This window comes from Hoylesella timonensis S9-PR14 (assembly GCF_000762405.1).
In the GTDB taxonomy this organism is placed as follows: domain Bacteria; phylum Bacteroidota; class Bacteroidia; order Bacteroidales; family Bacteroidaceae; genus Prevotella; species Prevotella timonensis_A.
This window is the reverse complement of sequence record NZ_JRPQ01000065.1, coordinates 1-57,671: the sequence shown is the minus strand read 5'-3', so window position 1 is coordinate 57,671 and position 57,671 is coordinate 1. Positions and strand designations below refer to the sequence as shown.

Annotated in this window: 45 protein-coding genes (1 of these 45 running past the window's edge); 19 read left to right on the top strand and 26 right to left on the bottom strand. The window is 43.0% G+C overall.

Annotation, left to right across the window (positions count from 1 at the left end; all coding sequences use genetic code 11):
• The 5 genes in view from HMPREF9304_RS03410 to HMPREF9304_RS03390 are tightly spaced (at most 19 nt apart) and all read right to left on the bottom strand, a layout consistent with a single transcriptional unit that may run on beyond the window.
• On the bottom strand, positions 1-76 hold the 5' end (the start) of the coding sequence (locus tag HMPREF9304_RS03410; protein WP_036926438.1) for an ABC transporter permease. Its footprint begins 1,187 nt before the window's first position; the window shows 76 of its 1,263 coding nt (coding positions 1-76); the start codon lies at positions 74-76; its stop codon lies beyond the left edge, outside the window.
• 19 nt (positions 77-95) lie between these two features.
• Positions 96-815: an ABC transporter ATP-binding protein gene (locus tag HMPREF9304_RS03405; RefSeq protein WP_036926436.1), complete on the bottom strand. Its 720-nt coding sequence runs from the start codon at positions 813-815 to the stop codon at positions 96-98.
• The gene (locus HMPREF9304_RS03400; RefSeq protein ID WP_036926434.1) at positions 812-1,366 is read right to left on the bottom strand and encodes a TlpA family protein disulfide reductase; all 555 of its coding nucleotides are present in this window, start codon (positions 1,364-1,366) and stop codon (positions 812-814) included. Before HMPREF9304_RS03400 ends, HMPREF9304_RS03405 begins: the two co-directional genes overlap by 4 nt.
• Before the next feature lie 6 nt (positions 1,367-1,372).
• Entirely contained in the window at positions 1,373-3,043 is a 1,671-nt protein-coding gene (locus HMPREF9304_RS03395) for an ABC transporter ATP-binding protein (protein ID WP_036926433.1), read from the bottom strand.
• Positions 3,044-3,062: 19 nt separating this feature from the next.
• Entirely contained in the window at positions 3,063-3,950 is an 888-nt protein-coding gene (locus HMPREF9304_RS03390; protein ID WP_036926431.1) for an NAD kinase, read from the bottom strand.
• 738 nt (positions 3,951-4,688) lie between these two features.
• Here HMPREF9304_RS03390 and HMPREF9304_RS03385 point away from each other — a divergent pair.
• The 9 genes from HMPREF9304_RS03385 (at position 4,689) to HMPREF9304_RS03345 (ending at position 16,831) form a co-directional block, all read left to right on the top strand.
• Positions 4,689-5,258: a DJ-1 family glyoxalase III gene (locus tag HMPREF9304_RS03385; RefSeq protein WP_036926467.1), complete on the top strand. Its 570-nt coding sequence runs from the start codon at positions 4,689-4,691 to the stop codon at positions 5,256-5,258.
• A gap of 102 nt (positions 5,259-5,360) precedes the next feature.
• Positions 5,361-6,035, top strand: a complete 675-nt coding sequence (locus HMPREF9304_RS03380) for a 2-C-methyl-D-erythritol 4-phosphate cytidylyltransferase (protein ID WP_036926430.1) — start codon at positions 5,361-5,363, stop codon at positions 6,033-6,035.
• A complete protein-coding gene (gene recG / locus HMPREF9304_RS03375) occupies positions 6,032-8,134 on the top strand; it encodes an ATP-dependent DNA helicase RecG (RefSeq protein ID WP_036926429.1) in 2,103 nt (700 codons plus the stop codon). Before HMPREF9304_RS03380 ends, recG begins: the two co-directional genes overlap by 4 nt.
• Before the next feature lie 386 nt (positions 8,135-8,520).
• On the top strand, positions 8,521-9,471 hold the full coding sequence (locus HMPREF9304_RS03370) for a peptidoglycan DD-metalloendopeptidase family protein (protein ID WP_008123503.1): 951 nt from the start codon (positions 8,521-8,523) through the stop codon (positions 9,469-9,471).
• Between the two features lie 441 nt (positions 9,472-9,912).
• The gene (locus HMPREF9304_RS03365) at positions 9,913-10,773 is read left to right on the top strand and encodes an OmpA family protein (protein ID WP_036926466.1); all 861 of its coding nucleotides are present in this window, start codon (positions 9,913-9,915) and stop codon (positions 10,771-10,773) included.
• Between the two features lie 135 nt (positions 10,774-10,908).
• Positions 10,909-11,613, top strand: a complete 705-nt coding sequence (locus tag HMPREF9304_RS03360) for a response regulator transcription factor (RefSeq protein WP_036926464.1) — start codon at positions 10,909-10,911, stop codon at positions 11,611-11,613.
• Positions 11,610-12,980: a HAMP domain-containing sensor histidine kinase gene (locus HMPREF9304_RS03355; protein ID WP_036926427.1), complete on the top strand. Its 1,371-nt coding sequence runs from the start codon at positions 11,610-11,612 to the stop codon at positions 12,978-12,980. Before HMPREF9304_RS03360 ends, HMPREF9304_RS03355 begins: the two co-directional genes overlap by 4 nt.
• A gap of 165 nt (positions 12,981-13,145) precedes the next feature.
• Positions 13,146-15,788, top strand: coding sequence for a magnesium-translocating P-type ATPase (gene mgtA, locus HMPREF9304_RS03350; RefSeq protein ID WP_036926425.1), 2,643 nt, complete (start codon positions 13,146-13,148; stop codon positions 15,786-15,788).
• Complete coding sequence (locus HMPREF9304_RS03345; RefSeq protein ID WP_036926423.1) at positions 15,785-16,831, top strand: porin; 1,047 nt, start codon at positions 15,785-15,787, stop codon at positions 16,829-16,831. Before mgtA ends, HMPREF9304_RS03345 begins: the two co-directional genes overlap by 4 nt.
• 259 nt (positions 16,832-17,090) lie before the next feature.
• Here the strand turns inward: HMPREF9304_RS03345 and pncB are convergent, their stop codons facing one another.
• Positions 17,091-18,311, bottom strand: coding sequence for a nicotinate phosphoribosyltransferase (gene pncB / locus HMPREF9304_RS03340; protein WP_036926421.1), 1,221 nt, complete (start codon positions 18,309-18,311; stop codon positions 17,091-17,093).
• 224 nt (positions 18,312-18,535) lie between these two features.
• Between pncB and HMPREF9304_RS03335 the strand changes: the two genes are divergently transcribed.
• Both HMPREF9304_RS03335 and cysS read left to right on the top strand, forming a co-directional pair.
• The gene (locus tag HMPREF9304_RS03335; RefSeq protein WP_036926419.1) at positions 18,536-19,342 is read left to right on the top strand and encodes a Cof-type HAD-IIB family hydrolase; all 807 of its coding nucleotides are present in this window, start codon (positions 18,536-18,538) and stop codon (positions 19,340-19,342) included.
• Positions 19,343-19,476: 134 nt separating this feature from the next.
• Positions 19,477-20,967: a cysteine--tRNA ligase gene (gene cysS / locus HMPREF9304_RS03330; RefSeq protein WP_036926417.1), complete on the top strand. Its 1,491-nt coding sequence runs from the start codon at positions 19,477-19,479 to the stop codon at positions 20,965-20,967.
• Between the two features lie 184 nt (positions 20,968-21,151).
• Here cysS and HMPREF9304_RS14630 read toward each other — a convergent pair whose 3' ends face one another.
• The 4 genes from HMPREF9304_RS14630 to HMPREF9304_RS03310 form a co-directional block, all read right to left on the bottom strand.
• Complete coding sequence (locus HMPREF9304_RS14630; protein ID WP_036926416.1) at positions 21,152-21,415, bottom strand: hypothetical protein; 264 nt, start codon at positions 21,413-21,415, stop codon at positions 21,152-21,154.
• Between the two features lie 110 nt (positions 21,416-21,525).
• Positions 21,526-22,881 carry a tRNA (N6-isopentenyl adenosine(37)-C2)-methylthiotransferase MiaB gene (gene miaB / locus HMPREF9304_RS03320; protein WP_036926414.1) on the bottom strand — a complete coding sequence of 452 codons (1,356 nt, stop codon included), beginning with the start codon at positions 22,879-22,881 and terminating at the stop codon, positions 21,526-21,528.
• A gap of 475 nt (positions 22,882-23,356) precedes the next feature.
• Complete coding sequence (locus HMPREF9304_RS03315) at positions 23,357-24,322, bottom strand: phosphatase PAP2 family protein (RefSeq protein ID WP_036926412.1); 966 nt, start codon at positions 24,320-24,322, stop codon at positions 23,357-23,359.
• A 37-nt stretch (positions 24,323-24,359) separates the two neighbouring features.
• Positions 24,360-25,355, bottom strand: coding sequence for an NAD-dependent epimerase/dehydratase family protein (locus HMPREF9304_RS03310; protein ID WP_036926410.1), 996 nt, complete (start codon positions 25,353-25,355; stop codon positions 24,360-24,362).
• A 137-nt stretch (positions 25,356-25,492) separates the two neighbouring features.
• On the opposite strand from HMPREF9304_RS03310, the gene rnr reads away from it, so the two are divergent.
• Together rnr and HMPREF9304_RS03300 are read left to right on the top strand one after the other, a co-directional pair.
• Positions 25,493-27,688, top strand: coding sequence for a ribonuclease R (gene rnr, locus HMPREF9304_RS03305; RefSeq protein WP_036926408.1), 2,196 nt, complete (start codon positions 25,493-25,495; stop codon positions 27,686-27,688).
• Positions 27,689-27,820: 132 nt separating this feature from the next.
• A complete protein-coding gene (locus tag HMPREF9304_RS03300; protein ID WP_008123916.1) occupies positions 27,821-28,288 on the top strand; it encodes a PH domain-containing protein in 468 nt (155 codons plus the stop codon).
• Between the two features lie 84 nt (positions 28,289-28,372).
• Here HMPREF9304_RS03300 and HMPREF9304_RS03295 read toward each other — a convergent pair whose 3' ends face one another.
• The 5 genes from HMPREF9304_RS03295 to HMPREF9304_RS03275 all read right to left on the bottom strand — a co-directional run bounded on the left by HMPREF9304_RS03295 (position 28,373) and on the right by HMPREF9304_RS03275 (position 34,959).
• Entirely contained in the window at positions 28,373-28,912 is a 540-nt protein-coding gene (locus tag HMPREF9304_RS03295) for an LOG family protein (protein ID WP_036926407.1), read from the bottom strand.
• Positions 28,913-28,971: 59 nt separating this feature from the next.
• The gene (locus HMPREF9304_RS03290) at positions 28,972-29,370 is read right to left on the bottom strand and encodes an HIT family protein (RefSeq protein ID WP_036926406.1); all 399 of its coding nucleotides are present in this window, start codon (positions 29,368-29,370) and stop codon (positions 28,972-28,974) included.
• A 12-nt stretch (positions 29,371-29,382) separates the two neighbouring features.
• Positions 29,383-29,850 carry a transcription elongation factor GreA gene (gene greA, locus HMPREF9304_RS03285; protein WP_008123910.1) on the bottom strand — a complete coding sequence of 156 codons (468 nt, stop codon included), beginning with the start codon at positions 29,848-29,850 and terminating at the stop codon, positions 29,383-29,385.
• A gap of 946 nt (positions 29,851-30,796) precedes the next feature.
• A complete protein-coding gene (locus HMPREF9304_RS03280; RefSeq protein ID WP_081953632.1) occupies positions 30,797-31,369 on the bottom strand; it encodes a porin family protein in 573 nt (190 codons plus the stop codon).
• Between the two features lie 158 nt (positions 31,370-31,527).
• Positions 31,528-34,959 carry a DEAD/DEAH box helicase gene (locus HMPREF9304_RS03275; RefSeq protein ID WP_036926402.1) on the bottom strand — a complete coding sequence of 1,144 codons (3,432 nt, stop codon included), beginning with the start codon at positions 34,957-34,959 and terminating at the stop codon, positions 31,528-31,530.
• Between the two features lie 171 nt (positions 34,960-35,130).
• Here HMPREF9304_RS03275 and HMPREF9304_RS03270 point away from each other — a divergent pair, with 171 nt between their 5' ends.
• Positions 35,131-35,598 carry a nucleoside deaminase gene (locus HMPREF9304_RS03270; RefSeq protein ID WP_036926462.1) on the top strand — a complete coding sequence of 156 codons (468 nt, stop codon included), beginning with the start codon at positions 35,131-35,133 and terminating at the stop codon, positions 35,596-35,598.
• A 65-nt stretch (positions 35,599-35,663) separates the two neighbouring features.
• Here the strand turns inward: HMPREF9304_RS03270 and HMPREF9304_RS03265 are convergent, their stop codons facing one another.
• Positions 35,664-36,659 (bottom strand): YqiA/YcfP family alpha/beta fold hydrolase, encoded by a 996-nt coding sequence (locus tag HMPREF9304_RS03265; protein ID WP_036926400.1) that lies wholly within the window; start codon positions 36,657-36,659, stop codon positions 35,664-35,666.
• Between the two features lie 184 nt (positions 36,660-36,843).
• On the opposite strand from HMPREF9304_RS03265, the gene HMPREF9304_RS03260 reads away from it, so the two are divergent.
• Positions 36,844-40,014, top strand: a complete 3,171-nt coding sequence (locus HMPREF9304_RS03260) for a glycoside hydrolase family 2 TIM barrel-domain containing protein (protein ID WP_036926398.1) — start codon at positions 36,844-36,846, stop codon at positions 40,012-40,014.
• A gap of 93 nt (positions 40,015-40,107) precedes the next feature.
• On the opposite strand, the gene HMPREF9304_RS03255 is transcribed toward HMPREF9304_RS03260, so the two are convergent.
• From HMPREF9304_RS03255 to HMPREF9304_RS03245, 3 genes are read right to left on the bottom strand one after another with little or no spacing between them, the layout of a single operon-like run.
• On the bottom strand, positions 40,108-40,638 hold the full coding sequence (locus HMPREF9304_RS03255; protein WP_036926397.1) for an RNA methyltransferase: 531 nt from the start codon (positions 40,636-40,638) through the stop codon (positions 40,108-40,110).
• Between the two features lie 15 nt (positions 40,639-40,653).
• Complete coding sequence (locus tag HMPREF9304_RS03250; protein ID WP_008123896.1) at positions 40,654-41,076, bottom strand: SufE family protein; 423 nt, start codon at positions 41,074-41,076, stop codon at positions 40,654-40,656.
• 25 nt (positions 41,077-41,101) lie between these two features.
• Complete coding sequence (locus tag HMPREF9304_RS03245; RefSeq protein ID WP_036926460.1) at positions 41,102-42,358, bottom strand: peptidase U32 family protein; 1,257 nt, start codon at positions 42,356-42,358, stop codon at positions 41,102-41,104.
• A 571-nt stretch (positions 42,359-42,929) separates the two neighbouring features.
• On the opposite strand from HMPREF9304_RS03245, the gene HMPREF9304_RS03240 reads away from it, so the two are divergent.
• Positions 42,930-43,970: a C1 family peptidase gene (locus tag HMPREF9304_RS03240; RefSeq protein ID WP_036926395.1), complete on the top strand. Its 1,041-nt coding sequence runs from the start codon at positions 42,930-42,932 to the stop codon at positions 43,968-43,970.
• A gap of 92 nt (positions 43,971-44,062) precedes the next feature.
• Here the strand turns inward: HMPREF9304_RS03240 and gyrB are convergent, their stop codons facing one another.
• Positions 44,063-46,036 (bottom strand): DNA topoisomerase (ATP-hydrolyzing) subunit B, encoded by a 1,974-nt coding sequence (gyrB, locus tag HMPREF9304_RS03235; RefSeq protein ID WP_036926392.1) that lies wholly within the window; start codon positions 46,034-46,036, stop codon positions 44,063-44,065.
• Between the two features lie 196 nt (positions 46,037-46,232).
• On the opposite strand from gyrB, the gene HMPREF9304_RS03230 reads away from it, so the two are divergent.
• Positions 46,233-46,925, top strand: coding sequence for a hypothetical protein (locus HMPREF9304_RS03230; protein WP_036926390.1), 693 nt, complete (start codon positions 46,233-46,235; stop codon positions 46,923-46,925).
• 59 nt (positions 46,926-46,984) lie between these two features.
• On the opposite strand, the gene rpsT is transcribed toward HMPREF9304_RS03230, so the two are convergent.
• Positions 46,985-47,239 (bottom strand): 30S ribosomal protein S20, encoded by a 255-nt coding sequence (gene rpsT, locus HMPREF9304_RS03225; protein ID WP_008123888.1) that lies wholly within the window; start codon positions 47,237-47,239, stop codon positions 46,985-46,987.
• 219 nt (positions 47,240-47,458) lie between these two features.
• Here rpsT and recO point away from each other — a divergent pair, with 219 nt between their 5' ends.
• Positions 47,459-48,184, top strand: coding sequence for a DNA repair protein RecO (recO, locus tag HMPREF9304_RS03220; RefSeq protein ID WP_036926389.1), 726 nt, complete (start codon positions 47,459-47,461; stop codon positions 48,182-48,184).
• Between the two features lie 55 nt (positions 48,185-48,239).
• Here recO and HMPREF9304_RS03215 read toward each other — a convergent pair whose 3' ends face one another.
• From HMPREF9304_RS03215 to dut, 4 genes are read right to left on the bottom strand one after another with little or no spacing between them, the layout of a single operon-like run.
• Entirely contained in the window at positions 48,240-49,871 is a 1,632-nt protein-coding gene (locus tag HMPREF9304_RS03215; protein WP_036926387.1) for a murein hydrolase activator EnvC family protein, read from the bottom strand.
• Positions 49,868-50,767: a lipoprotein insertase outer membrane protein LolB1 gene (gene lolB1, locus HMPREF9304_RS03210; RefSeq protein ID WP_052045878.1), complete on the bottom strand. Its 900-nt coding sequence runs from the start codon at positions 50,765-50,767 to the stop codon at positions 49,868-49,870. The genes HMPREF9304_RS03215 and lolB1 overlap by 4 nt, the downstream gene beginning before the upstream one ends.
• Positions 50,764-52,548 carry a tetratricopeptide repeat protein gene (locus tag HMPREF9304_RS03205; protein ID WP_052045876.1) on the bottom strand — a complete coding sequence of 595 codons (1,785 nt, stop codon included), beginning with the start codon at positions 52,546-52,548 and terminating at the stop codon, positions 50,764-50,766. Before HMPREF9304_RS03205 ends, lolB1 begins: the two co-directional genes overlap by 4 nt.
• Positions 52,549-52,577: 29 nt before the next feature.
• Positions 52,578-53,015, bottom strand: a complete 438-nt coding sequence (dut, locus tag HMPREF9304_RS03200) for a dUTP diphosphatase (protein ID WP_036926385.1) — start codon at positions 53,013-53,015, stop codon at positions 52,578-52,580.
• A gap of 163 nt (positions 53,016-53,178) precedes the next feature.
• On the opposite strand from dut, the gene dgt reads away from it, so the two are divergent.
• Complete coding sequence (gene dgt, locus HMPREF9304_RS03195) at positions 53,179-54,516, top strand: dGTP triphosphohydrolase (protein WP_036926384.1); 1,338 nt, start codon at positions 53,179-53,181, stop codon at positions 54,514-54,516.
• 163 nt (positions 54,517-54,679) lie between these two features.
• Here the strand turns inward: dgt and HMPREF9304_RS03190 are convergent, their stop codons facing one another.
• Positions 54,680-57,583 (bottom strand): glycoside hydrolase family 27 protein, encoded by a 2,904-nt coding sequence (locus HMPREF9304_RS03190; protein ID WP_036926382.1) that lies wholly within the window; start codon positions 57,581-57,583, stop codon positions 54,680-54,682.
• Positions 57,584-57,671: the final 88 nt, after the last annotated feature.

Sequence of the window (57,671 nt, the reverse complement as noted above, 5' to 3'; positions counted from 1 at the left end):
CCGCAAACCCAGTGAGGGTAGTGCGCAGTTTATTGCGTCGTGCGGTGGCCCATATTTCTGTTAAGATGTCTCTCATGTTCGACTTGTTTTAAGCATTATTTCATGATACCTCCTGTCCCGAATGGGCTTGAGTTATGGTCGAGATTCTCCTCAATGCGTCCTATCAGTCCGTCCTTGATATGGATAATCTTGTTTGTCTCGTTGGCGACACCGCTCTCGTGTGTTACCACGACAATGGTCATGTGTTCGTCTTGGTTGAGCGACTTGAGCAGTTGCATCACCTCCACGCTGGTTTTCGAGTCCAAAGCTCCCGTCGGTTCGTCGGCTAAGATAATCTGTGGTTTGGTAATCAGCGCGCGGGCAATGGCGACACGTTGTTTCTGTCCGCCCGACATCTCGTTAGGATAGTGGTCTGCCCACTGTGCTAACCCCAGTCTGTCGAGATACTCCTGCGCTTGTTGACGGCGTGTTTTGCGACTTACTCCTTGGTAGAACAAGGGCAATTCCACGTTTTCTACCGCTGTCTTGAAGCCGATGAGGTTGAATGACTGGAAGATGAAGCCAATCATCTTGTTGCGGTATTCGGCGGCACGCCTTTCGCTCAGGTCTTTGATGAGCGTACCCGACAGCACATATTCGCCACTGTCATAATTGTCGAGGATGCCTAATATATTTAATAAGGTAGACTTCCCCGAGCCCGATGCGCCCATGATAGAGACAAATTCGCCTTCCTCTATGTCAAGCGTGATGCCCTTGAGAACGTGCAGGGGCTGTGCGCCAAAATAGGTCTTGTTGATGTCTTTGAGATGTATCATTTGGCTTTTAGACGACAGCATGGTTTCGAAAGTTGCACCAGCTCGGCTAATTTTTTTTCGATTTTTTCCACCATCACCGTTCTCATGACAATCTTTCCCTCTGGACAGATAAGATAGAAGGAGGGAATCCACTTGATTTGAAAATCCTTTGCCACTTTCGATTCTTTCATCTTCTCAAAGTTGCAAACATGGTATGCTTGCTTGTTTTTGCAGTTTTGCTGTACGTATTGGGTCCATGCCTCTTTGTTGGTATCAAACGAAACGTGTATGAAAGCCACGCCATGCTCGGCATATTTCGCCCCCAACTCGTCCACTTTTGGTGTGACTTTGCGACAATCGGGACACCAAGAAGCCCAAAATTCCAACACCACATACTTCCCTCGGAAGTCGTTTAGCGATAAGGTCTCGCCGTTGATGGTGGGCAGTGTAAGGGCTGGTGCTGTCGTTCCAACCTCTAAAAGCTGTGTGGCATACTTGGCATCATCATCTTGTGCCAACAATGTTGCAACTGTGCAAAACAAGCAAAATGTGAGAAATACAATTCTTTTCATGATTAATTATTGTTTTTGTAGATGTAACGTTTGGTCGCAGTAGTCTACTACGGCAGGTCTGTGAGTAATGAATATCACGGTTTTGTCGTGATTAGAGAGAATATTATGTAAGAGCTGTCGCTCCGTCTCGGGGTCTAAAGCACTGGTAGCCTCATCGAACAGCATGATTGGACGGTTGCGCAACAAGGCTCGGGCAATGCTGATACGCTGTGCCTGTCCCTCGCTCAATCCGCCTCCTGCTTCCGTACAAACGGTGTCTAAGCCATCAGGAAGCTCCATAACAAACGAGGCGCAACTCATTTCCAACGCCGCTTTTATTTCCTCTTCCGTAGCGTTGAGCTTGCCCAATCGCAGGTTGTCGCGAATGGTACCACTCATCAGCGTGTTTCCCTGTGGCACATACACAAAGTTGCAACGCATCAAGGGCGATAATTCTTTTTGCTCTTGTTGATTGTATATAATGACTTTCCCCTCATTGGGGTGCAACAGAGCCAAGATGAGTCGTATCAATGTGGTCTTTCCTGCGCCCGTTTCGCCCAAGACAGCCGTGCACGAACTGGGGTAAAAATCAAAATCTAACTGTTCAATCACATTACTGTCGCCATCGTCGTATGCGTAGGTAATGTGTTCTAAGCGTACCCCACACGGTGCTGTCAGGGGGATAGGGTCGCCTTGTTCCTCCAAAGGATTCTCCTCGAGTTCCATCAATCGCTCGGCTGCTGTAAAGACTCCGACAAACACAGGTGCCAAGCGAGTGAGGTCGCGCGCTGGTCCTTGGATACGATTTACTAATTGTAAGAACGCCGTCATGCCTCCGAAAGTCAGTGTTTGGTCAGCCATTCGCAAGGCTGCCCATAGGAAAGCGATGAGATAACCCACAGAGAATCCTGCGTTCAGGATAAAGTTTGACACCACACTAAATGCCGTTCGCTTTACCACCCGATGCCGAAGTTCGCTCTGTGTGCTTTCCAATCGATCTACCATGATGCTGTCGCTCTCTAACGTCTTGATGAGCATACGGTGCTGAATGGTCTCTTGCAGCACACTTTGCACCTTGCTATCCGAGTCGCGTACTTGTCGGGTGAGCCTTCGCATCTGTCCAATATACAGCTTACTTAACAGCACAAACACAGGAATAATGCCTACGATGACGAAGGCAAGTACTTTGTCCATAGAGAAAAGATACAGGAAAGCGCCCACAAACATTGCCACTACCGAAATGGTATTAGGAATAGTTTCGGTTAGAAAACTTACCACCGTGCCAACATCCTGTTCCAATCTGTTGAGTACATCGCCTGAATGATGCGACTCTTTTCCCGTCCATTCCGACCGCAAAATACGGTCGAGCATGCGTTGCTGCATACGGTTTTGCGCCTTGATGCCCAAGATGTTGCGCACCCAAATGGAACAGATACGCAGGGCGAAGCCGCAAAGAACGAGCAAAGCCATCACCCCTACAGACCAGTAGATTGACCCTTCCGCGTGTCCAGACGCCACGTCAATGGCATGCTGTACTGCCCACACTTGTGCTAAACTCACCACAACAGAGAGCAAACCAATGGCGGCATTGAGGATAGCCTGCAACTGATTGCCACGCCAAGCACGCCAAAGCCATTTGAAAATGATCTTGGCGGAATATTTGGGGGTAGGAATCTTAAACCATTGTCGGATGTTCATAAGCTGCTATGTCTATGTGTTATCCCCTTGTGTCTGCCCCCCACATCATCTTTTCACGCAGGGTTGAGAAGTAACGTTGACCAAACCGTTTGACAAATAGGGTTGCAAAAGGAGCTTTGCGAATAGTCAGTTGCGTATGCTCACCTAACTTTGTAGAGCGACCGTCAATGGCAGCGAGGAAGTTGTGCGAACGTGATTCTACCGTGAGGGTAATGACATTGTTGTCGTTAATCACGATAGGACGGATGTTCAGACTATGCGGAGCCACAGGTGTGAGACACAAATTGCTGGTCGATGGCACCATGATTGGGCCGCCATTTGACAAGTTGTATGCCGTACTACCCGTAGGTGTCGCAATTACAAGACCATCGGCTTGGTAGGTTACCAAGTAGTCATCGTTCACGCAAGCACGGATGGTAATCATCGCCGCATTGTCACGCTTCAGGATGGCAATGTCGTTGAGGGCATAAGGGTTGATGTCTAAGGGCTCTCCGTTGGTCTCTAATTGAATGACCGAATGCCTTTCTAACTCGTAATGGTGGGCGTAAATATCAGCAACGGCTTCCTTTAACTCACTCGGAAGAATGTTGGCAAGAAAACCGAGTCTGCCGGTGTTCACCCCTATCAGCGGAATTTGTTTGATGCCCACACGTCGGGCAGCCTTGAGAAAAGTACCGTCTCCACCCACGGAAATTACAAAATCGGCATCGAAGTCTTGTCCTTCAAACCGCTGTACGGTCTCCGATTTGAAATGAACATCTTGACATAAGAAGTCGTAAAACGTGCTATCAATGCTCACGTGAGCACCGTGTGCCTGCAACTCCTCGATAATTCGCAGGAAGAAAGCTGTTTTCTCAGGCTGGTATTCGTTGCCAAAAAGGGCAAATCTTAGTTTTGGTTCAGACATATATGGATCATCTATCGTTAAGTTGTCTTCTTTGTGACGTTCCCAAAGCCATGATAAACAATGGCGGAAACGTATCGGGCAATTACTTGCAAATGTACATATTATTATTGATAATTGAATAAAACCACCCATGAAAAGCGTATGAAGATAAAGAAAAAATCATGAAAGCAATAAAAAGAACTGGTCTTGTTTTTGAGTGAGGAAACAGCGAAAAACAGCATTTTTATTGACAATTTTAAGGCTCTTAAAAAGGGATGAGTTTTCTATCTTTTAGCTCTAAAAATCATGTTGCTAACAAATTTTTGCCCTGTTTTTTGCCTTTGTTGAACTTATCTCAATGAGTTATGCGTTCTATTCCATGCGCATAGATGCCTTATGACATGTCTTTAACAGGCTTAAAGCATGGAGATAAGCCGCTTAACCCAATGGGTTAGTGCTGTTGCAGTTTTCTATAAAAATGTAAACCGTTGATAATAAGCAGTTTATATTTTGCTTAAATTTTCGGCAAATTCAGGACTTTCATGGGAAATAACGAAAAATAAGTCCTCTTAAACCTGAGTTTTGTCAACTTTTTTCGCGTGGAGGAATGAATCTGGTAAACAACGTTAATCAGCGTCAATCATTCTGAATTGATAAGCGAGAGATGTATTTTATCGTAAAAAAATAGTATATTTGCAGAAAGAACCTATTTATATTTCGATCAACCAACGGGTCGTTAAACCCACAAAACAAAAAACTATGGCAAAGGTATATGAATTTTTAGCAACAGGCTTCGAAGAAGTAGAAGCCTTACTCCCAGTAGATATTTTGCGTAGAGCAGGTGTAGAAATCAAGACAGTGAGCGTTACAGGCGACACATGGGTGACGTCTTCGCATGGTGTTACCATTCAAGCCGATTTGAAATTTGAAGACATCCCTCACTTTGATGATGTAGATATGCTCTTACTTCCGGGTGGAATGCCTGGTGCAACCAACCTGAATGAGCATGCAGGTGTACGGGAAGCCTTGCTTGCACATCACGCCAAAGGCAAGCGGATTGGTGCTATCTGCGCTGGTCCTATGGTCTTAGGAAGTTTAGGACTATTGAAGGGACGTAAAGCAACCTGTTACCCAGGCTTTGAAAAGTATATGGAAGGTGCCGATTATACGGCAGAATTGTTCACCGTCGATGGCAACATCATCACAGGAGAAGGTCCTGCTGCTACTTTCCCATATGCTTTTGAAATCTTGAAAGGATTTGTAGGTGAGGCAGAAACCAAAGACTTACAAAAGCAAATGCGGTTTACTCACTTGATGGAAACAAAGTAACTTGCCTTTTTCTTATCATTCACTCGTCCACTCATGTACTCGAATACACATCCATGCGACATCTCGTCCACTTGTCACCTCGTCACCTCGTCCACCAACAAGATGCGATTTATCATCATTGTAGCAGGTGGCAAAGGACTTCGGATGGGAGGTGACATCCCCAAGCAGTTTAGAATTGTGGGAGGGAAACCGATACTCATGCATACCATTGAACGGTTTCATCAGTATGACGCTGAAATGGGAATTATTGTGGTGCTACCTCATTCGCAGCAAGCGTATTGGAGACAATTATGCGATGAATATAGCTTTCATGTGGGGCATACCGTAGTGAATGGTGGCGCATCGCGCTTTGAATCGGCGAAGAATGGTTTGGCAGTCATTCCAGAAGAGATCTGTGGCACGGTGGGTATCCATGATGGAGTTCGTCCTTTTGTGTCAACAGAAGTGATTAACCGTTGTTATCTTACTGCTCAAAAATGTGGCGCAGCCATCCCTGTGCTTCCTGTGACCGATACGTTACGCCATATCAGCGCAGACGGCAGTGGCAAGAACGTGCTTCGCAGTGATTACCGCATCGTGCAAACGCCACAAGTGTTCGACATTGCATTGCTAAAAAAAGCGTTTGCACAGCCCGAGCAGGAGGCGTTTACCGATGATGCTTCGGTGGTGGAAGCAATGGGACAAACGGTTGAAATGGTAGAAGGCAACCGAGAAAACATCAAGATTACCACACCGTTTGATATCAAATTGGCAGAACTACTGATACCACAAACATGACCAGCATACTCAGTCAAGACATCAAATACCTTACAGGCGTGGGACCAAAGCGTAAGGAAATTTTGGAGAAAGAACTCCAAATATCTACGTGGGGTGACCTGTTAGAGTATTATCCTTACAAGTATGTAGACCGAAGTAGGATTTATCGTATTGGTGAATTGCGAGGCGACTTGCCATTTGTGCAATTGAAAGGCAAGATACTGAGCTTTGAAGAGTTTGCTATGGGCACTCATCGTAAGCGAGTGGTGGCACATTTTGGCGATGGAACTGGTGTGGTAGACTTGGTTTGGTTTCGTGGTGCGCAATATGTCTATAAGACTTATAAGGTCAACGAAGAATATATCGTCTTCGGACGACCAAGCATTTATGGCGGTCGTTACCAGTTTGCACATCCCGATATAGATAAGGTGGCAGATGTACAGCTTTCAGAAATGGGCATGCAACCATATTATATGACCACCGAACGCATGAAAAAGATGGGGCTGACCTCTCGCTCGCTTGAAAAACTTACCAAGACTTTGGTGGAGAAACTCTCTGAGCAGACCATTTCTGAAACATTGCCACCTTATATAATAGGACCCTTACACTTGATTTCTCGCACGGAGGCATTGCATAAGATTCATTATCCGAAAAGTCTCGAGGACGTGCAACGAGCCCAAGTCAGGTTAAAGTTTGAGGAGTTGTTCTATGTTCAACTGAATATTTTGCGATATGCCCACGACCAACGCCGCAAATATCGAGGCTATGTTTTTACACAAGTAGGTTCGTTATTCCATTTTTTCTATCACAACAACTTGCCTTTCGAGCTCACCAATGCACAAAAGCGAGTGATGCACGAGATACGCAACGATATGGCTACGGGACAGCAAATGAATCGCTTAGTGCAAGGAGACGTGGGGTCGGGCAAAACATTGGTGGCACTCATGTCTATGCTCATCGCTATTGGGAATGGTTTTCAGACGTGTATGATGGCTCCCACGGAGATTTTAGCCGAGCAACATTTTGCCACCATTCGTAAGTTTTTAAGACAGATGCCCGTGCGCATAGAGCTGCTCACGGGGATAGTGAAAGGCAAGAAGCGAGAGGAGATATTAAACGGTTTGCTCACGGGTGAGGTGCAAATATTGGTGGGTACGCATGCTGTCATTGAGGACAATGTTCAGTTTTCACGTTTAGGGTTGGCGGTGGTGGATGAACAACATCGCTTCGGTGTGGCGCAACGTGCCAAATTGTGGGGGAAAAGTCAACAGCCTCCCCATATACTCGTGATGACAGCAACACCCATTCCTCGCACATTGGCGATGACGATTTATGGCGATTTGGATGTGAGTGTCATCGACGAATTGCCGCCTGGGCGGAAACCAATACAGACTATTCATAAGTACGACAACCAACTCACCAGTCTGTACCAAGGTATAAGACAACAAATTCGGCAGGGTAGGCAGGTTTATATCGTGTTTCCTCTCATTACAGAAAGCGAAAAAATAGACCTGAAGAATCTTGAAGCGGGATATGAGTCACTGTGTAGTATCTTTCCTGATATGAAATTGAGCAAGGTACACGGTAAGATGAAGCCGAAAGAGAAAGACCTTGAGATGCAAAAGTTTAGTAAGGGAGAGACCCAAATATTGGTTGCCACCACTGTGATCGAAGTTGGGGTGGACGTTCCCAATGCTTCTGTAATGGTTATTCTGGATGCACAACGGTTTGGTTTGTCACAGTTGCATCAGTTGCGTGGACGTGTGGGGCGCGGTGCAGATCAGAGTTATTGCATCTTGGTAACGAATCACAAGCTCACACAGGAAACAAGAAAACGCATTGACATCATGTGTCAGACCAACGATGGCTTTCAGATAGCCGAAGCAGACCTAAAACTTAGGGGGCCCGGAGATTTGGAAGGGACGCAGCAAAGCGGAATTGCGTTTGACTTAAAGATTGCCGACATTGCCCGTGATGGGCAGCTGATTCAGTTGGCGCGTGATGAGGCACAGAAGATTATCAATGATGATCCTCACTGTGAAAAGAGCCAATACAGCATGCTGTGGAATCGATTAAACGAGCTACGGAAAAGCAATGTGAACTGGGCTGCTATTTCTTAGCGACATTAATTGCAGTGAATTTGTGGAAAAAAGCAACAATAAAGATACACTTTTTAACAAAAATGCTCATAAAACGCTGCAAGAAAAGAACAGTAGAATATATGCATAAATATTGCTTAATTATAACAATAAAACCCATATAACAAGGAAGAATATCCAAAAATGAGAAAAAGACAGAGGTGTATATACGTATTTTTATGGCATTTGTAATTGATACACTTTGGTTAAAGCGTCTATAAAATCTGTTAACACTGTAACAAGATTGCAATAAATTGACTATTTTTGCAACAGATTTTTAAGAATCATGAGGATTTGATTGATTTGTCTTGAAGATCTGTAAAAGGTTTTTAATAACCTCCATAGGAGACCTAAACCCAAATTTGTATATGAGACTACTGAATAAGATTAAGACATTTGCTTTTATTACTTTGCTTGCAGCATTCGCACAACCAACCATTGCGCAAGACTTATTGGCAAGACAAGCACCCGTAGATAGGAAGATGAAAGCAGTGGATACACTCTTACTTCACAATATTATCGAAAAAGAAAATCTGGAATCTCCAGCAGCTCAGTTGTATGAAGAATGGGACAATCGTTATGCCCATCGACAGACAGCACTCCCCGATAGCTTTAGAATTGACCTTAGGCATTTCTGTATGCCCACACCGAGCCGTGTAATTACCAGTAATTTTGGTACTCGTTGGGGACGCCAGCACAAAGGCTTGGATATAAAGGTATATATTGGCGACACCATTCGAGCTGCGTTTAGTGGCAAGGTGCGTATAGTACGCTATGAAGCCCGAGGCTATGGAAATTATATTGTCATTCGTCATGGCAATGGATTAGAGACGATTTATGGGCACTTGTCTAAACAATTGGTAAGTGAGAACCAAGAAGTGCGTGCTGGAGATGTGATTGGACTGGGTGGAAATACTGGTAGAAGTACAGGCTCTCACCTGCATTTTGAAACGAGATTGTGCGGAGTCGCATTGAATCCCGCCTTGTTATTTGACTTCCGTGCACAAGATGTGACAGGAGACTATTACACCTTTAGAAACAATTCTTATCAAAGAGAATCGACAGAAGCGAATCGTTTACGTGGAAAAATTGGCAATGGAGGTTACACACCAGACCAAGTTCGGGGCGGTGTAGCGAGCAGACGTGAGGATGTGGAAGCGTTCAATACCGTACAAGTACAGTACCACAAGGTACAAGCTGGCGAGACGTTGAACTCGATTGCGCGTAAACGTGGCGTAACAGTAGAGCAGATATGTCGATTGAGCCATATAAGTAAGTCTGATAAAATTAAGCCTGGACGAATTTTAAGATATTCGTAAATGGCTTAGAACCTTCACTCAATGATATCTTATCCTCTACGTTTGGATGAGTAAAATATTAGAATTATTATCAATCTAACAGTCTATCTAATAAGGATAGGCTGTTTTACTTTATATTAGAGACATAAGAGAAGGGCTCAAATGAGTTCGATTGAATAGAGAGGTTTGATGAGAAACGTACCACAATTCTCTATATAAAGTCTAACAAGAGCGTTAGTCAACGGCAAGTGAACTTACATCTATCGTGTTAATGCACAATAAATTGCGATTGAAGCGGTTAAATTTTTATAATTTGTTTTGACATCTCACACATTTTGATATCTTATTTATATATTTGTACACAAATAATATCATGTAGAGAGGCCTACTCACTGAATAAGTGATGAATGAGGGCATTGACGCATGAAAGAAAAATATTTAACTAAAAACGAATTGATTATGATGAAGAAACATGGATTAATATTCCCTTTGCTTGCTGCTGCTTTATTGGTTTCGAGTTGTGCAAGTAAGAAAGATTTGGAAAACTGTCAGTCTGAAAATCGTGAGTTGACTTCTAATTATCAGACAGCGAAAGAGCAGTTGGCAGCATCACAGGCGCGTGTTACGGCTTTGGAAGAACAATTATCTCAGCAAAAACGTGATTATGCCTCTTTACAGAAGTCGTTGGATAAGAGTTTGTTAAATACAAATTCTAACAGCATTAATATCTCTAAATTGGTGGATCAAATTAATGAGTCGAACCAATATATTCGACACTTGGTAGAGGTGAAATCTAAATCTGATTCACTGAACATGGTTTTAACCAACAATTTGACCCGCTCCTTGAGTCGTGAAGAACTGAAAGAGGTAGATGTTCAGGTGTTGAAGGGCGTGGTTTATATCAGCTTGGCTGATAACATGCTTTATAAAACCGCTTCTTATGAGATTAACGACCGAGCTGCAGAAACTCTGAGTAAGATTGCTAAAATCATCATGGATTATAAAGAGTATGACGTTTTGGTGGAGGGAAATACCGATAATGTTCCTGTAAATCCAAACAGTCCGTTGATGAAGAATATTCGTAACAACTGGGACTTGTCTACGCTCCGTGCATCAAGTGTGGTACAATACTTGCAAAAGAACTATGGTGTGGATCCTAAACGTATGACCGCTGGAGGACGTGGAGAGTACAATCCATTGACATCCAATAATACAGAGTTGGGTAGACAGCGTAATCGTCGTACTCAAATTATCATCACACCGAAGCTTGATCAGTTCATGGACTTGATAAATGAAGCACCTGCACAGACAAAAGAACAATAATATATTGTAGATGTATGGTTAGTTAGAGGAATAGCCTTGCCTGATTTTGAATTGTTTATTATTACTTGTAAATTCAAAATCAGACAAGGCTGTTTTTTTGAAATTATCTATGAAACTATAGATAGAAGATATATGATGATACCACAAATACTTATTGTAGAAGATGAACAAAGAGTCGCAGATTTGCTGAAGGTGGGCATTGAGGAACACGGCTACGAGGTAATGGTGGCCTATGATGGAATGATGGGCTTGCAGCTCTTCAATAAGTATGACTTCAAATTGATAATATCCGACATCATCCTTCCAAAACTTGATGGATTTGATTTATGCAAGGAGATACGGACGAAAAACAAACATGTTCCTATTCTCATGCTGACCGCTTTGGGTACTACTGATGATAAATTAGAGGGATTTGACGTGGGTGCGGATGATTACATGGTAAAACCTTTCGACTTGCGTGAACTGGTGGCGCGCATGAAGGTATTGTTGAAGCGCAACAGCAGCCAGATAGACGAAAATGAGGGGAAGGCGGTTGACATCGTATATGCTGACTTACAAATAAACCCTAATCTGCATGAATGTAAACGAGGTGGTGTCGCCATAAAACTAACACCTAAGGAATATAACTTATTGAAATACATGATGCTGCATTCCGATAGAATTATTCCAAGAACAGAAATTGCGGAAAAGGTATGGGGCACTCATTTTGATACCGGCACTAATTTCATAGATGTGTACATCAATTATCTAAGAAAAAAAATAGACCGGAGTTTTCCCGTAAAGCTCATACATACCAAGCCAGGCATAGGTTTCGTGCTGACCGATAAGCAAGTTTTATGAAAATACGTACTGCTCTTACCTTAAAATACACTGCCATAACGGCAACCGTATTCTTGTTGTGCCTGACCATGGTCTATCTCTTGAGTGAACAAGCGCGTAGCGAGACTTTCTTTAGGCAGTTGCGGAGTGAGGCTGTAACCAAGGCTCATTTGTTCTTGGCGGGGCAGACTGATGCCCGAACCATGCAATCTATTTACCTTAATAACCGTAAGTTTATTGACGAGGTAGAGGTGGCGGTATATACTCCGAAGTTCAAGATGCTTTACCACGATGCCATACAAAGCGACATTGTTAAAGAGACACCTGGCATGATACGAGCCATTTTGCGTCAGAAGCAAATAGCCTTTTACGAGGGCGCTTATCAGAGCATTGGCATGATATATCGCTTCAAGGGAAAGCCATACGTCATTACTGCCGCCGCCTACGATGGTTATGGATACGCCAACTTGGTTGAGTTGCGCAAAACGCTCTTCCTGTTGTTTCTCATAGGGTTGAGCCTGCTCTTTGTGGTGAGTTATCTTCTTGCCCGCTTGTCGTTGAATCCCATACGGAGAATCGTGGAAGAAGTTGAGAACATTACAGCCAAACATATAGACCGCCGTTTGTTTGTCAAATGTGCAAACGATGAGTTGGGAGAACTGGCCATCGCATTTAATGCCTTGCTCGAACGACTGGAAAAGTCGTTTGAAGCACAAAAAATGTTTGTCAGCAATGTAGCCCACGAGCTTCGTAATCCATTGGCAGCCATAACCACTGAGCTGGACGTGGCTTTACAAAAACGCAGAACTGAGCCGCAGTATGTAGACGCAATGCAAAATGTTTTGCACGACGCCAAGCGCATGAGCCGGTTGATTGATGGATTGCTCAATTTGGCAAAGGCTGACTATCAGCGTGAGCAAATCAGCATGAAAGAGGTTAGGCTTGATGAAATTCTACTTGATGTAAGAACACTCATACTCCGTAGTCATCCCGATTATAGCATAGAACTGATATTTGATGAAGAAGACAGCGACGATGAGCGTTGCGTTACCGTCAACGCCAACCCTTACTTACTTAGTATCGCTTTCTCTAATCTCATAGAGAATAATTGCAAATACTCGGATAACAAGCTGTCGTCTGTTCAAATATCCTTTTGGAAAGAATGGTCTATCATTCGACTGTCTGACAGCGGAAAGGGTATGACCGACATTGACAAGAGAAATTTGTTTAACCTGTTTTATCGCGGGGAGGGTGAGAAAATAGTGGAGGGACACGGCATTGGCATGGCTCTTACGCAAAAGATTATATTGCTACACGGGGGCGAGATAGCAGTTCACTCACAACGAGGCTCTGGCACCACCTTCATAGTAAAACTTTTGCACGTTTAAGAGTGGTTCTATAAATTAGCTTTGCAAAGCTAATTTATAGAACCACCTTCTAAGTAAATTTTAATTTTTTTCTAATAGTTCTCTAATACCCCATGTGTAAAAGTAAGACTACTTTTGCATTGCAAATGAGTGAACGGAGTATAAACCCACTAAAACGTTAATAATATGTGGAAGAGAACAAAACGTGTTCACGTTTCTTTCAATGCGGCTAAGGTGTTTCAGGTTGCACAGCAGCCAGTAGATGCCGTGTTCCATTATCTTAACACCACGACACATGGATTGCGACAGGAAGAAGCGGAGAAACGGCAGTCTGTATATGGAAAGAACGAGGTGATACATGAACAGAAAAAGAATCCTCTCGTCACTTTCGTCAAGGCTTTTATCAACCCCTTTGTAGGCGTACTTACGGTACTGATAGCCATATCGTTCGTGCTGGACGTACTCACGGCGCCACATGGCAAGCAGGACTGGACATCCATCATTATCGTCTCAACCATGATTGTGCTGAGCGCCATCTTGCGCTTTTGGCAAGAATGGAAGGCCAACCAATCGAGTGAGGCACTTCAAAAGCTGGTCACCAACACTTGTTACGTGCAGCGGTTGAATGACACTGGTGAGATTGCCATAGAAGACTTGGTGCCAGGCGATGTCGTGATGTTGGCGGCGGGCGACATGATACCGGCGGACATGCGTATTGTCGAGGCTAAAGATTTGTTTGTAAGTCAATCTACGTTGACGGGCGAATCAGATGCTGTGGAAAAGTTTTGCTCCATACAAGAAGAAAATAATCATTCTGGAAGCGAGATAGAACTTGGGGATATTTGCTACATGGGCTCTAACGTGCTGAGCGGTTCTGCCAAGGGTATCGTGTTCGCGACTGGAAACGATACCTATATAGGGACTATTGCAAAGAACGTTGTAAAGCATAGGGCAACAACAGCTTTTGACAGAGGTATCACGAAAGTGAGTATGTTGCTCATACGTTTCATGCTCTTTATGGTGCCTTTCGTGTTTTTGGTTAATGGTGTCACAAAGGGCGACTGGCTGCAAGCTTTCATCTTTGCCATCTCGGTCGCGGTAGGACTTACGCCAGAGATGTTACCCATGATAGTGAGCACCAACCTAGCCAAAGGGGCGCTAAAGATGTCTCGCAAAAAGACGATTGTCAAAGATTTGAACGCCATTCAGAACTTTGGCGCCATGAATGTGCTTTGCACTGACAAGACTGGCACGCTGACGCAAGACCATATCGTGTTGGAACAACATATAAACGCCGATGGAACGGAGGATGTGAACAACAGAATTTTGCGGCACGCATATTTCAACAGTTATTTCCAGACAGGTCTTAAGAATCTCATGGATTGTGCCATCCTCTCACATGTAAAAGAGTTGCAGCTTGAATCGCTGAGCGACAATTATCACAAAGTGGACGAGATACCGTTCGACTTCGTGCGCAGGCGGATGTCGGTCGTGGTAGAGGATAATAAAGGAAAACGGCAAATCATCACCAAGGGTGCCGTGGAGGAGATGCTTTCCATCTGCTCGTATGCGGAAACGGATGGAGAGGTGAAGCCACTCACTGACAGCCTAAAGCAACGAGCCATGCGGATAGTGGAAGACATGAACAACAAAGGCATGCGTGTGTTAGCGTTGGCTCGTAAGACCTTTTTGGATAAGGAAAATAACTTTGAGGTTGAAGACGAGTGCGAGATGGTTCTCATTGGATACCTTGCTTTTCTTGATCCGCCAAAGGAGTCTGCCGCACAAGCCATTTACGAACTTCATTCGCATGGGATAGAAATAAAGGTGCTGTCTGGAGATAATGACGCGGTGGTAAGAACTATCTCGAGACAAGTAGGTATCGATTCTACCATTATGTACACGGGAGGCGAGTTGAGAGAAATGACTGACGAGGAGAAAAGCGCAGCCGTGCAGAGGGGTACGCTCTTCGCTAAACTTACACCCATGCAGAAAGTAGAAATCATACAAATTTTGCAGAAACAAAACAATACGGTAGGATTCCTTGGCGATGGCATCAATGATGCCGCAGCGTTGAGAGAGTCGGATGTAGGCATTTCGGTAGACTCGGCTGTTGACATAGCAAAAGAAAGTGCCGACATCATCTTACTTGAGAAAGATTTGATGGTTCTTGAGGATGGAGTGGTAGAGGGAAGAAAAACTTTCGGAAACATCATCAAATACGTCAAGATGACAGCCAGTTCTAACTTTGGCAATATGTTCAGTGTCATGGTGGCGAGTGCTTTCCTCCCCTTCTTGCCCATGTTGCCGATACATCTGCTGATACAAAATTTGCTGTACGACATTTCTCAGACTACCATTCCTTTTGATCGTATGGACAAAGACTATTTGAGCAAACCAAGAGTATGGGATTCTTCAGACCTCAGTCATTTCATGATACTGATAGGTCCAATCAGCTCTGTGTTCGACATCGCGACCTATGCCCTTATGTGGTGGATGTTTGATTGCAATCGTATGGATATGGCATCTTTGTTTCAATCTGGCTGGTTCGTGGAAGGTCTGCTTTCGCAAACACTCATTGTTCACATGATACGCACACGCAAAATTCCTTTTGTGCAAAGCACTGCATCGTGGCCAGTACTCTTCATGACTTTCACCATCATGGTTCTTGGCATCTGTATGCCTTTCACCAACTTGGGGGCTTCGATAGGTTTCACGCCGTTGCCTTGGAATTATTTTCCCTGGCTGTTGGCTATTTTGTTCTGTTATTGTTTGCTTACACAAGGTGTCAAGGTCTTATATATACGCAAATACAAAAGGTGGTTATGAAAGCAAGGGTGTTGTTGTTTGTGATGGGCTGCGCCGTTCATTACATGGGACTTGCGCAAAAGGTGTTAGGGCAATATACTACCGAGTGGCAATGCGCAAAGAGCGGAAAGTGCAATCTTGTAAGTTTGCTCAGGCTGCAGGCAAGCATACCCATGGGGCGGCATTCATCCTTCGGTCTTGCAACTATTCATATAGTGAGAGCGCATGGAAACATTGTCAATGATTATCAAACGTTTTCTAACATAGAAGAAGAAAATTGTTTGGCGGCCATCGCACTGTTGGGGTACACTAAAGAATGGGAACATTACAAACTGTTTGCTGGCGTGCGAAATGTGAACGAGGATTTCTTTACCTCTGCCTGTACATCTCTTTTCACAAACAGCTCGTGTGGAATCTTTCCCACACTGTCCGCAAGCTATCCCATCGCCAACTATCCTATGAGTGGGCTTACGCTCTTTTTTGAGGCTCATAAGGGAGCGTATAGGTTTAGGAATGCTTTATACAACGGAAGAGGATATAATGGATGGACGCGCGACAATCTGCCGTTTACGCTCAATCCTAAAAATGACGGCGTTTTTGACGTGGCAGAGTTCAAGTACAGCATTCATCACTCGTCCTATTTCGTGGGTGCAGCTTATCACTCTGTCTTGCGCGTCGCCAATATGAAGTATGGAAGTATGGCTGAGTGTCGCCAAAAGGCGAGCGCGGTTTGGTGGATATATGCCGAACAGAATGTTGGAACCTATCATGACGGAAGTCTTAACCTCATGGCTCAATATTCAGAGAACACCGACGTCAACGCGGGCTGTCATCGGTATGCCGAAATAGGATGCGTATATAACAAAAGGAAGATGAACGCTGGAATATCCTTACAGTATGCTCATTTCAAGCAGGGAGAGGAAGGGTCGATAGAGCTTACGTGTCAAAAACAGATAAGCAAGTCTGCGAGTGTGCAGCCAGTGTTGCAATACATTAAAAACGACCAAGGCGACTTTGCGGTTGCAATGTTTCGGATATATTGTCAATTATCAATAGTTCGTTAAAATTTGAGATAATGGCTACGCAACTTTCCATATATTGGTTGAGTGGTTCTGATGTCATATACTCAATGTTTGGCTTTCTTAAAAAAAACTGGAAATTAGCCACTTAATCAAATTATATTAGCTATATTAAGTTAATTAGCTCTTCATTATCAAGCGGTTATTTTAATTAACTAAGTATTGATTGATGGGCTTTATCAGAACTCCTTACCTTTGTTTAGATTCAAGCATCCCCCCTAAAAACTAATTCTACTCACGGCATTTAGTGAATGAGCTTTAACAAATAGGCACATTTATCAGCATTACCAATTACTTTTCCACTATCGCACGACAGTTTCACGCAGTCGTGCCATTCGCGTTTTTCTGTAATTCGGCTCTTTGTAAGTTTCACAACAATATTCATTGGTTCCGCATTCTCCACATCACAGGTTAAGAAAGTTCCCATACCATAACTGTCTTGTATGCGTCCATTGACATATTCGTGTATTTTGATTGCCTTCTTGATGTCGAGTCCATTGCTATACACCACTTGCTTGGTTTTAGGATTGATACCCAAGCTCTTGTATTTCTCAATAATTTTCTCTGTCTGTTCTTGCTCATCACCGCTATCTACACGTAGTCCTGTAAACATCATAGCCATGCGTTTGGATAGGTTATTGAAGAAAACTTTATCGCCAAAGCAGTCGTAAAGATAAATACCATTATCGCCATCGTAGACATCACTAAATTTTTTCATGACATTAAAGTTGCATTCAAAGACACCACTGATGTTTTCTTCAAATTGTATCAGTTGATGACTCATGGTTCCGATAGGCGTCAAATCGTGCTTCATTGCCAAATACACATTGCTTGTTCCTGTCAACTTTCCCGTCCATTTGTGGTATCCAGCCTCGTCTTGGTAGCCCCCTTGTTCGTAAGTCTCTTTCATTACTTTCACTACCATGTCGTGATGGTCGAATGAGAACCTGCGACGAGTACCCATATCCCCTAAGACAATACCATTCTTCAATATCTCTCTTGTCTTTTCTATGGCTCTTTTTCGTTCCGTTTCTAAGTCGTATCTCTCAAAATCACCACGTAGATAGTGCATCAACTCGGATATGGTAGCCAAGATAGGCATTTCCCACATAATGGCTGAGTACCACTTTCCGCGCACTGTAATTTGCAAATGTCCTGCTTCATCTTGCGTTACCGTTACTTCATGAGGATTAAATCGATAGCCACGAAGAAACGTAAAATACCATTCGGGAAGGTAGTACATCCTACGTTTCATGAACGAAATCTCCTCCTGCGTTATCATGACTTGTGGCATATAGCCTAATTGTTCTTCCACCAACCCTGCAAATCCTTCTGGATAAATGGTGTCGTTGCGGTCAAAGAAGTTGTATTCTACCTCTGCACGAGGATATTTTTGTAAGATATAATATTGGCAACTAAAAGTATAGGCGTCGTTGTCTGTAAGATGACTGATAATTTGTTTCATATTCTTAGGAAATGTCTATTCTTCGGTTTTCGGCATTGTAGCAAACGCAAAGATACATATTTTCTTGACAATTATCACCTTAAGGGATTGATTATTGAATCTTAACGAAATATTTTTTATTCCCCTTTTTAATAGTCGTACCTTTGTAAAAAGACAATAATAGGCATCACTGCTTAGGGTAAAGGAGCAATATTCATTTTGAACCAAGGAAAAGAAATCTGCGTATGAATCATAAAATAAAAGCGTTGTTTTTTGATATTGATGGCACACTGGTTAGTTTTCAAACCCACCAAATACCTGACTCCACGGTACAGGCATTAGAGGAGGCGAAGGCTAACGGTGTACAAGTGTATATTTCTACAGGCAGACCGTTGTCGTTAATCACGGTTCTTGGCTCCATTCAACATTTGATAGACGGCTACATCACCACCAATGGCGCTTACTGTTTTGTCGGAAATCACGATGTTTGCCAGCACGCCATCCCACGAGAGAGCGTTGACTTTGTCATTTCGCAGGCTATAGAACAGCAGTTTTGCTGTGTCTTGGTGGGAACCAAACATTTATGTGTGTTTCAGCAAGATGAAACGTTCAACCAAGTTTTCTTAGAGCTTCTTAAGGTTCAGGGCATAGATAAAGCGGTATCACAGGATGTGGTATTACAAGAGCCTATTTTACAATTGAGTCCTTTTATTACGCAACAGCAAGAAACAGACCTGATGAGCAAGCTTCCCACTTGTCAGTCGGGACGTTGGCATCCCGCTTTTACCGACATCACCTCCCTTTCTGCTGATAAGGGGCAGGGCTTGCAAGCGATGGTCAACTATTTGGGACTTTCGCTCAATGAGACGATGGCTTTTGGCGATGGAGGCAACGACATTACTATCATTCAGCAGGCTGGAATAGGGGTAGCTATGGGAAATGCCGTACCTGAATTAAAGCAGACTGCCGATTACATCACTACTTCTGTAGACGAGCATGGAGTTCGAGAGGCACTCATCCATTACGGCATAATTACCAAAGATGCTCTGTAGCAGTACTTCTTCTTTTTCTCTCATGGTTTTTCTTTGAGAGAAAAATAGAATTCTTTTCACTCTTATGTTCAAATCCTATCGTTCTTTTGTCTAAAAGCTGTATCTTTGCAACAGCTAACTATGTTGATAGACTTATGGAACAGAAACTTTTTGTTTATAATACCCTGACACGTAAGAAGGAACTCTTTGAGCCTTTGCATGCCCCCAACGTTGGTATGTATGTGTGTGGCCCTACTGTTTATGGCGATCCGCACTTGGGACATGCCCGCCCGTCGATTACTTTTGACATCCTTTTCCGTTATCTCAAGCATCTTGGGTATAAGGTGCGCTACGTCCGTAATATTACTGATGTGGGGCATTTGGAACACGATGCCGACGAAGGTGACGACAAGATTGAGAAGAAAGCTCGCTTGGAACAGTTGGAACCCATGGAGATAGCGCAGCATTATACCAATCGTTACCATGCTGCTATGGAAGCCCTAAACGTGCTGCCTCCAAGCATTGAGCCACATGCCACAGGTCACATCATAGAGCAAGAGGAACTGGTAAAGCAGATTCTTGCCAATGGTTATGCTTACGAGAGCAACGGTTCGGTGTATTTTGATATTGAGAAATATAACAAAGATCATCACTATGGCATTCTTTCTGGGCGAAACTTGGACGATGTCATCAATAACAGTCGTGAGTTGGACGGTGTAGGCGAGAAGCGCAACCAAGTTGACTTTGCCCTTTGGAAGCGTGCCATGCCCGAACATATCATGCGTTGGCCCAGTCCTTGGAGCGATGGTTTCCCCGGCTGGCACTGTGAGTGTACTGCCATGGGACGTAAATATTTGGGTAATCATTTCGATATTCATGGTGGGGGAATGGACCTTGTCTTCCCACATCACGAATGTGAGATAGCGCAAGCTGTAGCCAGTCAAGGCGACCAGATGGTGCGCTATTGGATGCACAATAACATGATTACTATCAATGGGAAGAAGATGGGAAAGAGCTTGGGCAATTTCATCACGCTCGAACAGTTCTTTACAGGCGAGCATAATAGTTTGGAACAGCCCTATTCACCCATGACAATTCGGTTCTTCATCCTATCGGCTCACTACCGTGGAACGGTAGATTTTTCCAACGAGGCATTACAAGCAAGTCAAAAAGGTTTAGAGCGTTTGATGAATGGTGTACACGATTTGGAACGTTTGCAAGCATCGGCAACATCGGATGAGGCTACACATAAGTTTGTTGCCGAATTGCGCCAACAATGCTATGACGCCATGAATGATGATTTGCAAACACCAGTTGTCATTAGTAAGTTGTTCGAGGCGTGCCACATCATCAACACTTTGCTCGACCACACAGGCAGCATTGATCAAAAAGACTTAGACGAATTGAAAGAAGTGATGCACTTGTTTGCTTTCGACTTATTAGGACTTAAAAATGAGCAGGGCAACGACAACGATGCTCGTGAAGCAGCATACGGAAAGGTGGTAGACATGGTGCTTGAGTTAAGGGCAAAGGCTAAGCAGGCTAAAGATTGGGCTACCAGCGACCAAATACGTGATGCCTTGGCTGCTAATGGCTTCGAAGTGAAAGATACGAAGGATGGTGTAACGTGGAAATTGAATAGATAGTTTGTTGTTGGGCAACTTAAAAAAATCGGCATGACACCTCATGTAGCGTGTGATGCCGATTTATCTGTTATAGTTTTGCTTAGTTAATTAGCTGCATGCAATTCCCTAAGTAAAGGTAAAATAATATATTACACTGACAAACAATTAAATAATTACGAATTTATAGAATATTCCTACCACAGAACTACTTATGGAGTGTTTTATTTTTTTTGTAGCGGTGTTTAATGTAATAACCATATTTAGCTTTTTTATATGCGCTGATGAAAGTCATTACTATTGCAAATCCCGTAGAATAGGTAAGGGTGTGTTCAAATGGAGTCTCATAACCTAATAGGTAATCAAGCAAGAGTGAAACTATAAGATAAAAAAGAAAAGAACAAAGAGAAATTAAAATAACTTCTAATATTGTAAGTATTTTTCTTTTCATAGCATATAAATTTCTTTTCATAATAACGTTTAAAAGTTAATATGATATGCAAATATAGAAAAATAAAGAATAATGGCAAAGTATCTGCGGTTTTTTTTCAAATAAACAATAAAAATTTATCGATTAGCAGTTTAGTTTTTAACCTCTTCTCCAAACAGGGTTGCCGAGGTACTTCTCATGATGCGCACACGTACCGTTTCGCCGATGTGATGTTTGCCTTTGTCAAACACCACCATCTTGTTTTGCTCTGTTCTGCCACAGAGTTGCTCTCTGCTACGCTTGCTAAATCCCTCTACTAACACCTCAAACTCTTTGCCTTCATCCTTTTTATTAGAGATAGCACTCAGTTCGGTTTGTAGATGTATCATCTCATTGAGGCGTCGAATCTTCTCCTCCTCGGGTACATTGTCGGGCAAATGTTTCGAGGCGTAGGTGCCTGGTCGTTCAGAATACTTGAACATGAAGGCAGAGTCATAACCCACGGTGCGCATCAATTGGAGCGATAGTTGGTGGTCTTCTTCTGTCTCACCATGATAACCTACAAATATATCGGTAGAAATGCCGCAATCGGGAATGATACGTTGTATGGCGCGAATGCGATCCATATACCATTCCACTGTGTATTTGCGGTTCATCAGCTTTAGAATCTTGTTGCTGCCACTTTGTACTGGTAGGTGGATATGCTTGCATACATTGGGCTCTTCGGCAATGACGTGCAGGGTGTCGTCGCTCATGTCCTTGGGATGCGATGAGGTAAAACGGATACGAATATCGGGTACTTCATGGGCGACACGGCGCAACAGTTGCGGAAAGTCAATGGTGTGGGCAGCGATAGTCTCTCCATTGTCCAACTGTCGTTCGGGAATAGTGAAGCAATATGAGTTCACGTTTTGTCCTAAGAGTGTGATTTCCTTGTAATGCTTGTCGCGCAAATCACGCACCTCACGCAGGATGCTCTCGACATCTCTCGACCGTTCTCTGCCGCGCGTGTAAGGAACGATGCAATAATGACAAAAGTTATTGCAACCACGCATAATGCTCACAAAGCCACTCACTTTGCCTATCATCAGGCGTTGAGGCACTACATCCTTGTAGGTCTCTGTTTTTGAAAGCTCAATATCAATAGCCTTGTTGCCTGTCTCGGCTTGCGCCATCATGTCGGGCAAGTTCAGATACGAGTCAGGACCGCACACCAAGTCGGTATGGTGATTGTTCAACAAGTCGTCCTTCACACGCTCTGCCATACAGCCTAACACACCTAAAATGAGATTTCTACCTTTCTTGCGTTCTGCATGCAAGGCATCTAAGCGGTTGTATATTTTGTTCTCAGCGTTCTCGCGGACACTACATGTATTTAAGAAGATAGCGTCAGCCTCTTCTTCTTGTTCGCAAAGTTCGTAGCCAGCCATTTGCATAACCGATGCTACAACCTCACTGTCAGCCACATTCATTTGGCATCCATACGTCTCTATAAAGAGTTTTTTCATTGTCTTTGTCATTAGGGTACAAAGGTACAAAATAATTTTGATATGGTTGTATTCAGTATTTGGTACTTCTCTACTATGATTTCTAAAGAAATTCATGCTGAATTATCTTTACAAGTGCCTCTCCATAATTCGCGTATTTGTCAGCAAGTGGGGAAGTGGTGCTGAATATGCGAGTATTGGAGAAGTTTGTTCTTGCTTGATAATCAGTAAGTTAGTTGTTTCGTCGGTTTCTCGTGCCACCTAAAGCAATGCTTTAAGCCCATTAACTCATGGAGGTAACACCGTTAGATGGTGTTTTCAGTAGTGTTATAAACACGAGATAGCGCCATTAAGTGCATGTTTTAGCAGATTTTGTTCATAAAAACAGGAAAAATGACTCCTTATTTTACATCAAATAGCCCATTTTTTTGTGTAGAATGAGGAGTGTAGAAGTGTTAAATTTCAGTCATTTTTTAGGACAAAAGTGCATGTAGAGTTACCCCTTCATGTTCCGACTGATATACATTAAAAAATAGTAAAACATCACTCCTGTGATGAGACCTGCAACGGCATCAATGGCATAATGTGCCTGAATGTACACGGTCGCCATACACAAAAAGAGGTAAAAAGGAAGCATGATGTAGAGCAACATCCTATTTTTGGTATGTCCTATGAGCAGGAGACAGATGGTAGAAATGCCTACGTGTGAACTGGGAAAGGCGGCTGTGGGACGCTCGCCAGCGGCTTTGGCATCCTCTACAAGATGATAAAAGAAGCCCTCGTGGTATCCCGGACTGGGCAAACAGTCTTGGTGAAAGTTGAAATAATCGTACATCGGAGGGAAGACTCCTTTTGCTGCTTGTTCAAGTCCGATGGCTTTGAAATAAAAGGTAGGACCGACAACGGGCAGTAATACATAAATGGCATAAAAGAGAAAGAACGAGGCAGTGAGGACAAAGGCACTTCGCTGGAACTCTTTTCGGTGAAAACACAAGTAGAAAAGAGGCACAGCTGCTACCATGGGGTAGTACGAAGCATAACCCATATCCATCAATTCGCTGATGATGGGCGAGGAGCAGTGTTGCGCAAAAGCCAGTGCAGGTTGCATCCCGAAGAGTTGTTGCTCCCAAGTGGCGAAGAGATGATCAAGGTTTGGAAGTACTCTGTTAAGCTCGTAGGTGTCGGGATACCACCACACTAACAACCCCATTTGTACGAAGGAGCGTATCACCTTGATGAACCGACAGGGCAATAAGCGGTAGACTCCCCATAAAGCCATGGTAATAATGGCAATTTGGACACGCCCTATGAGCATTGACTGTGGGTTCACCAACTTGGTATAAGTCAACAAAATCATGAGAAACGTAAATCCCATGTAAAGAAACATAGCCCACTCTATGGGTAACAGTCCACGTACGGGTTTCTTTTCTCGTGTGAAAAAGTCAGAAATGAAATAGTTCATTTTGATTCAGTTCTTTAAGATAAGCAGGAAAAGGGGGCTATAACCATTGATTTTCCCGATACCATTTAATCGTTTGAGGCACACCATCGGACAGTGGATAATGTGGGTGATACCCCAATTCGTCCATGGTTGGTTCTATGTTACAGCGCCAGTTGCGTTGGCGTATGATGTTATATTTGTCTTTGTTCAGCGTCGTTGCCTTGCCTGTGTATTTTCCCAAGTATTCACAAAGATTGGCAATGAGGCGCAATAACCATATCGGTGCATGTAGGTGTAGACACCATGGATTGCCCAATTCCTTTCTGATAAGGTCGTTGAACGCATTAGATTGGTACACTTTCCCATCTGTAATGAAGTATTTACGACCATTCATACCTCTGTCCAAAGCTAAAAAAACGGCTTGAACCACATCAAGAACGTAAACGAAAGTGAGGTCTTGACGTTGAAAGCCTACTGAAAAATCTATGTGATTTTTGATGCTTTTGGCGACCAAATAATAATCTTTTTCGCGTGGACCATAAATGCCTGTAGGCCGTAGAATGACGTATGGGAAATCGTTTCCAATGCGGTCAAGATACTGTTCGGCTGCTAATTTGCTTTTGCCGTAGTGGGTATTGGGCTTTGGAACATCGTCTTCGTTGATTTCATGATAGGGCATCGTGTCCTTGATGGCACCAAATACGCCTAATGAACTGAGGTAGATGAACCGTTTCATGGGCATGCGAAGTTGGAGGAGGGCATCAACAAGGTGTTTTGTCCCTTCGGTGTTTACCTTGAAAAAATCTTCTGCATGCACGCTCTTCGTAATTCCTGCGGCATGTACCACATAGTCAAACGCATAATCTTTGAGTTGTTTGACCAATGTTTCGGTAGATGATAGGTCGAGTGTAAGAAAATGGATACGCTTGTCTTGGAGGTATTCACGTGAAGAAGAAGGCCTCACAGCCGCCCATACCTCCATACCTCGTTGTAAGGCTTCGCTAACAATAAAACTGCCAACAAAACCACTTGCACCCGTAATAAGAATATTCATCAATAAATATAATTAAGGTGCAAAGTTACAGAAATATCTTCGAAACCCAAATTTAATGCAAAATATTCGATACAAAACGGTGCGTTATCAATTCTTTTTTGTTAATTTGCAATTATCATTATAAAACACAAAACGTTATGGGAAAAGGAAAAAAAGGTGGAAAACGAATGTCAAAGAAACAGTTAAGTGAAAAACTGGAAGGCTTCTTCTCTACACAGCCGGGGAAAACCTTTGGTTTGAAGGACATCTTTCGCTCGTTGAGATTAGACACACATCCTTTGAAAATGTTGGCTATTGACATCATGGAAGAGATGGCGTGGGATGACTTTTTGACCAAAGTGTCTGACAACTCTTATCGTCTCAACGAGATGGGGCAGATTTTGGAAGGTGTTTTTCGCCGCAAAGGGAATGGTAAGAATTCGTTTATCCCAGACGAAAGTGATAAGCCCATCTTTGTCCCAGAACGTAATTCTATGTCTGCTTTGAACGGTGACCGTGTAAAAGTCTCGCTCTTAGCACGTCGGGAAAGGCACATCAGAGAAGCACAAGTCATTGAAATATTATCGCGAGCACGCGATCAGTTCGTTGGGAAATTGCGCGTAGAGAAGGATATTGCTTATCTTGTCACGCAAGAAAATTTGTTTGTACACGACATTTTGATTCCAAAGAGTAAGCTCAAGGGAGGAAAAAATAATGAGAAAGTGGTGGTGAAAGTAACCAAATGGCCCGATCCAGAGCATAAGAACATTGTGGGACAAGTAGTGGACATCTTGGGTGATACTGGTGACAACGATGCTGAGATGAATACAATCTTAGCGCAATATGGCTTGCCTTATAAGTATCCTAAAGCTGTAGAGCAGGCTGCTGATAAGATTTCAGGCGACATATCTCAAGCAGAATTGCAGACTCGGGAGGACTTTCGAGACGTCTTTACCTGTACCATAGACCCCAAAGATGCCAAGGATTTTGATGATGCACTGTCTATACGGAAGTTAAGTAGAGGCATGTGGGAGGTCGGCATTCATATCGCAGACGTCACACATTATGTGAAAGAAGGCTCTATCATCGATAGGGAAGCACAAAAGCGTGCCACTTCAGTCTATTTGGTCGACCGTACTATTCCAATGCTCCCAGAACGATTGTGTAACTATATCTGTTCGCTTCGACCCAATGAGGAGAAACTTTGTTATAGTGTCATCGTGAATATGGATGAGCAAGGTGTGGTAGCAAACACTCGGATAGTGCATACCGTCATAAAAAGTAATCATCGCTATGCCTACGAAGAGGTGCAACAACTTCTTGAAGAGAATGGAGTTAAGGATGGAACAGGGCAGTCTGCTCCCCAACCACGCAATGGTAAATATGTAGGAGAAAATGCCGAAGAGCTTATCATGCTCGATAAATTGGCAAAGAAGTTGCGTGAGGCAAGATTTAAGAATGATGCAGTGAAGTTTGATAGTGAAGAACTTCACTTTGATATAGACGAGACAGGAAAGCCCATCAGATGTTATTTTAAGCGCTCGAAGGATGCCAACAAGCTGATTGAGGAGTTTATGTTGTTAGCGAATCGCACGGTGGCAGAGAGCGTGGGAAAGGTAAAGAAAGGCAAGAAATCAAAGACATTGCCTTATCGTGTGCATGATGTGCCAGACCCACAGAAGCTTGAAAACCTAAAAGACTTTGTTGTTAAATTCGGCTATAAGGTGAAAACAGAAGGTACAAAAGGCGAGATGGCACGCAGTCTCAATAAACTTATGGACGCTGTAGAGGGTAAAGACGAGCAGAAGTTGGTACAGACGGTGGCATTAAGGGCGATGATGAAGGCAAAATACACCATTCATAACATAGGACACTTTGGGTTGGCTTTCCCTTATTATACCCATTTTACGTCTCCAATTCGTCGTTATCCAGACATGATGGTGCATCGGTTGTTAACCCGATATGCGCAAGGTGGACGGAGTGCCAACAAGGAATATTACGAAGAACTGTGTGAGCATAGTTCGGAGATGGAACAAATTGCTGCCAATGCAGAGCGTGATTCTATCAAATATAAAATGGTAGAATTTATGGGAGAGCATCTCGGCGAAGTGTTTGATGCACACATCAGTGGCATTCAGAATTATGGTATCTATTGTGAAATTGATGAAAATCACTGCGAAGGGTTAGTGCCCATACGCGATTTGGATGATGACTATTATGATTTTGATGAAAAGAATTATCTATTAGTAGGACGTAGACATCATCATAAATATCAGTTGGGAGATGCCATTCGCATTAAGGTTGCACAGGCTAACCTTGAGAAACGGCAACTCGATTTCACGATTGTAAAATAGTTGTTCATCAATAAAAGTAGGGCTACTTGCCGTCAACAGTGGGGGATGAAAATAGCTTTCGAGTAGGTGAATGTTTACCACACCGACAGTCAGCTCATGATAATAAAGCGGCAGTAATTTCAGTGAGATAACATGAAGTATATAGATAAACATTTAATGGAAGGTGAACAGGTTGTTTACATTCCGCAGTTGCACTCTTCTCTCTATTGGGGAGCATTGTCTTGGGCTGTTTTCGGAATCGTTATCATGGTGTTTCCTACCGACGGAACACTCTTCAAAATTCAGTTGTCAGCAAGTCTTATCCTGATTCTGATCAGTGTTCTGAAGTGCATAAAGATGTACGGAGGCCGTCAATATGTACTCACTAACCGTAGAATTATTGCCAAAAAGGGGTTGGTGCAGCGTGACTCACTTGAACTCTTGTTGCGCAAATGTGAAGGTGTACAGATAAGACAGAGTGTCTTGGGACGCATCTTTGACTATGGAACAGTAATAGTAACCACGGGAGAAGCCACCAACTACTTTGAATACATCAAGAATCCAATTGCGTTTAGTAGTGCTATCAATCAAATGATAGACTCATTAAAGTCGTTTGAATAAATCTTTCATCGGCAGATAGAAGATGTTGGTTCTGTCTGCCGATGATAGGAAAGAGAAAGAAAATCTTTGTGGATATACGTTTCTTTATGCGCTCTCGTTGATGAAATGTGCTATTTCATCAAGGGAGTGTGCTATCTTTATTTGTTGGTGATAGTCGCCTCTAATCATTCCTTTTTGTGTCAAATCATCCAGTAGGGCAATGAGCGAATCCCAAAATCCATTGATGTTATATAAGATAACAACGTGATGGTGGTAGCCAATAGAATGTGCAGAAACGATAGAGAATATCTCGTCAAGGGTGCCAACACCGCCAGGAAGTGCTATTGAAATGTCACTTTGCGCAAGCATCAGCTCTTTTCTGTCACTTAAGTTGTCGCAGGGAATTTCTATGTCGACGGCATCTGACACCTTTCCATTCTTTTCAATGATGGACGGAATGACCCCAATTGTTCTGCCACCTCTTTGGTGTACTGCCTTGGCAATACAATCCATGAGTCCTAAGTTGCATCCGCCAAACACCAAGTCGTGGTGCTCTTCAGCCATCCAGTTGCCTAACTCTTGCGTTCTTTCAAAGTAAACAGGGTCAATGTGGTCGTTGGCGGAACAGAAAACTGCAATTTTCATATTGTCTTTTGTTGTAGATGAGATGCTGAAAGGAATTTCCTTATGGTCTCTTGGTGTTTTTACAATTTCATAAATTCACTGTGGATACGTTCCGCAATAGTAGTGAATTCTTCTTCAGAAAAGATGATTCCCTTTTTATGGAAATCAACATCGCCCTCATTATCCATAGGGATGAGGTGGATATGCGCATGCGGCACCTCCAAACCTAAAACGACTTGAGCCACTTTCTTGCATGGATAAGCACTCTTAATAGCCTTAGCTACCTTTTTCGCAAACACTTGGAAAGCAGCTAACTCCTCATCTTCCATGTCAAAAATATAATCAACTTCACGACGTGGAATGACTAATGTATGCCCTTCTTTCAAGGGATTGATGTCTAAAAATGCATAAAATTGAGCATCTTCTGCACATTTATAGCTTGGAATTTCACCAGCAGCAATTTTTGAAAATATATCCATAAGTCATCAAATTTATTCAATAGAAATGTTGTCAATACGTAGATGAATGGTGCCAGCTGGAATCTTTATTTCAACTTCATCACCCACCTTCTTGTTTAATAATCCTTGTGCAATAGGAGTCTTGATAGAGATTTTCCCTGCTTTCAAATCCGCTTCGCTTTCACTTACAATGGTGTAAGTCATTTTAGATTTGGTTTTTAGATTGGTCATCTCTACCTTTGACAGAATCTGAACCATGTTAGCACTCAACCGAGAGACGTCTACTATCTTTGCTTCTGCAATGGTCAGCTTCATTTTGTTAATCTTATCTTCAAGGTGAGCTTGTGCTTCTTTAGCAGCATCGTATTCAGAATTCTCACTTAAGTCTCCCTTATCACGCGCCTCTGCAATGGCAGCTGATGCCTTTGGGCGCTCGATAGACTCGAGCCTATTAAGCTCGGCTACAAGATTGTCGTAGCCTTCTTGCGACATGTAAGCCATAACGTTATAAGTATTTTTGTTATTAATTGTTTTCCGTGAGGAATATAAAACAAAGAATTCCGACAATCAACTTATGTGTCGGAATTCTCTTTCCTCAGATTTCTTATATTTATTTCTTTTTGCAAAGATAGCGATTCTTTTTCAATTAACAAGTATTTTCACATTAATTATTATACATCGAAACAGCTTTGAAATGCAATAAAAAAGTCATAATGATTGATTTATATCAAGAAAACAATACTTTTTGGTATTTGTTTGCGTAAACAGTTGATAATATTATAGCAATCCTTTATCTTTGCATCGTGTTTTTCATAGTATTAGATTTAAGGTTAACAAAGATTGGGACTCAGCGGAGTCCTTTTTTTATGCCCATACGTTATTGACGATACTGATAGAAAGCCCATTTGTTTACTATCCTTGGAAACGTAATCAAATTTCTCTTGTTTGTTAAAATATTTCGTATTTTAAGGCTCCAAAATTTGAATATTTAGAATCAAACAGTTAGTTGGTCTCAAATACGCTAAAAATATAAAGTGTTGATACACAGGTGTTTGTTAAATTCGCGTGCTCTTTACATTGCTTAAAGCATTGAGATAGGGTGATTAAGTCATTACTTCAAGGCAACAACTCCATGTAGATTTCCATCCAAAAGAGTGCTTTTAGGTGCGTTAATGAGTTGTTTTAACTCAAAAACATGGCAAAAATTGGTTGGAAAGATGCACTTTCGGACTGGTTTTCTTTCTAAAATCAAAAAAATAAAAAACGCGATTTGTCAAGATAATTCACAGTTTTACGACTTGCCGATGCTGTGACTTTTTTCTGTTCACCCGCTCTTTCACGCATGCTGGTATAACACCTCGAATACTGTTGATGAAAGCGAGACCACAAAAAAAGCAACCATTTCTGGTTGCTTGATAAGTTTTCCTTTTGCTGAAAGGAGTTCGACTTACAAACCGAACTTGTAACCCAATGTTACTTGGAATACACTGTTTTTTGCTTTTCCGTTCTCCCATGCTTTGGTAATACCCCAGTTGTAACGTCCGTCAATGAAGACATTGGCAAACTCGTATGAAACACCTACAGGCATAGAGAAGTCAAACGTTTTGTTATTATAGTCGTTCTTGCCCACTAAGAATGCAGGTTGAACACCTAATTTTACAGCCAATCCTGGTACAACATATACGTTAGCCATCACAGGAACATTGATGTAGCCTAAATCCAGCTTAGTATCTTTCTTCTCAAATTCTTTACCAAGGAAATTTAATTTAATGCCGTCATTGAACTTTACACCTTGCTGTGCATACATAGCACCTGCAGAAAGGCTTACAATGTCAGTAAGCTGATACTCTAATTCTGCACCTGCAACAAATCCAACCTTCATCTTGGTGTTATCAAACTCGGTCATGGTAGCACCCGTTACACCTACTTGAGGTTTCAAAGACAGTGAACCTACTTCATTTTGTGCAAAAGCACCTACAGACGATAGCAGTACTACTGCCATTAAAATCATTTTTTTCATCTTCAATCTTTTTTACAATTAAATACTTTACCTAATTATATTAGAATAATAATTTACATTTCCTTTGTAATTGTTCGCTGGCAAATATAGGCTTAAATATGCGATAGGCAAGCATTAGCCCTTGTCTTTTATGGTAAAAAAATATTATTACAAATTTATTAACGCAAATGATGAGGGATCTGCTCTAAAAGAGCTTTGAACAAAGGATTGGCAGATAAAATGGGCTGATTGCCTAAAATGATAAGCTGTTTGCGTGCGCGCGTTATCGCTACATTCAACTTCCTGTCAATCAGTTTGTCGTCCTCATAAAAACTATTGGACGTGAGAAAATCTAATTGATATCGGTGCTGGACAGTGAACGAATAGATGATGATGTCTCGTTGGCTGCCTTGATATCGCTCTACGGTGTCGATGCACACGTCTTTCAGTGCCGTGTTGCCCGTCTTCTCTATCTCCTGTCGTATCATTGCAATCTGGTTACGATACGGCACAATAACGCCCACAGTGCGTAAAGGGTCAAAGTTTTTTTGTGTCAATGTATAGATGCGGTTCAGCAAATCTGCCACTTTCTGCGCTTCGTCGATATTCACTTTGTCCGATTTCCCCATGGTTTCATTCTTTTTAGAGGCATAGTAGAGCAGCCGATGCTGTACCAGTTGTTGGTCTGTCTCATCCTTAGGCTTGCCCAAGTAACCAATATCAACCGCCAATTGGTGAGGGAGTGGTACGGGTTGTAGCTGCTCTTTGAAGTAAAACATGCGGTTGGGGAAAGCCGAAAGTTCAGGATGCATTCTTCCCTGTTTGTGCAGTATGCCCGTGAAGTCGGTTCGCCCTTGTTGCTCTTCCCAATGTATGAGACGTTCAAAAAGCGAGTTGCGACAGTTGGAAAGTCCGATGGAAAGTAGTTCAGGGACGTCTACCTTTGACTCCTCTTCACTTTGTTGAACAACGGCAGGTAATTGTTTATAATCGCCAATGAGAATAAATTTGTCGATGCTGGGTTTGTTCCCCTCGTTCGATGTTGTGGCATTTGCAGTAGAACAATGATGCGCCAAGATACCGATGAGGTTGGGTTCGAGTATCTGACTGGCTTCATCAATGATGGCTAAGCTAAAATGCTTCAAGGCAAAGATGAAGGGTTTGTGCATCATCATTGAGGTGGTGCTGACAATGATGCGTGTATGTTCAAGTCGTCTTTGCAGGTCGGTGAGCTTTGTATAGTGTTTAATGGCTTGTCCCAAAAGATGAGATGTGAAGCGTGGCTCACAGCTAAATTCGTTGCCCAAACGCAAATAATCAAGGTCAGCACTTGTCAACATACTGCAAATTTCATCAACCGCTCTATTCGTGTACGCCATTAGTAGCAAGTTAGTACCTGAACAGGCTAACTCTTCTTCCACCATATAGCGCAGTGCCATGGATGTCTTACCCGTGCCAGGAGGTCCAACTAATAAGAAATAGTCGCATGCCTGTTTCGCCTGAAGCAACACACTGTCATAATCAGGGTGATAACTTTTCGTCAGCGTTCTTGTTTTGTCAGCCTGTGGCTTGCGTTGACCAAGCAGCAAATTGCGTCTATCTTTATGCGTTGTCATCAGCGTGTGCAAGGCTTGAAAAGCAGAACTACCACTGGCGTCGGAGGCACTATGTTCCACCGCATACACCAAAGGCGTACGATGAGGATGTGTGTTCTCGTCACGATGAACAAAGAGGATATCTTCATTTTGTTGTGCATCGGCAAGATGGATCACGATTTCATGGGTTTTGATGTCTTTCATAAAGCCCTTAAATAGGATGCTTTGACGTACATCGGGTACGGCATCGGGATGATAACCATAGAGATATACCATGTCTCCACGTCTAAAGTTGGGCAAGAACTCTGCACCTTGGTCGGGTACAGAGAGCGTGATTTCATCAAAACCTCGTTGTCCTGTCCGTGTTTTCTTGGTGATGTGTAGCCCAGTGTAGATGTTCCCCATTTCTCTTTTTTCACTCAGAGGCATGCTCCACAAGTCGGCATTGCTGCGCCCATTGCCATCGGTAGACCCCGCTTTCGAAATGAGTTGTTCTTTCAAGACAAATGTCATCATTCTACAGAAATACGCTTTTTCAAGCGAATACATCTCCTGCAGTGGTTGCGTAATGGCTTTTACCTGAGGCAACAGGTAGCGATTGTAGAAGAATGTGTCGTTTTTTGCGGTGTTCAGCGTCTGTGCATTCAACTGGTTTAGCATGTCGCCAAAGCCGCTGACAGCATTGTTTATGTCGGTAGCCACAATAAGATTGCGGAGCTTGATGGTCTCTTGGAGCAACATGTCCAATCTGGCAACAGAAAGCAAACCAGCAGGGAGTGGATATTTAGAATACAACAAAAAAATCTGGGTTGCACTGTTGGACAGTTGAAAATTGTATTTCAGCACACCAGCATATAGTAACGCCTGAACATAATGCGATTCAACGTGCTGCGTACCATGTGCGTTGCGGCGGTTGTATTCTAAGTTCATATTCTTTCCCGACTTCTGTTCTACTAACAATCGGAAGTCTGTTGTCATCAAGTCTACACGTCCCTGAATGCCTAAGGTCTCACAAACAAATGACGGTTCCAATATAGCATGGCTGCGCTGATAGGTCTTGAAGAGTTCCGTGACAATCTGTTGCATATTCTGCGCTTGCTTGGCAGCATCGGTCTTGAACAGAGTTGGGTTGAGTGTGGTGCAGGTGCAGTACTCCAAAGCCTTTTCTTGATAGTTCTCTTTCAAGGTCTCCGTCAAACTAAACGGACGGTCTTGCTGTGCAAAAACCATATTGTCTAATGCGCACCCCGCAAAGTTTCCTAAAATGGTATGTTGCGTATTTGGCTTCTCCCTCATGCGATTTAGTGTATAGACGGCAGGGTGATGACCGTAATCTGTAAAACAAGCAGCGAGAGAACTAATATCAATGAGGCAATCGGGTTCTACAACAATCAGACGAGGTGTAATGAGATACTCTTCTATCTGGCAATCCAAAAGATTGAGTTGCATGCCAGTTCGCAAGATTTCTTGAAGATACGACATATCTGCAAACTGTTGTTTGCTTGCGTATTCCACTTGGAGGAGCTGTTCGTCCGTATCACCATCTGGCAGTACCCATATATACTGGTTGTCCCAGTGTCTCACAATGCAGCGGATATAGCGTTTGTCCAGTCGCAATCCTTTCTGTAACTCCTGCCCACGAGCGGGTAATTTTTCCACTAAAAAGGAGGGGATGGCTTCTCGAAACACCGCAGAGATAAATACACAAAGCGAACGAAGATCGTACAAAACATCCTCGGGCAATAAACGTGAACTGCTGTTCGAATGACGCCGCATCCTATGAATGGCGTGGGTGTCTTGGGCTGATATTTGCCATTGCGAGCAGAGACGGTCTACCCTTGCACGAAGGTCGCCAAAGCTGTAAGTACTGTTTCGTAAACCAGCAGCACACGTTAAGACCAAGGTTTCATGCATCATTTTATTGACAAGTGCAGGAGAGTGTTCATTCGTTTCAATGATTTTCCCCACTTGCTGATAAAGCTCTTTGGCTGTGATATAGGTATCTGTCTTGTTCATACATCAAAAGTTCACCTCCATGGTGTGCAAGTTAAATAGTGTTTCGTTTGCGTTCATCGTTCGCATGGAGTGCAAAGATAACCAAAAATATCTACTTCATCTTGGCATTATTCTTTCATTTTTGGTTATATTTGTGTGCAGGATAGCTGCAATCCTTACAATATAACAATGATGAATCAAAAAGATATTATGCGCAGGGCGATAGCCTTGTCCGAAGAGAGTGTGTTATCGGGTGGGGGACCCTTTGGTGCTGTCATCGCAAAAGGGGGCGATATTGTCGCAGAAGCCTCGAACACAGTAACGATAGACCATGACCCAACGGCTCATGCAGAGGTGAATGCGATAAGGAAAGCAACGCAAAAATTGGGGACATTCGACTTGACAGGATGTGATATTTACACCTCATGTGAACCTTGTCCCATGTGTTTGGGTGCCATTTACTGGGCACATTTGGACCGTATCTTTTACGCCAATAATCGAAAAGATGCCGCCCGTATTGGTTTTGATGATGACTTTATTTATCAAGAGATTGCCTTGAATCCTGCTGAGCGTCACAAACAAATGCAAGTTTTACTACCCGATGAGGCTCGAAAGGCTTTTGACAGTTGGGCAGAGAAGTTGGACAAAACCGAATATTGATGCCCTATAGGAATGCCGTAGCAAAGAAACTACGGCAGCCTTTGTATGTTTTTGGCAAGAATGGATTATTGTCCACCCAACCTATTAAAATAGGTGATGAGTTCTTCCCACGTTTTGAATTCATCGCTACCATACACCAAACAAGTGCCCATGAAATCGTTTTCTAAGGTTGGCGTAATGAGATAATCGCCCAAGAGCAAATGCTTTTGGTTGGTAAAGATTACTTTGTTGTATGCTGGTGTAGATAGATATTCCTCTACCCATGTTTGTACATCGGTCAAACTCGTATGCTCATTCGTTGGTGCAGGTGCAGTAATCAACACTTGGTACTGCTCTATGAGCATCTCATAAGCCTTGTGCATGCTGGATGTGGCTTTGCCGAAGCTGTCATGCAGAGTCTCGTAATCAATGTAAATAATGGGTCTTTCACGCTTTTCTTGCTTGTCGTCAATCCACCGAATGACGGGAATGAGATAATGAAATGCCACCTTGTTGGTCAATTGGTGCGCTCCGTGAAAGCGTATAGCGTTGGGGTAGTGTTCATAGAACATGTCAAAAGTATGCACCAGCGGGTCTTTATCGCCAAATAACCCATACACTCTTTCCCTTTCTTCGTCCGTGATAGCCTGAAAACATTGTTGGGTTATCTCTTTATACTCATTGACTAAAGATTTCGTAACGATGACTTCTTGAACCCCGTCTTTACGTGGATTCAAAAATGTTTGTTTGCCCATCATGTTGTGGTCATGCATGGTTTCGCCCATTTGGAAAGCGGGATTTACCACAATACGGTCGTAACCTTTCAGCATCTCTGTGTACATGCCGCCCATGGAAGACCCAATGATGAGGTCGGGTTGATGCTCTTGACACAGCTTTTTCAATAACTCCATAGCCTCGGCTGGGTGTATTGGCAAATCTTCTGCAATGATATTCGCTTTGGGGAGCAATTCTTTGAGAATGCTGACCGTTCCCGATTGAGCGGATGACATAAAGCCATGTACATACATAATGGTCTTGCCAACCATCAAATCAGGATATTGTTTTTGGCGTACGGTGTCCATCTTTTTAGAATTTAATGATGTGCAAATGTAGCTTTTTTTGAGGAATTGTACAAGTGTCCCTCGTTGTCTCTTCCGTTTTTTAATTAATAAGGATGTTGAATCATCGAAAAAAAACGTTATCTTTGTGACAGTAATGCTAACCTCATTGGAGATTTTGTAGAATTTATACCTAACCACTACTCACATGAAAAAAATACTTTTAATGGCTGGATGTCTGTCGTTTTTGGGATTCCCAGCAAGCAGTCATAGTTTTCCTATCGAAGAACAGAGAATAACCACCGATACAGAATGGCGAGACTTGCAAGATAATGAAGTAAATAGGTTCAAGTTGCATACTAATTATTTTGCGTATGAATCGGTGGAAAAGGCATTGTCTGGTGATCGCAAGGCATCGGAGAACTACCTTTCCCTCAATGGCACTTGGAAGTTTCATTATGCAGAAACTCCCGATGACCGACTCCATGACTTTTACTTAAGTAATCATGATGACTCCTCATGGAAAAGCATGCCCGTACCAGGCTTATGGGAGTTGAACGGATATGGCGACCCCGTATATGTAAATGTGGGCTTTGCTTGGCGTGGACATTTCAAGAACAATCCACCTTTGGTTCCTATTAAAGACAACCATGTGGGTAGCTATCGCCGCTTCATCAACATTCCCGACAATTGGATGGGACGACAGGTTATTGCCCATTTCGGAAGCGTTACCTCCAACATCTACTTGTATGTGAATGGCAAGTATGTTGGCTATGCAGAAGATTCAAAGGTGGCTGCCGAGTTTGATATTACACCTTTCTTGAAAAAAGGTCGTAACTTAATAGCTTTCCAAGTGTTTCGTTGGTGTGATGGGTCATATTGCGAAGATCAAGATTTTTGGCGATTAAGTGGCGTAGGTCGTGATTGTTTCCTGTATGCACGCAATAAAGACGTGCAAGTAAGTAACTTGAAAGTCAACACAGACCTGCAGAATGATTATAAAGATGGCGTGCTATCTGTTGATTTAGACGTGAAGGGAAACCCCATAGTAGACTTCAATTTGCTCGATGCCAATGGTGTTTCGGTATCCAAACAAACGGTAAATTTCAAAGGATTGCAACATGGAAATGTGCAGTTCAATATTCAAAATGTTAAGAAGTGGACAGCGGAGACACCCTACCTCTTTACCCTACTGACAACAGTAAAGAAAGGTAACAAGGTTGTTGAGGTGATACCGCAGCGCATAGGCTTCAAGAAAGTAGAGATAAAAAACAGCCAGTTGCTCGTTAATGGACAGCCTATCTATATACAAGGAGTCAATCGACATGAGATGGATCCTGATGGTGGGTATGTTGTGAGTCGAGAACGCATGATACAGGACATACAAATCATGAAGCAATTCAATATCAATGCTGTGCGTACCTGCCATTATCCAGACGACCCACAGTGGTATGATTTGTGTGATGAGTATGGACTTTATGTGGTGGCAGAAGCCAACCAAGAGAGTCATGGCTTCCATTATGGAGACGATTCTCCAGCAAAACAACCCATGTTTGCTAAGCAGATATTGGAACGCAATCAGCATAACGTGGAGATGTACTACAACCATCCGAGCATCATTATGTGGTCTATGGGAAACGAAACCGTTGATGGACCTAATTTCACGGCAGCGTTCAACTGGATTAAGAGTGTGGATAAATCGCGTCCCATTCATTGGGAACGTGCAGGAAAGGGTGCCAACACCGAAGTGTATTGCCCCATGTATCGTTCTCAACAGGTATGTGAAGAGTATGCAAAGTCAACTGCACCCGGTGATCAAAAGCCGCTCATCCAATGTGAATACAATCATGCCATGGGCAATTCGGGCGGCGGTTTGAAAGAATATTGGGACTTGGTACGCAAATATCCTAAATTCCAAGGAGGTTTTGTGTGGGACTTCGTCGACCAAGCTTTGCGTGATAAAAAGCGTGGAATCTATGCGTACGGTGGCGATTATAACGATTACGACCCCAGCGATAACAACTTTAACTGCAACGGACTTATCAGTCCAGACCGTGTACCCAACCCCCATATGTATGAATTGGGCTATGAGTATCAGAACATTTGGGTACAACCAATTGACTTGATGCAAGGGAAAATACAGATTAAGAACGAATATTTCTTCCGAGACTTGAGCAATTATGCGTTAGTATGGACAGTACTTGCCAATGGCAAGGCGGTGCAATCGGGAACTGTCAACGAGCTACAAGTGCAACCACAGCAAAGTGTCGAGATGGTGCTTCCATGTCATTTGGCACAAATCACCAGCCTGCCTGAAAATGAGGATGTGCAGTTCAATGTTGATTTTGTATTGAAGCAGCCGGAACCTCTCATGCAGAAAGGGCAGCGAGTAGCCTACCAACAGTTTCCAGTGAAAGATTATTATGTGGAAAAAGGCACTACGTCACTTCCCGAGATGGAACCACTTGTGTGGTATGGGAAATTGAAGAAAATAAGCAAAAAGAAAGATGCACAATTGACATTTGCCAGTCATCAAGTAACTGTGGCGTTTGATAAGCAAACCGGTTTACTTGCTCAATACATGGTGAATGGTACTTCTTACTTGGGTGAAGGAGGTACATTAAAACCTTGTTTCTGGAGAGCAGTGACGGATAACGACATGGGTGCGGGGCTTAGTACCAAGTATCAGGTGTGGCGTAACCCCACTTTGAAGTTAATAGACATGAAGGTGAAGCAACTTAAAGGTAAGGACAAGAAAATTCAGGTAGTAACCTCTACTTACGATATGCCCGAGGTAAAGGCGCAGTTGATAGTAGATTATGCTATCTATCCTTCTGGTGAGATGCGAATAGAACAAAAGTTACAGACAACACAAGGAGCAAATGTTCCTAATATGTTGCGCTTTGGCATGGTGATGCAGTTGCCTTACGACATGGAGCAAAGTGAATTTTTTGGGCGAGGTCCTATAGAGAATTACGCTGACCGTAAGTTCTCTCAGCGCTTTGGCATCTACCAACAGACAGCAGACGAACAGTTTTATCCATATATCCGACCGCAAGAAACAGGTACCAAGAGCGATATGCGATGGTGGAAGCAAACCAACAAAAGAGGTATGGGACTATTAGTGCGCTCGGATAAGCCTTTCTCTGCATCGGCATTGCATTATACGGTAGAAGATTTGGACGATGGTGTTGCCAAGGAACAAAGGCATGTGCAACAAGTGCCAAAGTCTCTTTTCACCAATCTTTATATCAACAGTGAGATGGCTGGTGTAGGAGGAGTAGATTCATGGAGTGCCAAAGCCGAGGCTTTGGAAGCCTATCGTGTGGTTTATGGCGACAAGGCATTTCGCTTTACACTGCTCCCCGTTGGGCGTTAATCAAACGAAATCTCTAAAAATCCTCTGCCATTCGTCAGCTGAGTGACGAATGGCAGAGGACGAAAGTTGGGTGAGAATGTTGTTAGCGTAAGTTTACAAGAACATCTTACGTGCGAACTCCCACACAACAATGCCAGCAGTTACCGAGACATTGAGCGAGTGTTTAGTGCCAAATTGGGGTATCTCTAAACATCCGTTGCACGCATCAACAGTGGTTTGGTTCACACCTTTCACCTCATTGCCAAACACTACGGCATATCGCTGATGACGGTTGAGCGTGAGGTGTTGTAGCTTTGTGGAGCCTTCTACCTGCTCAATGCTATACACGAAATATCCGTTTCTTTTCAATTCTTCTACCGCTTCTGTGGCTGATGCAAAGTATCGCCACGCTACACTATCCTCTCCACCGAGAGCAGTCTTGTGTATTTCGGGATGTGGGGGCGTGGCGGTGATGCCACACAGATATACCGCTTCTACTCGAAAGGCGTCGCACGACCGAAATACAGACCCTACATTATATAATGAGCGCACATCGTCAAGCACAACGATGAGAGGTAGTTTGTCGGCTTCTTTGAACTCTTTTACCGACAAGCGGTTCATTTCTATGGTCTTGAGCTTTCTCACTTTCTTGATAAATGATTATAACAGCTTGGATTGATACACCACAGCATACATTTTCATTTGTTTTGTCATCGCCAACAGTCCATTGGCACGAGTGGGCGAGAGATGTTCACGAAGTCCGATGCGGTCGATAAAATACAAGTCTGCATCAATAATTTCTTTCGGTGTGTGATTGCTCACCACACGAATAAGTAAGGCAATAATGCCTTTAACAATCAGCGCATCGCTGTCTGCGGTGAATATTAATCTGCCGTCTTTCTCATCGCATTGCAGCCAAACCCTACTTTGGCAGCCATCTATCAAGTTTGATTCTGTTTTGTATTGCTCATCTAATGGCTCTAATTCGTTGCCTAAATCAATGAGCATCTGATACTTGTCCATCCAGTCGGTGAACTCTGAAAACTCTTCTATTACCTCGTCTTGCAGTTCGTTTATGGTCATATCTTTCTCCTTTTTCCTTGTTTGTTTATCTCTTGCTTTGTGTTTTTACCAATTTGAAAAGCTTGTCATTAGGTCGTACCTTGTCGGGCACAGCAATGGAGATGCGCCAACCTTTTTCGGCTTTCGGCACGGGTTGTAGCTCGTAGCGTATCTCATTGGCGTCAAAGTACATCACGCCAGTGGTGGGACCCGTAATGAGCAAGTGCTCGCCAACCTCAATTTCAGCGGCTTCAACTGCCAACTCAGCAACGCCCAACTTAGAGAAATACTTCACTACCTTGCCCACTAAGATTTTTTTCTCGGTGGCTTTGTTGCCATAGTTCTTTGTCCATTCCCCTAACTTCTGCCCCTGATAGTAGCCGTCCCAGAACCCTCTGTTAAAAACGGCAGACAGACGTTCGTCCCATGCGTCTTTCTTCTCTTCGGTGAAAGTGCCGTCGATGACCGACTGAATGGCTTCCTTGTAACACGTTACCACGTTGTACACATACTCTGGACCACGAGCTCTACCTTCGATTTTGAACACGCGTACGCCTGCATCCATCATGCAATCGATGAAACGAACGGTCTTCAAATCCTTTGGACTCATGATATATTTGTTGTCTATCTCCAGTTGGTTGCCCGTTTCGTTATCGGTGACGGTGTACGAACGGCGGCATATTTGCACGCATTCTCCACGGTTGGCGGAGCGATTGGCGTCATGAAGACTCATGTAACATTTTCCACTTATTGCCATACAGAAGGCACCGTGGCAGAACATTTCGATGCGAACCAGCCCACCATGTGGGCCGCATATCTGTTGCGCCACTATCTGTTGGTGGATTTCTTTGACTTGATTCATGTTCAATTCGCGTGCCAAAACCACTACGTCGGCAAAGCGTGCGTAGAACTTTAAGGCTTCTATGTTCGAAATATTGAGTTGGGTAGACAAGTGTACTTCCACACCTCTCTCCACGCAATAGGTCATTACAGCTACATCGCTGGCTATCACTGCCGAAATGTTAGCGTCTTTTGCGGCATCTATGATTTGGTGCATGGTGGGAATGTCCTCGCCATAAATAACGGTATTGACGGTGAGATAGGTTTTGATGCCATGCGCTTTGCAAGTATCGGCAATATCGTGTAAATCGTCAATCGTAAAATGATTGGCTGAGTGCGAACGCATGTTTAATTGTCCGATGCCAAAATAAACGGCACCTGCCCCTGCTTGTATGGCTGCTGCAAGACTTTCACGAGAGCCAACAGGTGCCATAATTTCAAAATCTGATAGCTGATATTTCATGGTTGCAAAGTTAAGGTTATTTGTAATAATCACAAAACAAAACCGCTTTGTTTTGTTCATGAGACAGTTCAATAGGGGGTGGATAATTGGGCTGTAGAGTTGCTCTTTTTTTTTCTGAAAAATCTTTACTATGGGCTTCAATACTCGCGTATTTGCGAGCAACTGTTAGTTCGGTCGCAAATACGCGAGTATTTTAACTTCCTTATTATCAATTACTTCGTGTTTTTACTTGCCGAACATAGGTGTTGAAGCATTGAGTTAAGGTGCTTAGAGTAATGTAATAACACCACAAAAGTAATGGAGTAGTGAGCCAAAACAGTCATTATAGCGCGATTAACTCATTACTTTTGCGGAAAAAATGCGTTGTGACGAAGATAAAAATGCAATTTTTGATGCCAATGGAAAGCTAGAATCAACTTTTATTTTTCTGAATTATATTTACAATTAGCTCGTTTTCTTTCTCATGAATGTGTGTGATTTTTATATGCTTCTACAGATTGGTGGCACTGGTATAATTAAATTACTTGATTTTCTTTGTTATTCTTCAGAATACTGCTAACTTTGCTTTTGCATGAATAGAATATGGACAGCCTGTTTGTTAGTCATCGCCATTTTAATGGGATGCAGCCAGCCTCTTCCTCCAACACGTGTGGACGAGAGGTTTACCGACGATGTACTCATCAAGACAACTCCCGTAAAAAATCAAGGAGCGAGTTCGCTGTGTTGGCTCTACGCCATGTTGGGAACCATTGAGTCTGAGCGTTTGATGATGGGGGACTCGGTAGATTTATCGGTCGACTATTTGGCAAGAAAGTTGTTAGAGGAGCAGACACAAGAGGCTTTCTTTATGAGGGGAAAGAAGACCATTCTGTTGCGAGGAGTTGCATCCATGACACTTGATTTGATACAGCGTTACGGATTGCTGCATGAGGACTCGTACCCAGCTAAAAATGTGAATTACAATGTGTTGCGTAGAAAAATGCGACATTTGGCTTCTTGCGTCTCCTCGCTAAGTCAATTGCGGCATCTTATGGAGGATAAGTTAGACCAAGAGCTTGGCTCTTTGCCTCGCTTCGTCTTCTTTTTGCACGCCGAATATACGCCTTTGGAGTTTGCGCACAGTGTGTGTTTGCCTCAAGAATATTTGTCATTAACGAGTTTTACCCACCATCCATACGGAGACTCTTTTGTTTTGGAGATACCAGACAATCAGTTTAGGCAAGCGTTTAAGAATCTTCCTTTGGATACTTTAATGATGCATCTCAAAAAGGCGTTGCAAGCTGGACATCCAGTTTGTTGGGAGGGCGACATCAGTGAGCCTGGCTTCTCGTTTGCCAATGGTGTGGCAACGTTGGACAATGCGCCTGTTCATGTGACCGCAGAAATGCGGCAGCGTGGGTTTGAAACCTTAAAAACCACAGATGACCATTGTATGGTTTTAGTGGGGATGGCACACGATAAACAAGGTAGAGTGTTCTTTAAGGCGAAAAATTCATGGGGTACAAACTCCCGTTATCAAGGTTATATGTATCTCAGCGAAGCGTATGTGCGCTTTAAGACCATTGCGCTGTATATGAGTCAAGCGGCTTACCACCAATCAACGGTACGGTGATTCGCTGAAAGACAATGACATATCGTGTCATTCAATAAAAAACGGAACATGACAATACTTATCATGTTCCGTGTAACTAAGGAGTGAGTTACTTATGCATCAATGTTCGCATAGGTAGCATTCTTTTCAATAAATTCACGACGTGGTTCTACGTCATCGCCCATGAGCATGGAGAAAATCTCATCTGCATCGGCAGCATTCTCAATGGTTACTTGCTTGAGCAAGCGAGTCTTGGGGTTCATTGTGGTTTCCCAAAGTTGCTCGGGATTCATCTCTCCCAAACCTTTGTAGCGCTGCGTGTGAATGCTTTTGCTGTCTTCTTCGCCATTGGCGTATTTGTCAATGAATGCCTGTCGTTGTTGTTCGGTGTAGCAATACTCGCTGGCTTTGTTCTTATACGAACATTTGTAGAGCGGTGGAGTAGCGATGTAAAGGTGTCCTTCTTCAATAACTTTCGGCATGAATCGATAGAAGAGCGTCATAATAAGGGTGTCGATGTGTGAACCATCGACATCGGCGTCGGTCATGATGATAATCTTGTCATAACGTAGTTTGTCAATATTTGCCTCACGGTCGGCTTCTCCTTCTACACCAAAGCGCACGCCAATGCTTTGAATGATGTTCATTACTGACTCTGCTTCAAAGACACGATGCCATTGTACCTTTTCGACATTCAAGATTTTTCCACGTAAAGGCAATATTGCTTGTGTATATCTATCTCGCCCTTGCTTAGCAGAGCCACCTGCAGAGTCACCCTCGACGAGGAATATTTCGCAATCTTTTGGGTCTTTGTTGGAGCAGTCTGCCAACTTACCTGGCAATCCTCCACCACTCATAAAGTTTTTACGCTGTACACTTTCGCGTGCTTTTCGAGCGGCGATACGAGCGGTTGCGGCTAATACAACCTTCTCACAAATCTGTTTAGCCTCTGTTGGATGCTCTTCAAGATAGTTGCTGAGGGCTTCTCCTACAGCCTGTTGAACAGCACCAGACACCTCGCTATTGCCTAATTTAGTTTTCGTTTGACCTTCAAACTGGGGTTCTGCCACCTTAATGGAGATGACAGCAGTGAGTCCTTCACGGAAGTCTTCGCCAGCAATCTCTATTTTTGCTTTCTCAATTTGTTTGGAGATAGTAGGTTCGCTGTCTGCATACGTTTTCAATGTACGTGTCAATGCGGCACGGAAACCAGTGAGGTGAGTTCCTCCCTCAATGGTGTTGATGTTGTTGACGTATGAATGGATGTTTTCTGAATAGTCAGTATTGTACATGATGGCTACCTCAATAGGGATGCCTTGCTTTTCGGTTTTGAGATAGATGACATCATCAAACAGGTGTGTGCGGTGCCTGTCTACGTAGCGAACAAACTCTTTGAGTCCGTCCTTGGCATGAAATACCTCTGTTCGTGTCTTGCCTTCATCGTTAGGACGCAGGTCTGTAAGCGTGATGCGGATGCCGGCATTGAGGAAAGCAAGCTCACGCATGCGCCTTGCGATGATGTCCCACTGGAAATGAGTGGTAGTAAAAATAGAACCATCTGGCCAGAATTGTTGGCGTGTACCTCGCTTGTCGGTTTCTCCAACAACCTTTACAGGGTAGAGAGGTTTTCCCTTTTCGTATTCTTGTTGATAGATTTTGCCATCTCGGAATACCTGAGATGTCATGTGAGATGATAATGCGTTGACACAACTCACACCAACTCCGTGAAGACCTCCACTGACTTTATAGGAGCCTTTGTCGAACTTTCCTCCAGCATGGAGTACCGTCATGACCACTTCTAAGGCGGATTTGTGTAGTTTTTCGTGTTGGTCGACGGGGATACCACGCCCATTATCTTGCACAGTGATGGACTCATCTTCGTTAATGGTTACCTCTATGTCCGTGCAATAACCTGCCATCGCTTCATCAATAGAGTTGTCTACAGTCTCGTTGATGAGATGATGAAGACCTTTCTCACTGATGTCGCCGATGTACATTGCAGGGCGTTTACGAACCGCTTCCAGCCCTTCCAATACTTGAATATTACTGGCTGAATAGTTGTTTTCGGTATTTTGTTTTTCTGCCATTTTATATCTTGTAAAATTATATTTGCAAATTGAAGAAAACTTAAAGCAGACAAGTTTTCTTTGTCTGCAGAAATACTTCGTACATTGTTGCAAAGATACGAAATTAATGGGAATTGATGAAATGTTTTACAACTAAAAATGCCTAAAAGCGAGGGCCGTTTCCACCGAATTTTTATTAAATTTGCAAGTAGAAATCATGGTGCAGAAAATTACTTTTTTATTCGTCTTAGCTTTATTCGCCATTTCTTCAATGGCGGGTGTCGTATTTACCACGACACAGAAGGTCACCTTTCAACGACAACGTTATCAAGTATCTGCTGAGTTTCCGTTAGAAGGTGAGCCTGAAGCTGTAACGAGTATTCGGAATTGGATTAACGATGTGGTCGGTGTGGAAGGCGAACAGGTGAGCGATGAGCGTGCTTTCTTTCAGGTTTTGGAGCGTAGTTATCAAGATTATCTCGAGACAAATCCAGAAGGGAGTCGACACATCGAGATTTATAGAGCTTATGAGGATGAAGACTGTGTGACCTTTCAATCCGTCATTACAGATCAAGATTCTGTGGTTTGGAAAACTTGTGATTGTGCTACATTTAGCAAAAAAGATGGGCATCGCTTAAAGATAAATGAAATTTTTAATTGTTCTGAAGAAAAAATTAAACAATTAATGTGGGAATGGCGAGGTGATTTACCTGTGGAGGTGGCTTCGGCTAACGACTTGATTGTGGGAGAAGCGGGATTTATTGATGGCTGGATTGTTGTGATAGGTCCTGCACGAAATTATACGGGTGCACCTTTTCGGATTCGCTATCAGGCTGCAGAACCTTTTTTGTTGGGTTCTAAACGTGGTGGATATTACCACGATGCGCATACCAAGTCTTCGAGAAAATAGTAAAAGGCCACATTTCATAAGAGATGTGACCTTTGAATATTTTCAATGTTAAAATAGACTTATCCGAGGCTGTTAATGTGTTGTGACAAGCTTGATTTCAAGTTTGCAGCCTTATTCTTATGGATGGTATTAGTCTTAGCTAATTTGTCTAACATTTTCTGTACTACAGGAAATAGCTTGATAGCTTCATCCTTGTTGTCCATAGCACGCAACTTGCGCACTGCATTACGCATTGTCTTTGCATAATACTTATTGTGCAAAGTCTTAACTTTGTCCTGACGGATTCTTTTAAGTGATGATTTGTGGTTTGCCATCTTCTTTGATTTTCTTTTTATTTCAGTAGTAGTCCCTAGCAGAATCGAACTGCTCTTTTGAGAATGAAAATCTCACGTCCTAACCGATAGACGAAGGGACCGTGCCATTTGATTAGCGGGTGCAAAGGTAGGACAATTTTCTTTATGTACCAAATATTATCTGATATTTTTTAATAAATCAATGAAAATTAGTATTTTTGTTCTTCAAATTCAGAATTAATGTTGGTAAAGACAGAAGCAATTGTACTGCGTGCACTTAAGTATGGCGATGCTCAATTGATCGTGGATTTGTTCACAGAACGAATGGGTTGCGTCACTTTTATACACCGTGTCAAGAAAACGAAGCATGGGCGCATAGGAGTACAGTTTTTTCAGCCGCTTACTCATTTAGAAATCGAATATGATGCACTTCACAATGGACGTCTTCCACGCTTGAAAGAGGTGCGTATGGTTAATCCATATTTAAGTATTCCTTTTGACGCATTGAAGCTTTCCATCTCGCTTTTCATTGCCGAATTTCTGTATCAATGTGTGAAAGGAGAACAAGCCAGTGGGGCGTTGTATCAATATGTAACGACAAGTGTACATTGGTTAGATGCTGCGACAACAGGTTTTGCTAATTTCCATTTGGTTTTTATGTTGCATTTGACTCGGTTTATTGGATTTTATCCTAACTTGGAGGACGACACGGGTCATGAATTCTTTGATTTGCGCAATGGCGTCTTTACACCTAATCAACCTGCGCATGGGGATTTTATTGTGCCGAGTGAGGCATCAAAAATTCGACTGCTCATGCGAATGAATTACGATTCCATGCATGTTTTTAAGTTTACCAGGCAGGAACGCAACCGTTGCGTTGAGATGATATTAAAGTTTTATCGATTGCATGTACCTTCGTTCCCTGAGCTAAAATCGCTCTCGGTGTTGCAAACGCTATTTCAGTAAATATTAGATGCAATGTCTTCTTCAAAAACACCATGCAGCCAAAGTTAGCCCAAACTTATCTTCCCAACCAAGATTCGGGGTTCAGTTTTGCGGTGCCATGGCGTAGTTGGAATTGTAGAATATTATCTTTTCCTACAGTGCCGAGTGCCTGCCTCGTACTTACTTTTTGTCCTTTCACAACTCTAACGGAACTCAAATTACAGTAAACAGAAATGTACGAGCCGTGACGAACCATGATGACCGTTGTTCCTCCGTACGTCATGACGGCACTCACCTCGCCATCATAGATAGAACGAGCTTGACAGCCAGCACTTCCTAAGATATTGATACCTTTATTATCGAGCGTTACATTCTTGAGTCCTTCCACTTGATACTGCCCAAAATGGCTCACAATTCTATAACCTCCTGTGATAGGGATAGGTAATCTCCCTCGATTGGCTTCAAATCCACCACTCAACATTCTATCCACAGAACTCATTTTCAAGCTTTCGTCCGCTCTTTTCTGGGCTCTTTCAATGTTTTCTTTGTTGCGTACAGCATCGCTTACCGCTTTTCGTTCGGCAGCCACACGCGCTGCTTCAGCTTCTCGAGCTTTTTGCTCAGCCGCTTCTCGAGCTTGTGCGGCAGCACGCGCTTGCGCTTCCGACTGTTCTTGGCGAGCCTTCTCTGCTGCGGCGGCTGCAGCTCGTGCTTGTGCTTTTTGTTGTTCTTCTCGCTGTTTGGCTTCAGCGATACGTCGTGCGTTCTCGCGGGCTTCAGCTTCGGCTTCAGCTTTCTTTCTGGCTACTTCTGCAGCTCTCTTTCGTGCAGCTTCTGCCAATGCCGCTTTTCTCTTCGCCTCGGCCTCAGCACGTGCCTTTGCCTTTGCTACTTCTATGGCTATCAACTTATCAATTTCGGCATTCAGAGCAGCATCTTTTTGCCGCTGTTGAGAAATAACAACTTGGATGGTTTTTTGTTCTTTCTGCAGACTGCTTACCTTCTGCTTCTGTTCATTTTGTTGGCCTTCAAGTGTTTCCTTTTCCTTCTTTCCTTTCCAAAGCAAATTATTCTTCTGTCCTTTTACGCGATGCAGCTGTGCTTGCTTGTCGTTTACTTGTTGCTGTTTGGCTTTCAAGCTTTCACCTTGGGCACGTTGGTAGGCAGCATAGTCACGCACAAATTGATAACGACGGTACATTTGCGCAAAGTCTTTTGCCGAAAAGATAAACATTAATTTTTCTTGAATGGTATGACTGCGAGTCATATACGCCATCGATTTGATATATTTTTTCTTTCGTTCAGCCAGTTGTTCCTCTAAGGTTTGGAGTTGTGTATGCAGTATTTGGATATTTCCATCCAAATGCTGTATGTCGCTCTCAATGGTCTCTATGTTTTTCTGTCTGTCCGTGATGGCGGTGTTGAGAATGAGAAGATCCTGCAAACGCTTCTTGACATCAGATTGATTTTCTCGAAGTGCACGCTCTTGTTGCTTGATTTTACGCTGTACTTGACTACGTTGATTCTCTAAGCCCTTAATGGATGGCGTAGAGTACTTGGCTGTCTTACTATTTTTTTTCTTGACGTTTGTGGTCTTCTTTGTAGTTGTTGTGGTCTTTGCCTTCCTTTTAATAGGAGTCCGTTTCTTCTGTGCCGAAAGAGAAATCGACAAAGACAGTGCTACAAGTATAATTAGATATCGTTTCATTTACTGTTTAAAAGCTTTCCTATAATGTCCTCTGCATCTACTCGTTGATAGCGATTGGAAACGGTGGAGCGTTCTTCCCAATCTGCATCTGTTTTTATGTCGTCCATTGCTATCGTTACTTCTCCATGCTGACGGGTCTTTGCACCTTGGCGAGTCGTAAAGGTAAACGACTGTGTTGAAGGAAAATATTGCAACCCAATACTCTTAAAGTTTTGATAATTCCATGTCAGAACAGATTTTTCTTGTTGACTGTTCACATAATTTATCACCGCAGTAGCTATTCGCCCATTGTTTTTGTTGGCATTCCAAAGATAGGTCATAGCTCCCTTCACTAAAGTAATGGGGTAAAAGTCTCCAGCTTGAGTTAGATTTACTCTAAAGTTTTCTAAGTCTGATGCTTTAACTTGCTTTTCTCCAGGAATCATCAATTGGTTCCAAAACAGTGCCTGCAAGCTATAAAAGTTTAATCCATTGTTTCGCAGGAATGCAACATCGTCATAAGTGGCTTTGACATATTCCTTGTGAATCCTATCAATGACAAGCACTCCATCGGGTGTAAATTCTATCCTACCAACTTCACTACCCAAGAATGGAATGAATAGTTGCAGGCGTATTACCTTGTCTTTACGCATCTTCAATGAACCCGGTGCAGAGATGCGCTGACTGCCACGTGTTAATTGAAAAGATATTTTTCCCACAATGTTTGGCGCATATACCCCATTGTCTATCACCTTCTTCACGAAGAGGTGTTTGCTCATCTCTTCCGCAGGTATTTGAGTGGATTGCTTGGAAATCTCTCCTTTTGCGGGTTCCTTCGTCATACTCTTTTTTGATGCACAAGAGGTAATGAAGAGAAGCCCGAAACTCAAGTATAGAAAGTTTATGATGTGTTTCATTTTTTGATGTATTTCTTCTGTTTTATCTTTCTTTCAATGAAAGCCTTGTCACTTTTATCTGCCAGTTTTAAGGCTTTGGTCCAATACTCCAATGCTTGCTGCACCTGACCGTTCATTGCATAAATATCTCCAGCATGGTCTATGATAACACTGCTTTGCAAAGAGTCTGTGTCATTTTGAAGAGCTTGGTCAATATACAACTTCGCCTCTGTATACCGCTCTTGTAAGAATAAAATCCAAGCGTATGTGTCTAAATAAGTGGCATTGGAAGGCTCTGCCTTGATGGTTCGATAACTCATCTCCTCGGCTTTAGACAGCTGTTTCCCATCTTCACTCAGGAAGTATGCGTAATTGTTCAAGCAACTGATGTTATCGTCTTTCCACTGCAAGCAACTATCGTAGGCAGCAAACGCTTCTGTTTTATCACCTTGTTGGTGCAATAGGTCGCCCATCATGGCATAAAACTCACTCACTAAGCCAGCATCGCTATTGGCATTGATCGTACTCACGCCTTTCCTTAATGCTTCAATGGCTTGTTTTTGATGATCTTGCTGAACGTGCGCCCATGCTAAATAATAGTAGTAGGCCATTTCATTAGGAGTGAATTGTGCTCCTTGTTCGCAAATCTCTATTATTTTCTGCCAATTCTTTTTGGGTACATATGTCTGCAAGAGTTGCAGTCGAGCAGCCGATTGTTCTGGTGCGATATCAATCACATGCTGCAAAGCCGCCTGTACCGTGTCCGTTGGCATGTGTTTCAAGTACATGTACGTTGCAGCCAAAGAGGCGATATCTGCATCTTTGGGATTGGCTTTCATTACTTTTTGGAACAGGTTGAGTATTTCTGTACTGTCACGTTGATGCGCTTCATTGTCGCGAATCACTTGTTGAAACATCGTTAATTTGGTTTGCAATGGCGTTTGCTTACTCATCAAAATACGATCTCGCAAATCTGCTGCCTTGTCTTTATCACCCACGGTGTTGTAGTAATCGTACAGTGAAGCCAGTACTGTAGCATTGTTAGGCTCTTCCTTGTAAGCTTGTGCAAATAATTGATAAGCCTTTTTTTGCTTATCGTTCTGCATCAGCCAATTGCCCAACATTACTCGATATTCAACATCATTCGGGAAAGATTTTGTCAACGCTTTCAATGTCTCATAGGCTCGGGTCTTGTTGCCCTGCATCTCATAGATATTCATTCTCGACAAAGTCAGTTCTGCACTTTTGCCTTCAGCTAATTCTATTCTATCTATGATTGACAGCATTTTGTCATAATCCTTCTGTTGATTGTATAACTGTGCCAAAATGTTGAGCACGTCCGACCGTTCATGATGGCTTTCATAGATTTGCTCATAAGCAGTAATTGCTTTTTCGTAAGCGCCCGTACCGATATAATATTGTGCCACTCGTTCTTGATAATCGGTGTTCTTTGGCTGAAGTGAAGCTGCCTTTTCAAAGTTTTGAAGTGCCAACGAGTCATTGCGCTGGTTGGCATACAGCTGTCCTTGTAAGAAATAAGCTTCGGCAGCTTGTGGGTGAATGGCAAGGCATTGTTTCAACAAGTCAAAGGCTAAGTCATTTTTCCCATTGAGTTGTTGGCACACGGCTTGCAAGAACAGATAGTCATAGCGTGTTTGAGCATCATCCCAAAGCATGGATTTCAGTCCTTCTTCGGTCACAACTTCTTCCTGACTCTCTTGTGCAAGCATGGGCTTAGAGAGAAACAGAAGCATGAATAACATCCATGTCCAAGGGGTATGATATTGATACAATATTTTCAACTTATTCTATATTTACGTCTAACCATCAATTATTTGACACCAGTGTGACCGTATCCTCCTGCTCCTCGGTCGGTTTCGTCTAACTGTGTCACTTCAACAAATTGTCCCTGCTCATGTTGAGCTATGACCATTTGAGCAATACGCTCACCATCGTTGATAACAAACTCCTTGTCAGAGAAGTTCACTAACAGCACCTTAATCTCGCCTCGATAATCGGCATCGATTGTTCCTGGAGTGTTCAATACAGTAATCCCATGTTTCAGAGCCAGTCCACTGCGTGGTCGTATTTGTGCTTCATAGCCTTCGGGCAGTGCGATATACAACCCCGTAGCTATGAGTTTGCGCTCCATAGGTTTCAACACCTGCGGAGCTTCAATGTTTGCTCGCAAATCCATTCCAGCACTTTGTGCTGTTGCATAGGTTGGTAAAGGTTGGTGTCCTTTGTTGATAACTTTTATCTGTATCATCTTATTCGTTCTTCATTTAATCTGGAAATCATGCCATCACTTACGTAGTCTTTCTTCGTATGATGCTGATTATAAGATGCAAAAATAACGAATAATCGCCATAATGTGGCATTTTTATCCTTAAAAAGAACCAAATTACACAAATTACTTGTACTTTTGTGCTATGAAGTGGCAATCTTTAATTTCTAACAAACGCTTCGGACAAGAGTTAAAACATGCCGAGCGTCATGACGATCGGTCGGAATTTAAGCGTGATTACGACCGTCTCATCTTCTCTGCGCCATTTCGGCGTCTGCAGAACAAAACGCAAGTCTTTCCGCTACCGGGGTCTATCTTTGTCCACAACCGACTGACTCATTCTCTGGAAGTGGCTTCTGTCGGCATGTCTTTAGGAATGGATGTCTCCACTTTGCTTTGCGAACGGCACCCCAAATTGCGTGGAACCTTGTTTGAACAAATTGGTACCATCGTGAGTGCCGCATGCTTGGCGCATGACATGGGGAACCCTCCATTCGGTCATAGTGGTGAACGAGCCATACAAACTTTTTTCACCGAAGGAGCTGGAAATTATTTGCAATCACGTTTAAGCAAACGCTTTTGGGATGATATCACCCACTTTGAGGGCAATGCCAACGCATTCCGATTGCTTACTCATCGTTTTAACGGCAGACGTATCGGTGGGTTTGTCATGACATACGCCACCTTGGCAAGCATTGTAAAGTACCCCTTTGCCAGCAGTTTAGCAGGAAATCATGGCAAATTTGGCTTTTTCTCCAGTGAAGAGGAAACATATATAAAGGTGGCAGATGAGTTAGAAATCATGAAACTTTCGCAACCAGACGAGCCGATACGCTATGCACGGCATCCTTTGGTTTATTTAGTAGAGGCTGCAGATGATATTTGTTATGAAATTATGGATATTGAAGATGCCCATAAACTCAAGATTCTTTCTTTTGAAGAAACTGCACATTTGCTGATGGGCTTCTTTGATGAAGAAACACAAAGGCACATCAAACAGCGTATAGCGGACGAGGGACTTACCGATAACAACGAAAAAGTTGTGTATATGCGAGCCTGTGCTGTTGGCAAATTGGAAAACAAATGCGTTGAAGCCTTTGTTGCTAACGAGGAGGCAATCTTGAATGGAACGTTCGAAGGTAGCCTCATCGACCACATTGACGAAACGCAACGTCAGGCCTACAAGCATTGTTCGACACTTTCATATCAGCGCATTTATCACAGCAAGCCCGTGTTGGATGTAGAGTTAGCTGGTTATAAAATTATGCAAACACTGATGGAAACGATGATTGAAGCTGCAGTAAATCCCGAACGGTTTTATTCGCAACAGCTCCTCCGTCGTTTTAGTAGCCAATACGATATACAAAGTCCTGACCTTGAAACGCGCATCATGGCTGTCATCGATTATATCAGTGGCATGACCGATGTGTATGCGTTGGAGATTTATCAAAAAATCAACGGCATATCTTTGCCTATCATTTGATAAATTGTAAAGTTTTTGTCATATCCTCACACCTTTTTTATATAAGCTTTACCTCTCTGTCTAAAAAGACAAAGTTCATAAAAACGCTCTTTTTCAAAAATTAGACGCAATGAAGTTTTTCATAGAACTTCATTGCGTCTTTTACGATGAGGTATGCTCAAGGTTATAGGCGAATGGTTTTTATCCCATTTTTTATAGAAACGCCTTTGAAGTTTTCGTTCACGATGCGACCTGAAAGATCGTAGCGAGGTGTTTCATTGTTAGTTTGTAACGACCCTACAATATTTTCAATAGCAGTGTCTTCACCTTTATGAACGGCTAAAACATAAACTTTTGTCTCGTAGGCTTTGAGCGACCCCACCACCAACTCGTTTTCGATTTGAGTGTCAGTTTTCGACCAAACTTCGTGGCAATCGTATTTCGTGTCTGCTTTTAGATAAAGATTGATGAGTTTTAGTGCGGGTATCTCTACCGTCGAGCCACTGCGGTTAGTCACAGATACAGCCATGCGTCCACCTGTCAAATCTTTAACATAGACATCGTACCCCGTACTAGAGTAGTTCACCTTACCTGTTGAAAGCGACTCCATATATTCAGCCTGTTGTCCGAGTGCATCTTGGTTAATGGCAAGAATTTCTTTGTTGGTTAGCGTTTCAATGTCGGCATTGGTAATCAGTGGGGTAGGTAGGTCTTGAATAGAGTTCGCCTCACCTTTAGGAGTTTCACGGAGGTCACACGTCAAAGCCAGCGGACTTGCAAGCATGCACCACAATGACATTTGTGTACGTGCTTGCGAATCGGTCAAACCCTTAATCTTCCCACCATTTTGTTGATGTGCAGCCGTATTGTTGCTCGGTCCTCCTAAGCCATGAAGTCCGATACACATCATATCGAGGTCATTGAAACGGTTCACTCCAGCGTACATCCATAAGCGTCGAACTTCGTCAACGCCACCAATTACACCTGGTCTCGAGTTGTTACCTATCCAGTCTTCACGAGCATCACTTGTGGCACGCCAGCTTGATCCTCCTGCTTCGGCACCCCACGTCCAAGGTTGGGTTTTACCCCACTCACAAATGTTGAACACGAAAGGCGTTTCGCCTTTGGCTTTGCGTGTTTTGTTAAGTTCGGCTATCACCTTCCCCATTCGGGAATAGCTCACTTGAGTGCTTGCTTCACGGTTACAGTAATCATATTTAAGCATGTCTACGCCCCATGAGTCGAACAACGCAACGTGTTGGGATTCATATCCGTACGACCCTGGTTGATAATTCTCGCAAGTCATAGACCCTGCGTCACTATAAATGCCAACTTTCAATTGCTGATTGATTTTCTTGAGGGCGGTTTTTAAGCCAGTAATGCCATCAGGAAACTTTAGGGCGTCATATGTCAAGTCGTTCTTGTCGGTGGTTTGTTTAGCCCATGTGTCATCCAACACGATAGAATTGAAACCAGCATCAATAAGTCCGTATTTTTGCATGCCTTTGGCAATGTCTATTATTTTATCGTGAGCGATGGAATGCGCAAACCAGTTCCATGTCAGCCAGCTCATCATAGGAGTTGGAGACTGCATGTGAGCGTCTACGATAAGGCGAACTTTAGTCAGTGTTTCTTCTCCTCCGTTGTCCCCTTTGGTCTTCACCGTGTACACATATTCGCCCTCACTTGTGGGCGCTGTGCCTGATACGTACTTGTATTGATTGCCCAAGGCGATGCGATCCTCTTTCAGCGACAAGGTTGGGATTGCCTGAAGGTCAACGTCAATGACTTTCTCTCCTTCATTGGGTGTCAACTTGTGCATGTATGGCGCACCGGGAAGGGCATACATTAATGTGGCACAAGGCATAGAACCTGCAGAGAGATCAACAAACTTCCATGCGGAGTTGCCGTCATCGGCACGCCAAAGGTTGAGGACACAACCATAGTCAATGCCACCAGTAAAGTTGAGCGAGGGAGAGCTTGCTGTGGGGTTTGTGATTTCGCTTGGAAGGATAGCCACACTTTGGTCAGAGAGATAGTACATCTGCCAAGTGCTTGCCTTTGATTTTTCTGTCGTATATCTCACATAGCTTTCGTTGGTATGTGTATGACTACTACCGTTTTCCACGTTGATATAAGTAAGATAGCATTTCGCAGACAAGTCATAAATGAAATAATGCCCTTGGCTTTCAGATTCAATCATGATAAATTTATCCGCCTCACTTCGTTTGGTGGTATGATGCAAGTTGTTGCCTGTCATCTTGATATAAGCCATGGGCATTTGCAACAAATAAGGATATTTCTTTTCTGCCTCTATGCCATTGGTTGGCGTAAAGAATTGGATGAACTTCACGTCTATTTGGTAGTTGAGGTTGTCTATCGTCACCTTCGCCACGCTACCGCCACCAACACTTACCTTCACATCGCTTTGCCGAAGGTCGCCTTCGATAGTTATTGATTGATTTCCCTGTGCATTCAGTCCTTTGAACACTTGCCCGTTGATGGTAACCGTTGCAGAACTGGGCATACCGTCGCTAAAAAGAATATAGTTGTGTTTCACACCCACTTCTGTCAAGAACCACCTTGAACCAGCGTCCTGAGTGCCGTTGTCCGTCCAAAGTCCAAGCGTAACGGTGCCGTTTTCAGGATTAGAGTTGCCTACGCCTTGAAACCAATTTAAGTAGATACTTGCAACACCAGTGGTTGTGTAGGGTTGAATTTCGAAAGCCCCACCCTGTATCTCCGTGATTTTATAAATGGCAGCCTTTTGTTTTGCATCCGTCATTGACACAAAGCCTTGTTTGGGAGAATACTGGTTAGCTACCTGATAGCTCACCCATTTGTTGGCGGTCATATTATAGATGTAGTAGGAATCGACTTTGTCACTCTTGTAAAAGGCAAACTTGGCATAATTTGCCGAGTTCTTTGTTGGTGATGTCGTTGCGTTGCAATAATAACCTTGTCCATTGGTTATCGTGTAACAGTGTTCAGGCTTTCCATCTGTAGGTAGCGTTTGGCTTGTCTGGATAGTTGCCATGGCATTGAATGCAATAGTTAGTACATACGTTAAAAATAAAAATTTCTTCATTCCAATGATTTAAGTTAAGTAAGGCTGGTTCTATAAATTAGCTTTGTTAGATTTTGAGCTTATTTTTGAGGTCAAAATGCAAGAGAGT

Bases quoted from the DNA above. Each gene is read 5' to 3' on its own strand.
- HMPREF9304_RS03405 (WP_036926436.1), bottom strand. From the start codon at position 815: ATGATACATCTCAAAGACATCAACAAGACCTATTTTGGCGCACAGCCC.
- HMPREF9304_RS03400 (WP_036926434.1), bottom strand. From the start codon at position 1,366: ATGAAAAGAATTGTATTTCTCACATTTTGCTTGTTTTGCACAGTTGCA.
- HMPREF9304_RS03395 (WP_036926433.1), bottom strand. From the start codon at position 3,043: ATGAACATCCGACAATGGTTTAAGATTCCTACCCCCAAATATTCCGCC.
- HMPREF9304_RS03390 (WP_036926431.1), bottom strand. From the start codon at position 3,950: ATGTCTGAACCAAAACTAAGATTTGCCCTTTTTGGCAACGAATACCAG.
- HMPREF9304_RS03385 (WP_036926467.1), top strand. From the start codon at position 4,689: ATGGCAAAGGTATATGAATTTTTAGCAACAGGCTTCGAAGAAGTAGAA.
- HMPREF9304_RS03380 (WP_036926430.1), top strand. From the start codon at position 5,361: ATGCGATTTATCATCATTGTAGCAGGTGGCAAAGGACTTCGGATGGGA.
- recG (WP_036926429.1), top strand. From the start codon at position 6,032: ATGACCAGCATACTCAGTCAAGACATCAAATACCTTACAGGCGTGGGA.
- HMPREF9304_RS03370 (WP_008123503.1), top strand. From the start codon at position 8,521: ATGAGACTACTGAATAAGATTAAGACATTTGCTTTTATTACTTTGCTT.
- HMPREF9304_RS03365 (WP_036926466.1), top strand. From the start codon at position 9,913: ATGAAGAAACATGGATTAATATTCCCTTTGCTTGCTGCTGCTTTATTG.
- HMPREF9304_RS03360 (WP_036926464.1), top strand. From the start codon at position 10,909: ATGATACCACAAATACTTATTGTAGAAGATGAACAAAGAGTCGCAGAT.
- HMPREF9304_RS03355 (WP_036926427.1), top strand. From the start codon at position 11,610: ATGAAAATACGTACTGCTCTTACCTTAAAATACACTGCCATAACGGCA.
- mgtA (WP_036926425.1), top strand. From the start codon at position 13,146: ATGTGGAAGAGAACAAAACGTGTTCACGTTTCTTTCAATGCGGCTAAG.
- HMPREF9304_RS03345 (WP_036926423.1), top strand. From the start codon at position 15,785: ATGAAAGCAAGGGTGTTGTTGTTTGTGATGGGCTGCGCCGTTCATTAC.
- pncB (WP_036926421.1), bottom strand. From the start codon at position 18,311: ATGAAACAAATTATCAGTCATCTTACAGACAACGACGCCTATACTTTT.
- HMPREF9304_RS03335 (WP_036926419.1), top strand. From the start codon at position 18,536: ATGAATCATAAAATAAAAGCGTTGTTTTTTGATATTGATGGCACACTG.
- cysS (WP_036926417.1), top strand. From the start codon at position 19,477: ATGGAACAGAAACTTTTTGTTTATAATACCCTGACACGTAAGAAGGAA.
- HMPREF9304_RS14630 (WP_036926416.1), bottom strand. From the start codon at position 21,415: ATGAAAAGAAATTTATATGCTATGAAAAGAAAAATACTTACAATATTA.
- miaB (WP_036926414.1), bottom strand. From the start codon at position 22,881: ATGAAAAAACTCTTTATAGAGACGTATGGATGCCAAATGAATGTGGCT.
- HMPREF9304_RS03315 (WP_036926412.1), bottom strand. From the start codon at position 24,322: ATGAACTATTTCATTTCTGACTTTTTCACACGAGAAAAGAAACCCGTA.
- HMPREF9304_RS03310 (WP_036926410.1), bottom strand. From the start codon at position 25,355: ATGAATATTCTTATTACGGGTGCAAGTGGTTTTGTTGGCAGTTTTATT.
- rnr (WP_036926408.1), top strand. From the start codon at position 25,493: ATGGGAAAAGGAAAAAAAGGTGGAAAACGAATGTCAAAGAAACAGTTA.
- HMPREF9304_RS03300 (WP_008123916.1), top strand. From the start codon at position 27,821: ATGAAGTATATAGATAAACATTTAATGGAAGGTGAACAGGTTGTTTAC.
- HMPREF9304_RS03295 (WP_036926407.1), bottom strand. From the start codon at position 28,912: ATGAAAATTGCAGTTTTCTGTTCCGCCAACGACCACATTGACCCTGTT.
- HMPREF9304_RS03290 (WP_036926406.1), bottom strand. From the start codon at position 29,370: ATGGATATATTTTCAAAAATTGCTGCTGGTGAAATTCCAAGCTATAAA.
- greA (WP_008123910.1), bottom strand. From the start codon at position 29,850: ATGGCTTACATGTCGCAAGAAGGCTACGACAATCTTGTAGCCGAGCTT.
- HMPREF9304_RS03280 (WP_081953632.1), bottom strand. From the start codon at position 31,369: ATGAAAAAAATGATTTTAATGGCAGTAGTACTGCTATCGTCTGTAGGT.
- HMPREF9304_RS03275 (WP_036926402.1), bottom strand. From the start codon at position 34,959: ATGAACAAGACAGATACCTATATCACAGCCAAAGAGCTTTATCAGCAA.
- HMPREF9304_RS03270 (WP_036926462.1), top strand. From the start codon at position 35,131: ATGAATCAAAAAGATATTATGCGCAGGGCGATAGCCTTGTCCGAAGAG.
- HMPREF9304_RS03265 (WP_036926400.1), bottom strand. From the start codon at position 36,659: ATGGACACCGTACGCCAAAAACAATATCCTGATTTGATGGTTGGCAAG.
- HMPREF9304_RS03260 (WP_036926398.1), top strand. From the start codon at position 36,844: ATGAAAAAAATACTTTTAATGGCTGGATGTCTGTCGTTTTTGGGATTC.
- HMPREF9304_RS03250 (WP_008123896.1), bottom strand. From the start codon at position 41,076: ATGACCATAAACGAACTGCAAGACGAGGTAATAGAAGAGTTTTCAGAG.
- HMPREF9304_RS03245 (WP_036926460.1), bottom strand. From the start codon at position 42,358: ATGAAATATCAGCTATCAGATTTTGAAATTATGGCACCTGTTGGCTCT.
- HMPREF9304_RS03240 (WP_036926395.1), top strand. From the start codon at position 42,930: ATGAATAGAATATGGACAGCCTGTTTGTTAGTCATCGCCATTTTAATG.
- gyrB (WP_036926392.1), bottom strand. From the start codon at position 46,036: ATGGCAGAAAAACAAAATACCGAAAACAACTATTCAGCCAGTAATATT.
- HMPREF9304_RS03230 (WP_036926390.1), top strand. From the start codon at position 46,233: ATGGTGCAGAAAATTACTTTTTTATTCGTCTTAGCTTTATTCGCCATT.
- rpsT (WP_008123888.1), bottom strand. From the start codon at position 47,239: ATGGCAAACCACAAATCATCACTTAAAAGAATCCGTCAGGACAAAGTT.
- recO (WP_036926389.1), top strand. From the start codon at position 47,459: ATGTTGGTAAAGACAGAAGCAATTGTACTGCGTGCACTTAAGTATGGC.
- HMPREF9304_RS03215 (WP_036926387.1), bottom strand. From the start codon at position 49,871: ATGAAACGATATCTAATTATACTTGTAGCACTGTCTTTGTCGATTTCT.
- lolB1 (WP_052045878.1), bottom strand. From the start codon at position 50,767: ATGAAACACATCATAAACTTTCTATACTTGAGTTTCGGGCTTCTCTTC.
- dut (WP_036926385.1), bottom strand. From the start codon at position 53,015: ATGATACAGATAAAAGTTATCAACAAAGGACACCAACCTTTACCAACC.
- dgt (WP_036926384.1), top strand. From the start codon at position 53,179: ATGAAGTGGCAATCTTTAATTTCTAACAAACGCTTCGGACAAGAGTTA.
- HMPREF9304_RS03190 (WP_036926382.1), bottom strand. From the start codon at position 57,583: ATGAAGAAATTTTTATTTTTAACGTATGTACTAACTATTGCATTCAAT.